The 57,671-nt window shown below is 40.7% G+C and carries 43 protein-coding genes, 3 tRNA genes and 1 other RNA gene; 18 read left to right on the top strand and 29 right to left on the bottom strand.

Going from position 1 to position 57,671, the window contains the following annotated elements; translation table 11 throughout:
- Positions 1-194 precede the first annotated feature (194 nt).
- The 11 genes from H5181_RS15135 to H5181_RS15085 form a co-directional block, all read right to left on the bottom strand.
- Entirely contained in the window at positions 195-1,100 is a 906-nt protein-coding gene (locus tag H5181_RS15135; RefSeq protein ID WP_182751430.1) for a GyrI-like domain-containing protein, read from the bottom strand.
- A 254-nt stretch (positions 1,101-1,354) separates the two neighbouring features.
- Positions 1,355-1,792, bottom strand: a complete 438-nt coding sequence (locus H5181_RS15130) for a pentapeptide repeat-containing protein (protein WP_182751429.1) — start codon at positions 1,790-1,792, stop codon at positions 1,355-1,357.
- Positions 1,793-1,870: 78 nt separating this feature from the next.
- A complete protein-coding gene (locus H5181_RS15125; protein WP_059745463.1) occupies positions 1,871-3,748 on the bottom strand; it encodes a SurA N-terminal domain-containing protein in 1,878 nt (625 codons plus the stop codon).
- Between the two features lie 216 nt (positions 3,749-3,964).
- Entirely contained in the window at positions 3,965-4,240 is a 276-nt protein-coding gene (hupB, locus tag H5181_RS15120; RefSeq protein WP_011638043.1) for a nucleoid-associated protein HU-beta, read from the bottom strand.
- 261 nt (positions 4,241-4,501) lie between these two features.
- A complete protein-coding gene (gene lon, locus H5181_RS15115) occupies positions 4,502-6,853 on the bottom strand; it encodes an endopeptidase La (RefSeq protein WP_102036473.1) in 2,352 nt (783 codons plus the stop codon).
- Positions 6,854-6,984: 131 nt separating this feature from the next.
- Positions 6,985-8,265: an ATP-dependent protease ATP-binding subunit ClpX gene (gene clpX / locus H5181_RS15110; RefSeq protein WP_011638045.1), complete on the bottom strand. Its 1,281-nt coding sequence runs from the start codon at positions 8,263-8,265 to the stop codon at positions 6,985-6,987.
- Positions 8,266-8,395: 130 nt separating this feature from the next.
- On the bottom strand, positions 8,396-9,007 hold the full coding sequence (clpP, locus tag H5181_RS15105; RefSeq protein ID WP_011638046.1) for an ATP-dependent Clp endopeptidase proteolytic subunit ClpP: 612 nt from the start codon (positions 9,005-9,007) through the stop codon (positions 8,396-8,398).
- 90 nt (positions 9,008-9,097) lie between these two features.
- On the bottom strand, positions 9,098-10,402 hold the full coding sequence (tig, locus tag H5181_RS15100) for a trigger factor (protein ID WP_011638047.1): 1,305 nt from the start codon (positions 10,400-10,402) through the stop codon (positions 9,098-9,100).
- A gap of 394 nt (positions 10,403-10,796) precedes the next feature.
- A tRNA-His gene (locus tag H5181_RS15095) sits at positions 10,797-10,872 on the bottom strand.
- 8 nt (positions 10,873-10,880) lie between these two features.
- Positions 10,881-10,957 (bottom strand) — tRNA-Arg (locus H5181_RS15090).
- A gap of 85 nt (positions 10,958-11,042) precedes the next feature.
- Positions 11,043-11,119, bottom strand: a tRNA-Pro gene (locus H5181_RS15085).
- 291 nt (positions 11,120-11,410) lie between these two features.
- Between H5181_RS15085 and folD the strand changes: the two genes are divergently transcribed.
- A complete protein-coding gene (folD, locus tag H5181_RS15080; protein WP_011638048.1) occupies positions 11,411-12,265 on the top strand; it encodes a bifunctional methylenetetrahydrofolate dehydrogenase/methenyltetrahydrofolate cyclohydrolase FolD in 855 nt (284 codons plus the stop codon).
- Positions 12,266-12,363: 98 nt separating this feature from the next.
- Here folD and cysS read toward each other — a convergent pair whose 3' ends face one another.
- Positions 12,364-13,746: a cysteine--tRNA ligase gene (gene cysS / locus H5181_RS15075; RefSeq protein WP_102036467.1), complete on the bottom strand. Its 1,383-nt coding sequence runs from the start codon at positions 13,744-13,746 to the stop codon at positions 12,364-12,366.
- Between the two features lie 143 nt (positions 13,747-13,889).
- Between cysS and H5181_RS15070 the strand changes: the two genes are divergently transcribed.
- Positions 13,890-14,384: a peptidylprolyl isomerase gene (locus H5181_RS15070; protein ID WP_011638050.1), complete on the top strand. Its 495-nt coding sequence runs from the start codon at positions 13,890-13,892 to the stop codon at positions 14,382-14,384.
- A 2-nt stretch (positions 14,385-14,386) separates the two neighbouring features.
- The gene (locus H5181_RS15065; RefSeq protein WP_102036466.1) at positions 14,387-15,112 is read left to right on the top strand and encodes a UDP-2,3-diacylglucosamine diphosphatase; all 726 of its coding nucleotides are present in this window, start codon (positions 14,387-14,389) and stop codon (positions 15,110-15,112) included.
- A gap of 65 nt (positions 15,113-15,177) precedes the next feature.
- On the opposite strand, the gene miaE is transcribed toward H5181_RS15065, so the two are convergent.
- Positions 15,178-15,945, bottom strand: a complete 768-nt coding sequence (gene miaE, locus H5181_RS15060; RefSeq protein ID WP_182751428.1) for a tRNA isopentenyl-2-thiomethyl-A-37 hydroxylase MiaE — start codon at positions 15,943-15,945, stop codon at positions 15,178-15,180.
- Between the two features lie 359 nt (positions 15,946-16,304).
- Between miaE and H5181_RS15055 the strand changes: the two genes are divergently transcribed.
- On the top strand, positions 16,305-16,901 hold the full coding sequence (locus H5181_RS15055) for a Yip1 family protein (protein WP_182751427.1): 597 nt from the start codon (positions 16,305-16,307) through the stop codon (positions 16,899-16,901).
- A 68-nt stretch (positions 16,902-16,969) separates the two neighbouring features.
- On the opposite strand, the gene glnS is transcribed toward H5181_RS15055, so the two are convergent.
- The 15 genes from glnS to H5181_RS14980 all read right to left on the bottom strand — a co-directional run bounded on the left by glnS (position 16,970) and on the right by H5181_RS14980 (position 36,886).
- Positions 16,970-18,640, bottom strand: coding sequence for a glutamine--tRNA ligase (glnS, locus tag H5181_RS15050; protein ID WP_182751426.1), 1,671 nt, complete (start codon positions 18,638-18,640; stop codon positions 16,970-16,972).
- Positions 18,641-18,798: 158 nt separating this feature from the next.
- Positions 18,799-21,111 (bottom strand): Fe(2+) transporter permease subunit FeoB, encoded by a 2,313-nt coding sequence (feoB, locus tag H5181_RS15045; RefSeq protein ID WP_182751425.1) that lies wholly within the window; start codon positions 21,109-21,111, stop codon positions 18,799-18,801.
- Positions 21,104-21,343, bottom strand: coding sequence for a FeoA family protein (locus H5181_RS15040; RefSeq protein ID WP_011638067.1), 240 nt, complete (start codon positions 21,341-21,343; stop codon positions 21,104-21,106). Before H5181_RS15040 ends, feoB begins: the two co-directional genes overlap by 8 nt.
- 200 nt (positions 21,344-21,543) lie before the next feature.
- Positions 21,544-22,080, bottom strand: a complete 537-nt coding sequence (locus H5181_RS15035; RefSeq protein ID WP_182751424.1) for a GNAT family N-acetyltransferase — start codon at positions 22,078-22,080, stop codon at positions 21,544-21,546.
- A gap of 69 nt (positions 22,081-22,149) precedes the next feature.
- Positions 22,150-22,428 (bottom strand): peptidylprolyl isomerase, encoded by a 279-nt coding sequence (locus H5181_RS15030; protein ID WP_011638069.1) that lies wholly within the window; start codon positions 22,426-22,428, stop codon positions 22,150-22,152.
- A gap of 93 nt (positions 22,429-22,521) precedes the next feature.
- On the bottom strand, positions 22,522-24,351 hold the full coding sequence (locus H5181_RS15025) for a DUF885 family protein (protein ID WP_182751423.1): 1,830 nt from the start codon (positions 24,349-24,351) through the stop codon (positions 22,522-22,524).
- A 577-nt stretch (positions 24,352-24,928) separates the two neighbouring features.
- A complete protein-coding gene (locus H5181_RS15020) occupies positions 24,929-26,176 on the bottom strand; it encodes a tetratricopeptide repeat protein (protein ID WP_011638071.1) in 1,248 nt (415 codons plus the stop codon).
- Positions 26,176-26,796 carry an energy transducer TonB gene (locus H5181_RS15015; RefSeq protein WP_011638072.1) on the bottom strand — a complete coding sequence of 207 codons (621 nt, stop codon included), beginning with the start codon at positions 26,794-26,796 and terminating at the stop codon, positions 26,176-26,178. Before H5181_RS15015 ends, H5181_RS15020 begins: the two co-directional genes overlap by 1 nt.
- A 1-nt stretch (position 26,797) precedes the next feature.
- A complete protein-coding gene (locus H5181_RS15010; RefSeq protein ID WP_011638073.1) occupies positions 26,798-27,202 on the bottom strand; it encodes a biopolymer transporter ExbD in 405 nt (134 codons plus the stop codon).
- Positions 27,203-27,215: 13 nt separating this feature from the next.
- Entirely contained in the window at positions 27,216-27,743 is a 528-nt protein-coding gene (locus H5181_RS15005) for a MotA/TolQ/ExbB proton channel family protein (RefSeq protein WP_011638074.1), read from the bottom strand.
- The gene (locus H5181_RS15000) at positions 27,743-29,098 is read right to left on the bottom strand and encodes a MotA/TolQ/ExbB proton channel family protein (RefSeq protein WP_011638075.1); all 1,356 of its coding nucleotides are present in this window, start codon (positions 29,096-29,098) and stop codon (positions 27,743-27,745) included. The genes H5181_RS15005 and H5181_RS15000 overlap by 1 nt, the downstream gene beginning before the upstream one ends.
- The gene (locus tag H5181_RS14995) at positions 29,098-29,880 is read right to left on the bottom strand and encodes a DUF3450 domain-containing protein (RefSeq protein WP_011638076.1); all 783 of its coding nucleotides are present in this window, start codon (positions 29,878-29,880) and stop codon (positions 29,098-29,100) included. Before H5181_RS14995 ends, H5181_RS15000 begins: the two co-directional genes overlap by 1 nt.
- A 384-nt stretch (positions 29,881-30,264) precedes the next feature.
- The gene (locus H5181_RS14990; protein WP_182751422.1) at positions 30,265-31,224 is read right to left on the bottom strand and encodes a class I SAM-dependent methyltransferase; all 960 of its coding nucleotides are present in this window, start codon (positions 31,222-31,224) and stop codon (positions 30,265-30,267) included.
- A gap of 99 nt (positions 31,225-31,323) precedes the next feature.
- Entirely contained in the window at positions 31,324-33,930 is a 2,607-nt protein-coding gene (locus H5181_RS14985; RefSeq protein WP_182751421.1) for a TonB-dependent receptor, read from the bottom strand.
- Positions 33,931-34,507: 577 nt separating this feature from the next.
- A complete protein-coding gene (locus H5181_RS14980; protein WP_182751434.1) occupies positions 34,508-36,886 on the bottom strand; it encodes a DNA polymerase II in 2,379 nt (792 codons plus the stop codon).
- A gap of 135 nt (positions 36,887-37,021) precedes the next feature.
- Between H5181_RS14980 and dinG the strand changes: the two genes are divergently transcribed.
- From dinG to H5181_RS14950, 6 genes are all read left to right on the top strand, one after another.
- Positions 37,022-39,097, top strand: coding sequence for an ATP-dependent DNA helicase DinG (dinG, locus tag H5181_RS14975; protein WP_182751420.1), 2,076 nt, complete (start codon positions 37,022-37,024; stop codon positions 39,095-39,097).
- Between the two features lie 8 nt (positions 39,098-39,105).
- Positions 39,106-39,879: a TSUP family transporter gene (locus tag H5181_RS14970; RefSeq protein ID WP_123882863.1), complete on the top strand. Its 774-nt coding sequence runs from the start codon at positions 39,106-39,108 to the stop codon at positions 39,877-39,879.
- Complete coding sequence (locus H5181_RS14965; protein WP_011638082.1) at positions 39,876-40,538, top strand: primosomal replication protein; 663 nt, start codon at positions 39,876-39,878, stop codon at positions 40,536-40,538. The genes H5181_RS14970 and H5181_RS14965 overlap by 4 nt, the downstream gene beginning before the upstream one ends.
- Before the next feature lie 9 nt (positions 40,539-40,547).
- Positions 40,548-41,246, top strand: coding sequence for a DUF2057 domain-containing protein (locus tag H5181_RS14960; protein ID WP_182751419.1), 699 nt, complete (start codon positions 40,548-40,550; stop codon positions 41,244-41,246).
- A complete protein-coding gene (locus H5181_RS14955; RefSeq protein ID WP_182751418.1) occupies positions 41,246-42,169 on the top strand; it encodes a histone deacetylase in 924 nt (307 codons plus the stop codon). The genes H5181_RS14960 and H5181_RS14955 overlap by 1 nt, the downstream gene beginning before the upstream one ends.
- A 98-nt stretch (positions 42,170-42,267) precedes the next feature.
- A complete protein-coding gene (locus H5181_RS14950; protein WP_011638085.1) occupies positions 42,268-42,570 on the top strand; it encodes a late competence development ComFB family protein in 303 nt (100 codons plus the stop codon).
- Positions 42,571-42,733: 163 nt separating this feature from the next.
- Here the strand turns inward: H5181_RS14950 and ffs are convergent.
- An RNA gene (gene ffs, locus H5181_RS14945) (signal recognition particle sRNA small type) lies at positions 42,734-42,830 on the bottom strand.
- A 618-nt stretch (positions 42,831-43,448) separates the two neighbouring features.
- Between ffs and H5181_RS14940 the strand changes: the two genes are divergently transcribed.
- From H5181_RS14940 to panP, 8 genes are all read left to right on the top strand, one after another.
- Positions 43,449-45,623 (top strand): OmcA/MtrC family decaheme c-type cytochrome, encoded by a 2,175-nt coding sequence (locus H5181_RS14940; protein ID WP_182751417.1) that lies wholly within the window; start codon positions 43,449-43,451, stop codon positions 45,621-45,623.
- A gap of 287 nt (positions 45,624-45,910) precedes the next feature.
- A complete protein-coding gene (locus tag H5181_RS14935; RefSeq protein ID WP_102036320.1) occupies positions 45,911-47,872 on the top strand; it encodes an OmcA/MtrC family decaheme c-type cytochrome in 1,962 nt (653 codons plus the stop codon).
- Between the two features lie 97 nt (positions 47,873-47,969).
- Positions 47,970-48,959: a DmsE family decaheme c-type cytochrome gene (locus H5181_RS14930; protein WP_011638088.1), complete on the top strand. Its 990-nt coding sequence runs from the start codon at positions 47,970-47,972 to the stop codon at positions 48,957-48,959.
- A gap of 12 nt (positions 48,960-48,971) precedes the next feature.
- Positions 48,972-51,059, top strand: a complete 2,088-nt coding sequence (locus tag H5181_RS14925) for an MtrB/PioB family decaheme-associated outer membrane protein (protein ID WP_182751416.1) — start codon at positions 48,972-48,974, stop codon at positions 51,057-51,059.
- 369 nt (positions 51,060-51,428) lie between these two features.
- Positions 51,429-52,586, top strand: coding sequence for a sugar diacid recognition domain-containing protein (locus H5181_RS14920; protein ID WP_182751415.1), 1,158 nt, complete (start codon positions 51,429-51,431; stop codon positions 52,584-52,586).
- Between the two features lie 129 nt (positions 52,587-52,715).
- A complete protein-coding gene (locus tag H5181_RS14915; RefSeq protein ID WP_011638091.1) occupies positions 52,716-54,074 on the top strand; it encodes a GntP family permease in 1,359 nt (452 codons plus the stop codon).
- A gap of 20 nt (positions 54,075-54,094) precedes the next feature.
- Positions 54,095-55,264: a glycerate kinase gene (locus tag H5181_RS14910; RefSeq protein WP_182751414.1), complete on the top strand. Its 1,170-nt coding sequence runs from the start codon at positions 54,095-54,097 to the stop codon at positions 55,262-55,264.
- Between the two features lie 230 nt (positions 55,265-55,494).
- Positions 55,495-57,135 carry a pyridoxal-dependent aspartate 1-decarboxylase PanP gene (gene panP, locus H5181_RS14905; protein ID WP_102037476.1) on the top strand — a complete coding sequence of 547 codons (1,641 nt, stop codon included), beginning with the start codon at positions 55,495-55,497 and terminating at the stop codon, positions 57,133-57,135.
- Positions 57,136-57,671: the final 536 nt, after the last annotated feature.

Raw genomic sequence — 57,671 nt, 5'->3', positions numbered from 1 at the left:
TTATAACAGTAAAGTCTGTAAAAAAGCGGCGAGTTTAGCTAATTAACATACCGTTATTGCTAAGCCGTGCTAAAAAAACCGTCTTATTATCTGAATTCGGGACTGAAGTATTTCGGATTGAATTCAGCTACATCATTTTATAATACAAATATATGTAACCCAGCTATGAGTTCATCAAGGCTTAACAACTTATGTTAAACAACGGGTAAATAAATGAGAACCTGTTGTGGATGTAATGCTTGTCTTGGCTGATGTTGCGCTAACTCATTATCATTAATGTCGAGTCGTTCTAAAAATAACGGGTAATTGCGTAGAGTAATATCATTTGCATTAACCCAATCGCGATACAGGTAATCTATTGCCGCCTCAAGACCAATATCATCACCACTGTGTTTAATCATCGCACATCGTCCCTGAGGGATTGATTTGAGCATAATCTGACTCGACTCAGACACTAAGGCTTGTGTCTCGGCATTTAACGATACACCTATATCAATCCGATATTGAGTTTTAGCAGATAACTCCGGGCTTGAATAAAGCAGATTAAAGGTTCTGCAATTTGTAGGAGATAAAGCAAATTGTCGACGCCATTCAATAAATCGCGCAATAGTTTGAGGTAATAAAGCCGGATCACCATGATGTTCCATCACCGCTAATGACTGCGCATCAAACGATACAATATCAACAGAATAAGATTGCTCACTTTGCTGACTAACATCGGCTTGAAAGGATTTAAGCGGTTGTTGCTTAGCAAAGAAATTGCCCCAATCAGGCGCTTGCTGAAAAGAATCAGGGCTTTGACCTATACTGCGAGTAAACGATTCAATAAAGTGTTGCTCGTTACGATATGCCAATTTAGCCGCTATTGTGGCCAGAGAAACTTGCTTGCCAAAACCTAATAAGTGGGCAGCTTCTAGACTTTTTAGCAGTTCAACGTAAGCGTCAATAGACATATGGTACAGCGCTGTAAACAATGGGTCGAAATGACATCGTGGGATGTGGGCAATATCGGCCAACACTTGTAGGTCAAAAGGCTCATTTAAGTGTTGATCTAAATAGGCTAATGCACGCTCAAATGCCTGATCAAGTCTGTGGCTCATGCCCTCTCCTTTTGGATTAAATTGTTACGATTGATTATTTATTATAACTAAACCAATGTAAATTAACGATTTGTAGACATGCAATAAAACACAATTTTTGTGCTAACAATGTGGCAATGTACACTAGTCGACTAATTGAATATCCAAACCTTCTAGTAAACTTAAGGCTTCGAACCGACTGAATTTGGCTTGCTTAACGTTATTAGCAGTAATATCGATTTGATAATTCAACGCATCAGTAAAATTCGCCTTAGTTAAATTTGTATGACTAAATTGGCTTCTCTAAAGTCGACATCATGGGCGCGGCAACCAACAAGTGAAAGCTCGGGTAAATGCAGAGCATAAAAATTACTGCCATCGAGCAAACTTCTTTCAAACTTAATCGTGGTTTGAGTCATAAACTGTGGCCACGGAGCTTTAGTCCAATCAATACCTATGGCTTTACAGTCGCTAAAAGTAACGTCATCAAACTCTGTAGCAACCACTGACATTACACTTAAATTACATTGGCTAAAAACACACTCAATAAAATGGCAATGATAGAAATCACTTTGACTAAAATCACATTGGTTAAAATGGCAGCGCTCAAAAGTAATATGTTTGAACTGTAATGCCACGCCTTTTATCGAATCGAACAAGTCATCGCCGTAGTGTGATAACACAAACAATTCACTAGTTGCCTTATGACTCATAACTTATATTCCTTTATAAACAAAAAGACCTAGACGTGAGCCTAGGTCTTTTTATATTTATCTGTTGTGACAACTTAATTAGTCGGCAACTGGATACTCAATTTCAGCATCAGCTTTAAGTGAGGCAACCACGGCACGATAATCAGCTTCGCTGTATTGAGGTGCTATACGCTGTTTAAGCGTATTGATTAGGTTGTCATTAATGCCTTCAGCTTTATTAACTTTATCCACAACAATAACCGCATAACCCGTCGCTAATGCTGCAGTATCAATTGTGACACTATTTTCAGCAGGAGCAGCAATCTTGAAGGCTTTGTTGGTGATAGCTTGGTCAATATCCTGATTAAAGCGACCTAATTTAGCTAACGTCGTCAATGAAGCACCTGTTAGCGTGTCATTTCCCGCTTTTAACTGAGCCATATATTCAGCAGCTTTGTCGCGAGCACCGTCATTCGCTTTATCTTGCTTCAAACGCTCAACAATACCTGCTTTGACTTCATCAAAGCTCATGACGCCAGCTGTTTGATGCTTTTTCATGCGGATAACCACTACATGGTTTGGCGCAAGTTCAATCACATCGCTGTTCAAACCACTTGCTAACACTTGGTCAGAAAATGCAGCTTTGATAAACTCAGGATTGTTAAATTTAGCTGGTACGTCATCACGCGAGAATAACTGCGTTGATTGTACTTTTGCATTAACTGCTTGCGCAGTTTCAGCTAAAGTATCAGGGATTTCATAACTGGTATCAGCTAACTTAGTTTGTAAGCTATAAAACACATCTAAGGCTTTCTTTTCTTGTAGCTGAGCAACTATTTTCGCTTTAACATTTTCAAAAGCGGTTGCTTGGCTAGCTTGTAAATCAAGCAGCTTTATAATGTGGTAACCAAATTCACTTTTCACAATTGACGAGACTTGATCTTTTTGCAGTCCAAAAAGTGCTTCATCAAATGCAGGATCCATTACACCTTGTTCAAACCAATCTAACTTACCACCCTGTTGGGCACTAAGTTGATCATCAGAATCAGCTTTTGCTACCTCAGCAAAATCTTCACCCGCTGTTAACTTGGTTTCAATGGCATCAGCTTTAGCTTTATCTGCACTGTCATCATCAGTTGCGGCGACAAAAATATGCGCAGCAAGGCGTTTTTCAGCCGTTTGATATTGTGCTTTATTCTCTTGGTAATAAGTTTTCACTTCTTCATCAGAGGTTTCGCTGCTTTTAGCCATGTCAGCAACATTCAGTTCAACATACTCAAGGCTGACTTTTTCAGGACTCAGGTATTGCGAAACATTAGCATCATAATAGCTTTGAGCTTCTTCGTCTGCGACTGAAACTGTTGATAAAAACGGTGTTGAGTCGACGACTAAGTAGCGAATATCACGGGTTTGACCTTGAACTTCTGCAAGCTGTTTAGCTTCGCCATCAAGAACAAACTCACTACCAACAAGCGCGTTTAATAACTGACGACGAGTCATATCTACACGCATCATGTTTCTAAAGCTTGTGGTTTGATAACCTAGTTGACGCAGTACCGCAAGGTAGCGTTCATTATCAAATTGACCGTCAGTTTGAAATGCAGGCTCTTCGATAATCGCTTTCTTGATTTGCTCATCTGATACACGTAGGCCCAATTTGTTGGCTGCCTGGTCGATGAGTTTATCGGCAATTAAACGGTCCAATACACCTTGCTTAATTCCGTTCATGTAAGAGTCGTCAGCCGCTAATGCAGTAAACATTTCGCCTAGCTGTTGCTCAATACGCGAGCGTTCATTTTGAAAAGCCTGTTCAAGTTCGTTGGCGCCAATTTCGTCACCATTAACAACTGCAGCAGGTACACCTGTGTTAGAGCCTAAATAACTGCTCACACCGGCAAAAGCAAAAGAAAGTATCACAAGTACTAGAATTGTTTTAGCAACAATCCCCTGTGATCCTTCACGAATTTTTTCTAACATCTGAATTCTCGCTTGTTGCGATTAATAAAATAAAAAGGCGCATCACCTTGTGGATGCGCCTTATTGTAAATTATATGGAGTTATCAGACGCTACCACGGGTATGACCCAATACTCCCAATATGTATTATGCCTTGCATAACAATATTGCTTTTCGTAAAAAGCACCGCCTAAGCAGTGCTTGTATTACGAATGCCTTACAAAGGCCACGTTATTAACTACGAGTTAACAGCGTCTTTTAGCGCTTTGCCAGCTTTGAACGCTGGAATGTTCGCAGCAGCAATTTTAATTTCTTTACCCGTTTGTGGGTTACGGCCAGTACGTTCAGCACGTTGACGTACTTCAAATGTACCAAAACCAACTAGAGAAATCTTATCGCCATCTTTAAGACCTTCTGTCACAGCAGCGATAAAAGAATCTAGTGCGCGGCCTGCAGCAGCTTTAGAAATATCAGCACCAGATGCGATTTTCTCGATTAGTTCAGATTTGTTCATGTCATCCCCTTGAATGTTATTGTCGCGCCGCAACCAAATCTATGTTTAGAGCGGTCTGCGGAGGCTTTATTTTATAAGCTTGATAACACACCAAACTTAGTACGAAAACCAAAAAATGAAATTGGATACTGCTCAACGCCAGATGCCCCAAGGGCTTGGTGCGTCTGACTATCCACAAACCTAGGCTACCACAGGTCAGCGTTTTGTTAAGCCCCTTTTTTCATTTTTTTCATGCTCTACAGCAATTTTTTAACTAACAAGCTATTTTTTAACCACTTCAAAGCCTTCAACTGGTCGCTCAAGCGCCAATTTCAACACTTCATCTATCCAACGCACTGGATGAATGATTAAATCAGCAATCACATTTGCAGGAATCTCTTCCAGATCGCGTTCATTTTCTTGAGGAATTAATACATGTTTAATTCCACCGCGATGGGCTGCTAATAACTTCTCTTTCAAACCACCAATGGGTAATACTTCACCACGTAAAGTAATTTCACCGGTCATTGCCACATCACTGCGCACAGGGTTACCCGTTAAGCTAGACACTAACGCAGTACACATTGCTGCGCCGGCTGAAGGACCGTCTTTTGGCGTAGCACCTTCTGGCACATGCACATGGATATCTCGTTTCTCATAAAAATCATTGTTAATACCAAGATTTTCAGCACGAGCACGTACCACTGTCATTGCAGCTTGAATCGATTCTTTCATCACATCGCCCAGCGAACCGGTATAGGTCAGTTTACCTTTACCTGCGACTGAGGTGGCTTCGATTGTTAATAAATCGCCGCCTACTTGAGTCCATGCAAGACCGGTCACTTGACCGATTTGGTTATTTGATTCGGCTTTGCCAAAATCAAAACGTTGCACACCAAGGAATGACTTTAAATTTTCCTGGTTAACTTCAACCACTTTGACCGTTTTATCAAGCAGGATATGCTTAACCACTTTACGACAAATCTTCGACAATTCACGTTCTAATGAACGCACGCCCGCTTCACGAGTGTAATAGCGAATAATGCCTAAAATAGCGCTGTCATCAACCTTGATTTCTTTTTCTTTAAGACCGTTACGTTCAATTTGCTTAGTCAGTAAATGCTTCTTAGCAATATTGAGTTTTTCATCTTCGGTATAACCCGATAAACGAATAACTTCCATACGGTCAAGTAAAGGGCCTGGAATATCCATTGAGTTTGACGTAGCAACGAACATCACATCTGATAAGTCATAATCAACTTCAAGATAATGATCGTTAAAGGTCGCATTCTGTTCAGGATCGAGTACTTCTAATAATGCTGATGATGGGTCACCACGCATATCAGAACTCATCTTGTCGATTTCATCGAGCAAGAACAATGGGTTTTTAACGCCCACTTTAGCCATCTTTTGAATGACTTTACCTGGCATAGAACCAATATAAGTACGACGATGACCACGAATTTCCGCTTCATCACGTACGCCGCCTAATGCAACACGAATATACTTACGACCGGTTGCTTTAGCAATCGACTGGCCCAATGAGGTTTTACCTACACCTGGAGGTCCTACTAAACACAAAATAGGCCCTTTAAGCTGCTTAACTCGGCTTTGAACCGCTAAATACTCAAGAATACGTTCTTTGACTTTTTCAAGCCCATGATGATCGGTGTCGAGTACTTCTTGCGCTTTGGCCAAATCACGCTTTATTTTAGAGCGTTGTTTCCAAGGTACCGCTGTCATCCAGTCTACATAGCTGCGCACAACCGTCGCTTCTGCTGACATAGGTGACATCATTTTGAGTTTGTTTAACTCAGCAGTGGCTTTTTCTTTGGCGTCGCTTGGCATGCCAGCTTCTTCAATCTTACGCGCCAACACTTCAAATTCGTCATGACTTTCGTCAATATCGCCTAGCTCTTTTTGAATGGCTTTCATTTGCTCATTCAAATAGTATTCGCGCTGACTTTTTTCCATCTGTTTTTTAACACGAGTACGGATTCGTTTTTCGACATGAAGCAAGTCAATTTCCGATTCCATCATCGCCATTAAATATTCCAGACGCTCACCGACATTGATCATCTCAAGGACAGATTGTTTGTCTTCAAGCTTCAATGGCATATGTGCGGCCATGGTATCTGCTAAACGAGCGGCTTCATCAATGCCCGACAATGAAGTTAATACTTCAGGTGGGATTTTTTTATTTAACTTGATGTAGCCTTCAAATTGACCAATAGCACTGCGAACCAACACCTCTTCTTCTTTTTCACTTAACTCTTGTGACTCGAGGTATTCAGCTGTGGCGGCAAAGAATTCTTCTTCTTGGGTGTATTTCTTGATTTTGGCACGCTGGCCACCTTCAACTAATACTTTTACCGTGCCATCAGGTAATTTAAGCAATTGTAAAATAGAGGCAACGGTACCAATATCGAAAATATCGTCTTTGGTAGGTTCGTCAAGATCAGCATCTCGCTGAGCGACTAATAAAATTTGCTTGTCTTGTTCCATTGCCGATTCTAGGCAACGAATAGATTTTTCCCGTCCCACGAATAGCGGAATTACCATATGCGGGTAAACTACCACATCTCGCAGTGGTAATACGGGGAGTTCGATATGCGCTTCACGCTCTTTAGTCATGGCTCGATTCCGTTTAATGAAATTGACTTATTACTGAGTATATTGGGGTGATGTTATCAGTTTCAATGGCTAATACGAAAAAAGGAGCCCAATGGACTCCTTATTTTTCAACTTCCTGACTATCAGTGCAATTATTGCTCGCCTGAAGCAGCCTGTGTCTCAGTGTTTTCATAAATCAAAATAGGGGCTGACTCGCCTTTCACTACTGATTCATCAACAACAGCTTTAATCACGCCTTGTGTCGACGGAATATCATACATTGTATCAAGCAAGATGCTTTCAACAATAGAACGTAATCCACGAGCACCGGTTTTACGTGACATTGCTTTTTGAGCGATGGCTTGTAATGCATCATCACGGAATTCAAGTTCGACATCTTCCATCTCAAATAATGCACTATATTGCTTAGTTAATGCGTTTTTAGGTTCAGATAGAATTTGTACTAATGCAGCTTCATCTAACTCAGTTAGCGTAGCAACAACAGGTAAACGACCAATAAACTCAGGGATTAAACCAAACTTCACTAAATCACCAGGCTCTACTTGGCTAAGAATTTGTGAAATAGTCGCTTTATCCGCTTCGCCTTTTACTTCTGCACCAAAGCCAATTCCGGTGCCAGTGTGTGCACGTTGCTCAATGACTTTTTCAAGTCCAGCAAACGCACCACCACAGATGAACAGAATTTTAGAGGTATCCACTTGCAAGAATTCTTGTTGTGGATGCTTACGTCCGCCCTGTGGAGGAACAGAAGCAACGGTGCCTTCAATTAACTTAAGCAGCGCCTGCTGAACACCTTCACCCGATACATCACGAGTAATAGAAGGATTGTCAGATTTACGACTGATTTTGTCAATTTCATCAATATAGACGATACCGCGTTCCGCTTTCTCAACGTCGTAATCACATTTTTGCAGTAGCTTCTGAATGATGTTTTCAACATCTTCACCCACATAACCTGCTTCGGTTAGTGTGGTTGCATCTGCCATAGCAAAAGGAACATTAAGTGAGCGAGCCAACGTTTCAGCCAATAGAGTTTTACCACTACCGGTTGGGCCTAATAGTAAAATGTTACTTTTACCTAGCTCTACACCATCTTTGATAGCGCCATTACGTAAACGCTTATAATGATTGTATACCGCTACGGCTAACACTTTCTTAGCCTGATCCTGACCGATTACGTAGTCATCAAGATGCTTGCGTAACTCATGCGGTGTCGGCAATTTGTCTTCATCACGTTTAGGTGAAATCTCTTTGATTTCTTCACGGATAATGTCATTACATAAATCAACACATTCGTCACATACATAAACTGATGGACCAGCAATGAGTTTTCTGACTTCATGCTGACTTTTTCCGCAAAAAGAGCAGTACAGCAGTTTGCCGCTGTCACCGTTATTTTTGTTATCGCCCATTATTCTACCTCTGTTTACAACTTAGGTTGAACCTAAGCCCTGCTTGTAGATACTTATCATAACCACATTGATGACTGAACGCCTTTCAATACAGAATACCTGAAAGTATCTAGAAAATCAGCTACCAGTTTTAGCCGCGACTAGTGAGTAATGAATCGACAATACCATACTCAACAGCTTGAGTAGCACTCATGAAGTTATCACGGTCGGTATCGCGTTCAATAATATCTAAAGGCTGGCCAGTATGTTCCGCTAACATTTGGTTTAATTTATTTTTAATACCAAGAATTTCTTTTGCATGAATTGCTATGTCTGATGCTTGACCTTGGAAGCCACCTAATGGCTGATGGATCATCACACGAGAGTTAGGTAAGCAATGACGTTTACCTTTAGCACCACCAGCTAGCAAAAATGCGCCCATACTCGCAGCTTGACCCATACATACGGTACTCACATTAGGCTTAATGAACTGCATTGTGTCATAAATGGCCATGCCAGCTGTGACAGAGCCACCAGGTGAGTTAATGTACAAATATATATCTTTATCTGGGCTTTCAGACTCAAGGAATAATAATTGAGCAACAATGAGGTTAGCCATGTGTTCTTCTACCTGGCCAACTAAAAAGATCACTCGCTCTTTTAATAGGCGAGAGTAGATATCATAAGAACGTTCACCTTTCGCTGTTTGTTCAACAACCATTGGAACAAGAGCGTTGAGTACTGATTCTGGTGCATTATGCATTATTCATTTCCCTAAAATAAAAATGGCCCGCATGAGGAACCTCATACGAGCCATTATAAATGGCGAACGACCTGTTAAGTCAAGCTTAGCTTACGCTCGTCCGGTAGCCTTGTTCATAAATTCTTCAAAAGCAACGTCTTTAACGGTTACTTTTGATGATTTTAACAATGCTTCCACCGCTTGCTCTTCAAGCGCTACGTTGCGCATGTTTTGCATGAGTTCTTTGTTTGAGTTGTAGTATGAAACAACTTCAGATGGATCTTCATACGCTGAAGCCATAGATTCGATCAATGTATTAACACGATCATCTTCTGCTTTTAGCTCGTTTGTCTTGATCACTTCGCCTAATAGCAAACCAATTTTAACACGACGCTCAGCTTGTTCAGTGAAAAGTTCAGCCGGAAGTTCAGGCATATTTTCAGTTTGACCACCAAAACGCTGCATAGCTTGTTGACGAAGTACATTCACTTCACCCTCAACAAGTGCTTTAGGAATAGCGATATCGTTTGCTGCTAGTAAACCTGTAATAACCTGCTCTTTCACATTCGCTTTTAACGCCTGCTCAAGTTCACGAGTCATGTTTTTACGGATTTCAGCTTTAAGTGCGTCTAAGCCACCTTCAGCAATACCAAACAATGAGGCAAATTCATCATTCACTTCTGGTAGGTTAGCCGCTTGAACTTCAGTCAACGTAATAACGAACTTAGCCGCTTTACCTTTCAAGTTTTCAGCATGGTAATCTTCAGGGAAAGTCACTTCGATTTCGAATTCATCACCTGTTTTATGCCCTACGATACCGGTTTCAAAACCAGGGATCATACGGTTGCTGCCTAATTGAAGTTCGAAATCATCAGCTTTTCCGCCTTCGAATTCTTCGCCATCAATAGAACCAATAAAGTTCATTTTAACTTTATCGTCAGCAACTGCTGCACGTTCAACAGGTGCAAAAGTTGCATGTTGTTTACGTAATGTTTCAATCATAACATCAACGTCAGCATCATTAACTTCAGCTTTAGGCTGTTCAACTGCAATGCTATCTAAACCCGTTAGGACAACTTCTGGGTAGATTTCAAATGTTGCAACGAATTCAAAAGAATCACCTTCAGTTGAACCAGGAGTAAATACTGGCGCACCTGCAGGGTTTAACTTTTCAGCTACGATAGCTTCAATAAAGTTGCGTTGCATCACTTCACCAGTGATGTCTTGACGAATGGCTTTGCCATAACGCTTGTTGATTTCGCCGATAGGCACTTTACCTGGGCGGAAACCTGGAAGACGAGCACGCTTAGCTTCGCGCAATACATTGTCTTTAACCAATTTCTCGATTTGCTCAGCAGGTACAGAAATAGTTAGGCGACGCTCTAGGCCTTGAGTTGTTTCAACAGAAACTTGCATTGTTTTACCTCGAAATATGTCTGACGTTCTTTGTAATGGTCGACAACTCAACCATTCGATATTCGTTTCTTGACCATGAATTTAGCTCTGATACCCAGCACAGCGATATTATTGATGCTGAAGACGCTGTTGGTACAGATAGCTTATTTTTGATATTTATCAAGACGCGACATTATAGCTACCGTTTTTAACAGAGTCGAGCCTGAAAAGGTCGATTTACATGATAAAAAAGCCGACTTATGTTCAATTTTGATGTGTTTGCACGTTTAATGTGCGAAATGAGTTTTTGACTTACGCTCAAAAAGCTTAGCAGCAAAACAATTATCGTGACTAAACCAAACCTATCACACCCATTAAAGGGTATTTATACGATAATTTGATTTAATCAGAAAAATGGGGTGACTGATGGGGCTCGAACCCACGACAACCGGAATCACAATCCGGGACTCTACCAACTGAGCTACAATCACCATTGAAATGGTACACCCGGCAGGATTCGAACCTGCGACCACCCGCTTAGAAGGCGGGTGCTCTATCCAACTGAGCTACGGGCGCATGGTTACAGTTAGATACTGCATCCTGTCTGGCTGAACAAGTTTACTTGTTCTGTTACTCACTGCAAGAGCAAATAACATTAATTTGGTCGGTGATAGAGGATTCGAACCTCTGACCCTCTCGTCCCAAACGAGATGCGCTACCGGGCTGCGCTAATCACCGAAAATCTTACGTTGTTTTCGAAACACATATTATCTATAAACAATAACGATGTTGTCCCGAGAACGGAGCGCATATTAACGAGTCACTTTGCTATCGTCAACGATTTTTTTAACCCTAAATGCTATATGTCGAATTTAACAGCAAAAATCGTGATTAGCATCATAGCGCGAATAGTTTATTCACTGTATTTTCCACGTCTAGCAAATGACACCCTTCAATACGCCTGCTAGAATAACGGCCGATCGACAATTGACTTCAACACCTGCGTCACTCAAAGGAAACTCTACAGCCATGACTGCTCAAATTATTGACGGTAAAGCCATTGCACAATCTATTCGCACCACACTAAAACAAAAAGTAACACAACGTAGACAAGCTGGATTTCGCGCGCCAGGACTTGCGGTTATTTTAGTGGGCAGTGATGCCGCATCTCAAGTCTATGTTGGCAGTAAACGTAAAGCTTGTGAGGAAGTCGGTTTTGAATCTCAATCTTTTGACCTTGACACCGAGACAACCGAAGCAGAGCTATTAGCGCTAATCGATGAGTGTAATGCCAATCCAAGCATCGATGGGATTTTAGTACAGCTGCCTTTGCCCGCTCATATTGATGATTCAAAAGTCATTGAACGTATTCGCCCAGATAAAGATGTTGATGGTTTTCATCCCTATAATGTTGGCCGTTTAGCTCAACGCATCCCAGTGCTCCGCTCTTGTACGCCGATGGGTATTATGACGTTAATCAAATCAACCGGTATAGATACCTATGGTCTTGATGCTACTGTAGTAGGTGCGTCGAATATTGTTGGCCGCCCAATGACACTAGAATTATTATTAGCCGGTTGCACAACAACAACCTGTCATCGTTTTACCAAAAACTTAGAACAAAAAGTGCGTCAAGCAGATTTATTAGTCGTTGCCGTTGGCAAACCTGGATTTATTCCTGGTGACTGGATCAAACCAGGCGCGATTGTTATTGATGTTGGTATCAATCGTTTGGAGAACGGCAGTTTAGTGGGTGATGTTGAATTTAATGTTGCCGCTGAAAAGGCTGCATTTATTACGCCGGTTCCTGGTGGAGTTGGCCCAATGACGATAGCAAGTTTATTAGAGAACACCCTATACGCATGCGAGCAGTATCATAGTTAACTAAATCTCAGATTAGCAAATCTCAGATAAGCCAACCATGCTGATTAATAACAAAAAAGCCTGCTATTGCAGGCTTTTGTTTTTATACTTGAAGTAAACTACTTTTTACGCCAAGTCGTGCCGCTAGGGCCGCCATCTTCTAACTCAACGCCTAACTCGTTTAAGCGATCGCGGGCCACATCCGCTGCTGGCCAATCTTTTTCAGTACGGGCACGGTTACGCTCAACGATAAGCGCTTCAATTTCTGCCACTTCATCGTCACTGCCCTCCCCCTTAAAGAAAGCTTCTGGCGTCTGGCTGATAAGGCCAAGCACATCTGCTAATTGCTTCAAGCTGACACCTAATGCCGATGCCGCTGCCATATCGGTTGTTTTAAGACGATTGATTTCACGTACCATCTCAAATAACACTGAATAGGCTTCAGGAGTATTAAAGTCATCATCCATTGCCGACTTAAACTTGGCTACAAACGCTTCAGCAGGCGCAGCATCAACTGTTAAGTCTAAACCTTTAAGCGCAGTGTATAAACGCTCTAGCGCTGCACGAGCTTGCTTTAAATTGTCTTCAGAATAATTTAACTGACTACGATAATGACCAGATAATAAGAAGTAACGTACAGTTTCAGCATCATAATGCTTAAGCACATCTCGAATGGTAAAAAAATTGTCCAGTGATTTAGACATTTTTTCACGGTCAACCATCACCATTCCGGTGTGCATCCAGTAATTAACATACGGGGTATCGTGAGCACAGCAAGACTGTGCAATTTCATTTTCATGATGTGGAAACTGTAAATCAGACCCGCCACCATGAATGTCAAAGTGTAAACCTAGATGTTTACTGTTCATGGCTGAACACTCAATGTGCCAACCAGGGCGACCTGGTCCCCAAGGTGATTCCCACGTTGGTTCACCCGGTTTAGACATTTTCCATAACACAAAATCCATAGGATTGCGTTTAGCATTATCTATCTCAACGCGAGCACCGGCTTGAAGCTGGTCTAAGTTTTGACCTGACAACTGTCCGTACTCAGGGAATGATGCAACGCTAAATAATACATCCCCATTACTGGCTACGTAAGCATGATCGCGATCGAGTAAACGCTGAACCATATCGATAATTTCTTCAATATGTAACGTTGCTCGAGGCTCAAAATCTGGACGTTTCATGTTCAAGGCATCAAAATCTTGGTGCATTTCGGCGATCAAACGCTCAGTTAGCGACTCACAAGATTCGTTGTTTTCAGCCGCCCGTTTGATAATTTTGTCATCAACATCGGTAATGTTGCGCTGAAAATTCACCTCATAACCGATATAACGTAAATAACGCACTATCATGTCAAACGAAACAAAGGTACGCCCATGACCAATATGACATAAATCGTAAATGGTTACGCCACAGACGTACATTCCGATTTTACCTGGATTTATTGGTTTAAATTCTTGTTTATCACGGCTAATACTATTGTAAATCTTTAACATCGATTGTTCTCTTTTACACTAATTTATAACGGGAAATGTTATCGCTGAGTCTAACATGATGTCACCTGTTTTGAACACTGCACTTTATGCGGCAGTTAAGATAAGTTAGAATCGCGCAAATTATTATTTTCAAGTGAGACAACATGATTACTTTACATACCAATATGGGCGATATTACTTTACAGCTAAATGAAGAAAAAGCGCCAATTACCGCGGCTAACTTTATGCAGTATGTTGAAGATGGTTTTTTCGAGGGTACTATTTTTCACCGTGTTATTGACGGCTTTATGATCCAAGGTGGTGGTTTCACTGAAGATATGAGCCAGAAAAGTGTTAAAGCATCAATCAAAAATGAAGCCAACAATGGTTTATCTAACCGTAAAGGCACAGTTGCCATGGCGCGTACTTCTGATCCGCACTCAGCAACAGCACAGTTTTTCGTTAACGTAAAAGACAATACTTTCCTTGATTTTAAATCAGAAACTTCACAGGGCTGGGGTTATTGTGTATTTGGTGAAGTGGTTGAAGGCTTAGACATTATTGAAACAATCAAAAATGTTGCCACTGGTAATAATGGTATGCATCAAGATGTACCATTAGAAGCCATTGTGATCAAAAGCGTTAGCGTTAAAGCGTAATTTTGAAGAAAACAATCTTTGTAGGCGATTTGCACTTAAGTGCAGATCGCCCAGATATTACTCAAGCCTTCATCTATTTCCTAAACCATGGTTTAGACAATACTGAAGCGCTTTATATCATCGGCGATCTATTCGAAGTTTGGATGGGTGATGATATTGCAGAATCCTTTACCATTGCCATCGCAGAAGCAATCAAAACAGTATCGAATTCAATACCTGTATATTTTACTCATGGTAATCGTGACTTTATGGTTGGCAAACAATTTTGCCTACGAGCGGGCATGAAAATATTGCCCGAAGTGTATTGTATCAACTTGTACGGTGTTAACACTGTGATTTTACACGGTGATAGCCTTTGTACCCTTGATATTGCTTATCAGCGATTCAGACGCTTTCGAAGTCTTGATATAGTGCGATGGGTTTACTCCCACCTACCGAAAAAGACACGCTTAAACATTGCGGCAAAAATTCGTCAAAAAAGTGTTCAAGGTAATCAACAAAAACATTACGAAATCATGGATGTTGAGTCAAGTGCTGTTACTGCGCTATTGGCAAGTACTGGTTGTCAAAGAATGATCCATGGTCATACTCATCGCCCAGCTATTCATCAACTCACCGCACAAGAACAACGTGTTGTGGTCGGTGATTGGTATACTCAAGGCAGCGTGCTAAACGTCAGCGAGAAAGGTTGCGAGTTAGTAACATTGCCCTTTTCTGAAACAAACTAGGCTCACTAAACAGTATCAACGTTGATATCATCAGTGAGTCTTGGTTTATATCGCGCACTTGTTGGTTATTGTGGCGGTAAACCGCTGTGAAAACGAAACTCGCTATCTTCTGTCAAAATTAATTCCATTTCTTTGTTACGAAAATAATCAATCCGTTCACTGATATCTTCACCTGCAATATCCTCAGCAAGAGCCAAATAGTCTTGAAAATGTCGAGCTTCTGAACGAAGTAATGAAGTATAGAACTTGGCGAGCTCATCATCTAAGTGCGGCGCAAGTTTGGCAAATCGTTCACATGAACGCGCTTCGATAAACGCGCCAATTATTAACTTATCAATTAACGTAAGTGGCTCATGAGTCCGCATATGAATAATTAACTGTTTGGCGTAACGACCAGCACGAATATTACTGTAATCAATGCCACGCGCAGTCATAATTTGTAAAACTTGTTCAAAGTGATGAAACTCTTCTTTAATCAAACGCACCATTTTACTCATTAAATCAGTGCTATTAGTGAGACTTTTATTGGCTACTAATTCACTAGTGATGTCATTCTTTTTGCTATCTCGAGCTAAAAATTCGTGAGCATTTCGGTCTTGTTGATAAACGAAATCTTCATAAGGCTTTGCCCAGGTCTTTAATAGATGTGAACTACTTTTATCAATCGCATATTTGCGGATCATTAACATTGCAGTTTGTGCAGCTTTAAGTTCACAGTTGCAATGATCAATCAGTAATGCAGTGAGTTGTTCGGGTTGTTTAGCTTGTTCGACCCAACGATTTGGCGTCTCACAACCTAAAAAGTCGTAAATAGGGACAAGTAATTGCTGCATAAAATGGATAATCCTTTCAAAAATCTATGTTCATTTTACCTTTAGAGCGATCTTTTCTGAAGCCAAAAACATAATACAACTTGACGAAAGTCTAATTATGTTCAATAAATAAGCTGAGCATCTAATTTAACGATTTAATAACAGATGCCATCGATCACCTTAAATGATGATTCTAAATTGGGATAGAGTCATAACTTAACAACATAGATGTTGGCAATGGAACCCTCTCAGTGTTATGCCAACACCATTCCCCTGTTGATAAGTAGATGTGGACTGATTAAGGCGATTGGTAAAAAGCTGTAGTCAGTTCGTCGTTGTTTGGCGAGCTAGGTCAAAAATGCTAAACAAGGATAACTATAATGGTATTGAATCACTTAATGGGACTTTACACTCATCCAAAAAAAGAGTGGCACACAATTGAAAAGAATCACGAAGCGCTAAAGAGCAGCTTGAGTCATGTATTGCTTATCGCACTGATCCCTGCAATTTGTGCTTATTTTGCGACAGCACACATTGGTTGGCATCCCGGAGCCGGAGAGCTTCTGTTTCTAACATCAAAAAGCGCACTATTCATGTCTGTTGGAATGTATTTCGGCTTGATTATTGGCGTTATGGCTCTTGCTTATCTAGCATATTGGATGGGCAAAACATTTGATGCTGATCCAACTTACACTCAAGCTCTCGAATTAGCGTCAGATACTGCAACCCCATTATTTATGGTTGGTTTAGCGGCACTCTACCCCGTGTTATGGTTCATTATGATAGTCGGTTTGATTGGCTTGTCTTATTCCGTTTATCTACTGTATGCAGGTGTTCCTATTATTATGAATATCCCTGAAGAAAAGGGTTTTATTTACGCTAGCTCAGTGGTTACTGCAGGTCTTGTACTATTAGTGGCACTGATGGCAAGTAGTGTCATTTTATGGAGTATTGGCTTCGGGCCGATGATGCAATAATTTATTGATTATTGAAAAATAAAACAAAAAAGGCGCATTTAGCGCCTTTTTGTTATTCATAATGCTGATTACGCAAAGGTATCTCTTAACGGTACCGTTAAGTTAAACACTAGATGTTCAGCGCTTGAATCTTTACTGTCTGCACAGAAATAGCCTTCTCGCTCAAATTGAAACGATTTCTCAGCCGGAGCATTGACTAAACCAGGTTCAACGAGTCCCTTCACTACTGTGAGTGAATTGGGATTTAGCACTTCATCAACAGTTTCAAAAGCAGCAGGATTTTCACTGGTAAATAAACGGTCATACAAACGAAACTCAGCAGGTTTCGCTGTTGAGGCTTCAACCCAATGAATAACCCCTTTAACTTTACGTCCATCAGCAGGGTTTTTACCTAAAGTATCTGCATCGTAAGTACAATAGACTGTAGTAATATTACCATCGGCATCTTTGTCACAACGTTCAGCTTTAATAATATAAGCATTACGTAAACGGACTTCTTTACCTAAAACAAGTCGTTTAAAGTGCTTATTAGCTTCCTCTTTAAAATCTTCAACATCAATGAATAACTCTCGTCCAAACGTCAGTTCACGCGTGCCCATGCCTTCATTATTTGGATGAGCAGGTGCTGTAATAGTTTCAGGCTGTGCATCTGGGTAGTTTTCAATAACAACTTTAATCGGTCTTAATACTGCCATTGCACGAGGTGCATGTTCATTTAATTCTTCGCGAATACACGCATCTAACATGCCGACTTCAATTAAGTTTTCTTGCTTGGTAACACCAATACGTAAGCAGAACTCGCGAATAGAAGCTGATGTGTAACCACGACGACGTAACCCAGCGATAGTTGGCATACGGGGATCGTCCCAGCCATCAACCAATTTACGTGTGACTAAATCGTTTAGTTTACGCTTAGACATCAAAGTGTATTCAAGATTTAAGCGTGAAAACTCATATTGACGAGTGCGATTTGGCGCTTGGAAATCATTTAAATGATCTAATACCCAGTCATATAAACGACGGTTATCTTGAAACTCTAAAGTACATATCGAATGAGTGATATTCTCAATAGCATCAGAGATACAATGAGTAAAATCGTACATTGGGTAAATGCACCACTTGTCGCCTGTTTGATGATGATGAGCAAATCGGATACGATAAATAATAGGATCGCGCATACACATAAAGGGTGATGCCATATCAATTTTGGCACGCAGAGCACATTCACCTTCTTTGAACTCTCCCTTACGCATTTTTTCAAATAACGCGAGATTTTCTTCAACACTGGTGTCACGGTATGGGCTGTTTTTACCCGGCTCTTTTAATGAACCGCGGTACTCTCTGGTTTGTTCGCCATTTAAGAAGCAAACGTACGCTAAGCCTTTGGTAATGAGCTCAACTGCATATTGATGTAGTTGATCAAAATAGTTTGATGAATAACGGATATCGCCAGACCATTCAAAGCCTAACCAACGCACGTCTTCCTGAATAGACTTAACATAATTGATGTCTTCTTTTTCAGGGTTTGTATCATCAAAACGTAAGTTACATTGACCTTGGTAATCTTTTGCAATACCAAAATTTAAGCAAATAGATTTAGCATGGCCAATATGTAAATACCCGTTAGGTTCTGGTGGAAAACGTGTATGTACTTGGCTGTGCTTACCGCTTTTTAGGTCTTCGTCTATGATATTACGAATGAAGTTACTTGGACGTACTTCGGTGTCCACATGACTCATGGAATTCCTCTTGGCGCACAATGGCAATATGAATAAAAATAGATGATCCTACAGATCTTATGTAGTTACAACTGCTAGTACCGAAAAAGTTAGCTTGTTAAAGCAAATAAACCCAGCAAAGCTGGGTTTATTGTTTAATTCAAACATATTTCAGTTAACTATTCCGTGACAATTCGTATTCCAGGAATAATTTGTTGTGCTTTGCGACCTTTCTTATTTAACCAGAAATAAAACACAACCAAAGCCATGACAAAGAAACTGATCCAACTAGCAGACTGTACCGGATGCTGATTAAATGTGGCCCCTTGGTAAACCACTGTTGCTGAACCATAAGCTAATGAAAATGTCCAAATTGCAGCAAAACGGGCCCACTTCGCACCAAATTCATGAACCAAGGCCCCCATCGCTGCTACACAAGGTGTATAAAGCAAGATGAACAACAAGTATGAGAATGCGGCTATCTGGCTTTTAAAGCCTGTTTGAAGCGCACTGAAGGTAGATGTATCAACAGATAACTCCATTGCTGCTTCATCTAAATCTGTGATACCTGCAATCGCAATTGATAATGGGTCACCAGGTTCAATACCTAATAAGTTTGTTGGAATTGTCGCTAAGCCGACTTTAACACTGTCCCAAATAGACAATAACTCTTCATCATCACCTGCTGAGGTGCTATATAAACTGTTTAATGTACCGACTACGGCTTCTTTAGCAAAAATACCGGTAATAATACCAACAGTTGCAGCCCAATTGTCTTGTTCTATTCCCATAGGAGAAAACAGCGGTGTGATTTGTTGGCTAGCAACACTGAGCAAAGACTCTTTACTGTCTTCATGGCCAAAAGATCCATCTGTGCCAATTGCATTAACAAAGTTAAGCAGTGTCACCACAATAATGATGGTTTTACCAGCGCCCATAATAAAGCTTTTAGTTCGTTTTGTTGTACGTGAAAATACTGCTTTGCTTTTAGGCATTTCGTAGCTTGGCAATTCCATAACAACGGCACTGCTTGTTCCTGGTAATACTGTTTTACGCAGTAACAAACCGGTGCCAATCGCGGCAAAAATACCAATAATATACAGTAAAAACACCAAGTTTTGGCCTGATTGAGGGAAAAATGCCGCTGCAAATAACGCATAAACAGGCAGTCGAGCACTACAAGACATGAAAGGCGCCATCATTCCAGTAACGATGCGTTCACGCTCGCTGCCTAATGTTCTGGTAGCCATGATGGCAGGAACCGAACAGCCAAAGCCAACAATCATCGGCACAAAAGCTTTACCTGGCAAGCCAATACGACGCATCAAGCCGTCGACAACAAACGCTGCCCGAGCCATATATCCAGATGCTTCAAGTACTGAAAGAGCAAGAAATAATGCAGCAACAACAGGAATAAACGTCGCGACTGTTTGGATACCTTGCCCTACACCGCCAGCTAAAATAGTCACAAGCCAATCAGGCGATCCCATTGACGACAGTAAGACACCAAAATGGTCAACAAAAATAGCCCCTGCAGTAATATCGAAGAAATCGATAAAAGAATTACCCACGTTAATACTGAATAAAAACATTAGGTACATAACAAATAAGAAAATAGGGATACCCAATACCGGGTGTAACACTACTTTATCAAGCCTATCTGTGGCGCTGATATGTTTCCCTTGATTTACTGATGCTTCAAACACCTGCTGTACAAAATCGTAACGGGTTGTGGCGATCATAATATCGATGTCTTCGCCTGCTTGTTCGACTCGTAAAGTACATTGCTTTACCGTGTCATGTAATTGTACTTCACTCGTACCACAGCCATTTCCATGGCTATTTGCTAAAATAGCAAGCGCTTGCCCACGGCTTAACGCCGTGAGACCTTGGCTATCATTTTGCATCTGTAATGCGGTTACACTGGCTTCAATATCGTTATGATACTGGAGCATTAAAGATTTTGTTGAGTCACCTTTTTCCAATAGTGACATTAACTCTGCCTGTAGTTGTTCTACATCGGCTTTACTTCGTGAACAAATAGCAACAACAGGACAACCTAAACGTGCTGACATGTCGTCAACATTAATGTTGATCCCAAGTTTTTTAGCAGCATCGATTTTGTTAATAACAACAATAATCGGAATACCTAACTCACGTAATTGGGTGGTTAAATATAGATGACGTTCGACATTTGTGGCATCAACTAGGTTGATGATTGCATCCACTTGTTGATTAGAAAGATAAGCCTGAGCAATCTGCTCGTCCAATGAACAATCGCAGCTATTACCTGCAGGGAGTAGATCGTAGATGCCAGGGAGATCGGTGAGAAAAATATCAGTCCCTGAATAATTTAGCTTACCGGTTTTCTTTTCGACGGTAACACCCGACCAATTGCCAACCTGCTGGCTAGCACCAGTAAGTGCATTAAAAAGAGTCGATTTACCTGCATTGGGATTACCCACGGTGACACAGTGAAATTGTTTAGTCATTTTTGAGCACTACCTCGATGATATCGGCTAAATCACAACGCATACATAATTTACTTCCACGTAAATCTAATTCAACACCTGACCCCATAGGAGCTCGTCGTATAAAATGAAAACGGGTGTTGGGTGTAATGCCCATGGATAACAATTTACGTTTAACAGTTTGCGGTAACGTTAATTGACCGATTTCAGAGATAATCGCCTGATCACCTGGCTTAAGTTCACTCAGCTTCATGTAACACTACCTTCAACAACATTAATAACGTTAAAAATTTTATCGGAACTAAACAAGTTAAACTCAAATCTAGATCAAAGTTTCACTTGTTAACGAGAATAGTTTTCAGTTGTATTACGTATTATGTGACAAATGCCCGTTAGAATATAGTGCAACTAAGATTTTATTTTTATTTTGAAGTAAAATTGGCTCAATAATGATTATGTTCTCTGGGCGGTCAACAACCCCATATAACAATCATCGGACCATTTACCATCAACACAGTTATTCTGTTTTAGTGTCCCTTCCAGAACAAAGCCCACCTTCTCTAATACTTTTCGCGAAGCAGTATTTTCATGAGCGCAAATACCAATGTATTTATGCATACTGAATTGTAGTGCCCCCCAATCGGTTACCGCGAGCAAGCTTTCACTGGCAAACCCTAATCCTTGCTGTTCTGGCGCAATTAAATAACCTACTTCAGCCCGCCTTAGCTGTGCATCATCACATCTAAAACCAATAAGTCCCACGGCCTGACTATTATCAATTCGCTCAATAACAAGCGTTAACCAATCTCCTGACTCAAAAAGCCATACAGCTTTACGCTGCTCAAATTTAGCGACTATATCTGATTCAGGTTCAACACTTCGAATATATTGATTAACATCTTTATCAAGATGTAAGCGAAGAAAAAAATCCCAATCCCTGCTCAGTAAATTTCGTAATTTAAGCCGATCACTATAAAGATTTATATCCATATACCCTCTTTTTAATACATAAAAATGGCAGCCTAAGCTGCCATTTTTATGTCACTCACTCAATATTGACTAGCCGCGACTAGTCACTTCAAGTAAATGAAAACCAAATTGTGTTTTTACTGGCCCTTGAACAACATTTAATGGTGCACTAAATACCACATCGTCAAATTCTTTAACCATCATTCCTGGTCCAAAAGAACCTAGTTCACCACCTTGTGCACCAGACGGACAAGAAGAATTTGCCTTGGCTACGTCAGCGAAATCAGCACCAGCTTCGATTTGTTGCTTGAGTGATTCACATTGTTCTTGAGTGCTTACGAGTAAGTGTCTAGCAGTTGCTTGTACCATAATTTGGCTCCTAAAATATAATAAAATAAAAATGTAACACTAACATAACGACAGAACGATGACATACTTAAGTCATCGTTCCTTTTACGGTATTTATTTTGCTAATTCAGCTTTTATCCAATCAGCGATTTTATTTTCCATCACCGCCATTGGTAACGACCCTGACGTGAGCAACTGATCATGAAAACCCTTTAAGTCAAATTTATCACCCAAAGCTTTCTCTGCATCTGCACGTAAGCGCAAAATAGTTAACTGGCCAACTTTATAAGATAGCGCTTGACCAGGTATAGCCATGTAACGCTCTACTTCTGCAACAATATCGGACTCCGCCATTGGAGAATTATCTTTCATGTATTGAATAGCTTGTTCGCGACTCCAGCCTTTCGCATGAAGTCCAGTGTCAACGACTAACCGCATCGCTCTTAACATTTCATCTGATAACTTACCAAAGTACTGATATGGATCATTAAATACGCCCATCTCAATGCCTAAATACTCTGCATACAACGCCCAACCTTCTTCAAACGCAGTGTAACCCTGGAAGCGCTGAAACTGTGGGACGTCAGTTAACTCTTGTTTAATCGCAATCTGAAAATGATGACCAGGAGCGGCTTCGTGCAATGATAGGGTTGTCATTCCCCATTTAGGTTGTGCTTTTAAGTTGTAAGTATTGATATAAAATACACCTGGGCGTGAACCGTCCACAGCAGGTGATTCATACGATGCACCAGCGGCAGATTTCTCACGAAAACTCTCTACGGGCTTAACAATGTAATCCGCTTTAGGCATTACATTAAAATACTGAGGTAATACTTGATTTATATGATCTTTAATTGCCATATAACCATCAATCAAATCTTGTTTGTCAGTAAAAAAGTACTGTGGTTCTGAAGATAAGGAGGCAAAAAATGCGGTTAAATCACCTTTAAAACCAACTTGCTCTCTCACCTTGTCCATCTCGGATAAAATACGTGCAACCTCAGACAAACCAATTTGATGTATTTCATCCACTGATAACGTTGTTGTTGTGTGGCTATTAGCTAAGTGTTGATACCAATCTTTACCATTTGGCAGTCCCCACCAACCATCAGAAGCTCGTGAACTGGGTAAATACACATTTTTTACATAGTCACGTAACTGAGTCAATGCCGGTAATAGCTCAGAATCAATAAGTTGAGAGTATTCTTTGGTTAATTGTGCTTTTTGTTCAGCTGTAAAACTTTCAGGCAGTAAATTAATTGGGGAATAAAAAAAACTGCTCTGTGCATCAGTAACAAGTTGGGCATCCAACTGAGGAATAATCCGCTCGACAAGCACTCGTGGTAATACAACTTTACTTGCAATACCTTCATCCATACGTTGCTGTGCAAGTTTAGTCCAGTGAATAAACCCACGTAAGCGACTTAACCAATTTTGATAATCTTCAACCGTCTTAAATGGTTGAGCACTTTCTCCACTACCCAACTGGACCATTGTGAATACTGTGCTATAAAATTGATTAATAGGTAAAAAGTACTCAGGATAAGTTTCTCCAATAAGCTCCATGTTACGATCATAAATAAACATGTCGTAACTGAGTTTAAGTGATGCAGGAAGTTTATCAACATCAATTGTTTTAGCTTGACTAAAATAATGGCTATTTAAATCATGACGAGCCTTTAAATACTCCTCAGTTAATGCACCACCGAATTGGTCGTTATAGTCATTGACTCCCACAAAGGTGGCGTAAATCGGCTCAAGCTTTAATTGATCATTAAAAAAATTATCGACCATTGCCAAATACTGCTCTGATGCAGACTGAGGCATCACGGCAGCACTAGATTCGGCGGTGGTTTCAGGCGCAGATGAGACAGTAGTGGCTTCAGAACAACCTTGAGCGGCCAATAATAAGGACACTGTCAATGCTAGCAATGTTTTATTCATTTTTATTATTCCTTAACACAATTTCACTCACGCCTTATTAGCGTGTCGATTTATCTCAGTGTAACTATCAAATATGATTCTGTTATTACTCTTATGAGGACCATGCTATTAGGGTCCATTACCAAGTAATTGTATGCTAATTAGAAGTGGAGTTACCTCACTATCCAATCAATGCTTATCTATACCTGACGTAAATTCGATTGCACAACATAAGCTCTCACTCATACAGCCCGCCTATGTCGACTTAAGTGTATAAGGGACACTTAAATCGAGTTAGCTCGTTCTGGATAGCTGATTTGCTAATATGCGATATCATTACAATGTGCCACATGACAAAGCAAACATAATCATTTTACTTATTGTATCTTTGCATTGCGGTTCATGAAACTAAACTTTAACAAATACACACTATCTAACAATTTATTGATTTAGAACATCAGTCAATACGTTTAATTCACGAAATCGAAGCCATTAATAAGACAAAATATTTAACATAGATAAAGAAAAAAATGTATTAGTAGTTTTCTTGTGCAAATAAAAAAGCCCCTAAAAAGGGGCTTTTTAAATCAAGCTTAAGTTAAAGCGTTACGTTGTGAATACGAGCTTTTTCTTTGATGTAAGAAATATAGCTCTTAGCACTACGTTCAGTCTTTTTATCATTAGCAGCAAGAACAGCTCGGTTATAAGCAGACTTGTACTTTTTAAGGCTCAAGTATGCTAAAGCTAGCTCAAATTGAGCTTCACCCGGGTTATCAATACCTGCATCAAGTGCTTTTTTAAGCACAGGAATAGCATCATTGTATTTTTGTTCTAAAGCAAGAATACGACCTTGTTTTAAATACAATTCACCCTTATTGCTAATGGCAGCTGCTTTACCGTAAAAGTAAGCAGCTTCTTTTAGCTCTTTAGCATTATGATAAAAACCAGCGAGTGTAGTTAAACTCTTCTCGTTTTCTGCAACTAAACCAGACTTCATGTGCTTTTCAAAAATGGTAGCAGCTTTGTAAGGCGAACCTTTTTGCGCTAACAATTGAGACAAACGAGTAATATTACTGTCAGTCTCTAAAAAGCCATTTTTATATGCTAAATCATATGTTGCAAGTGATTTATCATAGTCTTCAGTCATCAAGTAAAACTGAGCTAACTGAACCCAGAGACGTTTGTCGTCTTGGAACAAAGGCACCATAGTTTCTAATACTTTTACGGCTTCTTTGTACTTTTTCTGGTTAAAGTAAGCGGTTAACTTCATCTGATACAGACCTTTATCAGGCGATTCAGCTAAAGATAAACCTTTGTCAGCGACTTGTAGTACTTTATTCCAATCTTTTAACTCAGTGTAGGCAATACCAATTCGACGATACATTTGAGCATCTGCCTTACAGGTAAAATCCATCCACTTGTAATAATATGGAATCGCTTCTTTAAACTTTTTCTCTTGTAGTAACAAATCAGCATACAAACGCATTGTTGCAGCATGATCTGTACCACCAAGAATGTCAGCATCAACAGCAGTCTTCAAATATTTGATTGCTGTCTTCATCTGACCTTTTTCGGCATAGAAGTTACCTAACATACGATCGACATACGCTTTGTCGAAGTCGTTTTTAGCATTAGCCTCAAGCAATATTGCAATTGCTTGGTCTAAATTTCCTTCAGTATATGCTCCAAAAGATTTTTGTACTTTTTTTGCAGCGCTTTCGCCAACGGCACGAGATTGACGCTTGTCAATCTCACACTTTTCCGCAGCAACTACAGTGTTAGACAATAATGCACTTCCACAGACGGAAAGTAATAACGCTGTAGCGATACTAGTAACTTTACGCATTATCTACCTCCCTTCTCTAGTGTGAAGTCAAGTTGTACTGTCATACCACTTTGTCTTAATGGCTTGCCATCGACAATTTTCGGCTTGTATTTCCATTTTTTCAATGCGCGAATCGCTTCACGATCGAATAAACGCTTAGGTTCAGCTTTGATAACAGAAACGTCATCAACACCACCTAGTTCGTTAATTGTAAAGGTAAGTTGAACCCAACCCTCTTTACCATCACGAGCTGCAGCAATTGGATACTGAGGCTCAATACGAACAATAGGAGTAGCATCACCATCACGAGTCATCATGTTACCAAGCTTGAAACCTGTACTTGGTCCACCAGATTCGATCCCACCCATATTGAACGCCATATTAGTGTCAATATTAGATGATGAATCAGGCGGAGTAGTATCCGGCTTCGGTGGCTGCTCCGGTGGTGGAGGTGGCTTAGGTGTAACCCTTGGTTTTTTCTGTGCCTTCGAATCCTGTTTATCCATCGTAATTTCAATAACAGGGGATTCCGCTGATTCGCCGTTGCGTTGTGCGCCGCCGCCGACCAGGAAAGCCATGAAAGCAAACAGCCCAAAAGTCACTGCAGCACCAATGATTATTGATACGAGTGCTCTTAGCATATTACTCATTCCCCGCTGATACTGAAATTTTATCGATACCTGCAGCTTTAACGTTATCAAGCACTTTTACGACTAAACCATGTAAAGCGTCTTTGTCTGCTTGGATCAGTACAGCTGCTTCAGGTGCTTCCGCCAACATACGTTCTACGTTTGCAGTTACACGTTCGATATCAACCTGACGGTTTTCCATCATAATGACACCAGTTTTGCTGATACCAATAAAGATGTTCGCCGAAGGTTTAGACGTAGCCTGTGACGCTTTAGGCTTGTTGTAGTCTAAGCCTGATGGCTTAACAAACGATGTTGTTACAATAAAGAAGATCAGCATGATAAACACGATGTCTAGCATCGGGGTCATATCAATTTGCGCTTCCTCTTCCATAGTGGAATGCTTCTTACGTGCCATGTTCAATCTCTCTCTAGTGGTGAGGCATGCTGTCTTTTAGCTTTTCTAAACTGATTCTCATTTTTGAGTCTAAACGTGTGCTAAAGAAAACACCCGATAGAGCTGCAACCATTCCTGCCATTGTCGGCATTGTGGCCATTGAGATACCAGCGGCCATTAAACGAGCATTACTCGTCCCCTGAACTGCCATCACATCGAATACTGAAATCATACCGGTTACAGTACCTAATAGACCAATCATTGGACAAATGGCTACTAAGGTTTTGATTAACAGCATACGTGCATTCAAATCTTGCTTCGCTTGGGATACCCAAGCTTCACGGATACGGTGAGCATGCCAAGAAGTTGTTTCTTCTCTTGCTTCCCATGAGGCAATAACGGCTTGATGTTGTTTTGGTGATATCCAATTTAGATACCAATAACGTTCAAGCATTAACACCCACATTAGAAATAGCACTGCTGCAACCAGCCAGAGGACATCGCCTCCGGAGGCCATGAAGCCCCTGACGGAATCCCATACGTCCATCAGGATTAGCATCATTAGTCAGCCCTCTTCTCAGCATGTTCTGCAATGATACCGGCACTTTGTTCTTCAAGAACTTGAACAATAGACTTGCTACGAGCAACTACAATTGCATGTAATAACATTAGAGGCAATGCAGCAATTAGACCTTGAACGGTAGTAATAAGCGCCATAGAAATACCACCAGCCATCAATTTAGGGTCACCAGTACCGAATAATTGAATAGATTGGAAGGTTGCGATCATACCGGTAACTGTACCCAATAGACCCATCATAGGAGCAATAGCAGCGATAACTTTGATGATTGAAATACGAGCTTCTAAAGCAGGCGTTTCTTTTAAGATTGCTTCATCAAGTTTTAGCTCAAGTGTTTCAACATCAACATCTTTATTTGACTGGTATACTTTTAGGATACGACCTAAAGCGTTGTTACCAGGATTTTCGATGTTTTTACGTTGGCTATTAACTTTAGCGCCAATAATAGTTAGAGTCACTAAACGCTCAATAGCAATTAATGCACCTAAAGCTAACAAGGCAAGAATGATGTAACCAATTGTTCCACCGGCTTCTAAACGATCTTCTAAACTAGCTTTGTTAGTAAAGATGTTTAGTAGCACGCCACGAGCTGGATCTATATAGAAAGGAGCAACACCTGAAGTAGTATTTTCCCACGAGCCAACTGCGCTAACCTGATAACCTTCTGGTTGCTGTGATAACTGTTGAATTAAACCAAGTTCAGGTTTGTAAACAACATATTTACCTTCAGCAGTTAAGTTGAAAGGACCTACACGGTGAATTGCAGTATTTACTACGTTGCCGTCGATAGCAGTAACATCACCATCGAATTTAACAACTTTACCTGACTCAACCATTTCAAATAACTGTGCTTCCCAAAATTGTTCTAACTCTTCAATTTTAGGCAGTGATTTACGTGCACCCAATTCAGCAATAAAGGTATCACGACCAGGAAACTGAGCACTGATGTTAGACGCAGCTAACTTACCAGCGAAATCACCGGCTTCACCTTTAACAACACCAAACATTTCACCCAAGTCACCTTGAGCAGTTTTTAGATCTTCCTCTAACTGAGCAATTTTACGCTCGTTATCCAAGAATGCTTGGTTCAAATCTTTACCGCGTTGCTTTTCAGCAGACAAGGCATTTTTTTCACGCTTAAGTAATTCAGCTTTATCGCCACGTTCCGCTTGAAACTCTCTTTCACGCTTAGCGTTTGTCTTACCTTCGTTAGCTCGATCGGCTTTAACTTGTTGTAACAGTTGACCAATAGTTTTTGGTGCATCTGCAGCAGAAACCATACCAGCTGTTAAAGAGAAAGTTGCAGCCACTAGCACTGATGTAATTAACTTCTTCATTATTGTGCAGTCTCCGCAGCAGGGATTGGTAATGCGAATAGGTCTAGAGCGCCTTGCTTACGAGCAATGCGGATACCTTTAGTAATATCACGTAGGTAGCTATCGTCTAACTTATTCCAAGACTTCGCATCTGCATCGTACATCCATGCAATTTTCTGATCCAAGCTTTGTGCATAAAGAGCAACTCGGCCTAAATTGAAGAAATCAACGAGTACTTCTTTACCATCTAAATTCAACTTACCAGTATGAACCGATACAAAGCTACCATACTCACGTTCAATGCTATAAGCATCAAGAATTAGACGGTATTTTTCTGCCAATGTAACTTCTGCAGTATCAAGAATGTCTTTTAAATTTTTAACACGATTCTGACGAGTTTCAATGTTAAATGGTAAATCTAAATTTACAAACTGCTCTAAAGCGTCAACCATTTTAAACATTAATGGCACAACACCCTGGCGAAGTTTATCTACGCCGTTGATATCAGTTTGAATTAAATCAAGTGAATTTTGTTGATCAGCTACCAAGCCTGCAACGTAATCATTGTATGACTTCAATGATTCACGTTCATCAGCAACGCTGCCATACTCAAAAAGCATGTCTTGTGCTTGGTCAAAATATTTGTCGACTTTCTGTTGCGACGCAGCAGAAGCAGCATTAAGGCTGCTATCGGCTTTTTGAACGTCAGCTAGAGGATCTGCAACAACGAAGTTGCTGCCAGCTAAAGCCAGAGCGCCAACAAGTGCAGTAGCGATTTTTGTTCTATTGCTTACCTTGGACATAGTTCCCAACCAATTTGAAGTGAATTAAAAAGTTCAACTTTGCAAAATAACCATGATCTAAAATTGTTAATCAATGTTACTTCAACTAAGCACGTCTTTTTCTTGTGATTGTTAGTTTTTCTTCCCTTTTCTACGCCTATTAAAGCGTAGACCCGTTGGCATCATTTCACAAAATGTTGACCTATGTCAACATTTGCAAAGTTTAAAAACTTGTGGAAAGAGCTGTTAGAGGCGTTAATGTTGTCGAAAGGTTAATAAATAAACGTCTTCAACATAAATGTATCATAATTTAATGCTAAGCTAAAAAAAATAATTCCTTTTATTCAATGTGTTATAAAAAGATGTCAATCCTATAATACTCTCTATTTAGCTTATTCATCATTACTAAATAAATTTTGAACCATGTAAATACCAACCTAAGACTTCATTTTGTTCATTTTTTAATACTTTGAGTTCATTTAAAATCATATTGTTTTGGTGGAATTTAGCTATAAATGTTGCCAATTTAGTTTCATCAAATGCAGCATTAACCAACTCTGTTAATCGTAGTTTTAACGTATCCATTTGTATTGTAATAAATTCAATAAATTCTAACTTTTTTGTAACAGGCCAAAATAATCCAGCTTTAAAAAATTGAGCAACGAAACGCATTAAATCACAATCTTGGGCTGCAGCCTCATCAAACATGACTAACAATTTAATCAAGTCATTAATTTCCGCTCTAATCTGTTCACATTGAAGGTCTTTCTTAATTCGCTCAACATCTTCTTGATTGCTGACATTGCCCATGGCATTTGCCATTTTACCTAAACAATTAATTAATAAATTGACTTCATCTTTATCAATTAACGTCAAAATTCTTCTATTTCGATTAAGGATCATTGAACGATTATGATGACAAACAATGACAAACTGACCATCATCCTTTAATACTCTAGTCGCTTCTTCGAGTGACTGCTCAATATTTGAATACTCAAAACCAAATTGAGATATATAAAGATCAACAGAGTTAGATTCAAAAGGAAGCTGTTCGCAGCGAGTGTTAGACATTAAAGCTATGTCTATATTTTGATTATTGTTACTTACTGAGTTGGCTAAAGTAACCTCAGCTAAATCAACACCGATAACCTTACCCGTGAGATCAACTTTTGATAACCCATCACGTAATAACAGCGGTAACGAGCCATTACCCGTGCCAACATCGACGACCAAAAAATTTTCTGTAAGCCCATCGAACACCGGTTCCCATACATTTTTCAATACACCTTCATAATTACCTGATAATGCTTCACCGAATGACGTAGTGTGTCCTTGCTGCCAATATTCACTCCAGTGACTATTCATGTAAACTCCTCAATTAATCACATCATATTGTTATAATACACCAAGTAAAAAGGCTCCCGAAGGAGCCTTTCTTATATCTAATTAATGACTAATTAGTATTTAGAACTTAAGAGTATAACTTGCACGATACTCACGACCGTAGTTGTTATATAGATCAGCGTTCTCAAACTTTCCATCTGGAGAAAGAACAGGATCTTCATCAGTTAGGTTGTTGATACCTAATAAAATTGAACCATAATTACCAGCATCATAAACATAACTAATGTTATGAATTAACCATGAATCCAATTTACCTTGTTCTGCATCATCTTCAAAATAGAATGTAGATGAAGTGTAATTCATGTTCCAAGATAAACTATGATCACCCATGCGGTAATTAGTTGTGAATACAGACTTGTAATCTGGCTGACCGTTCCAACCTGATGTATCACGCGAATCAGCACCACCGTCAACTTCTTCGGTATAATCAAGAACAAAACTATTTGTCCAATTAAAGCCTATGTCACCAATATTAGTTTCAAATTTTGCGTTTAAGGCAACATCGACACCAGAAATTTCTAAGGTATTAGCATTGCTATAACCAGTACCGACTTCATATGCAGGGCCGATACTTTGTCCAGCAGATGCAGGATCACGTTTTACATAGAATGTATTACTAGGAGCCAACGAACCTTCATAAATACCAGTCATAACGCTAGTAATTGAGCGTTGAGCAATTACATCGTCAATATTAAGGTTAAAATAATCAACTTTTAAGCCGATATCATCAACGATATCCCATGCTACACCGAAGTTAACATATTGCGACGTTTCTGGGCCAAGTTCTTTGTTTGCACTAATATATGTATCAAACTGTCTTTCAGAACAAGGTGTATCTGTTGATTGACAATATGGCTTATCGATACCATCAGCAGCACTGTATGTAGTTGCTGCAAATAGTTGATCCAATGCTGGAGCACGGAAAGCTTCTGAATATGATGCACGTACAACAACATTTTCAAGTGCTTGCCAGCGTATAGCTGCTTTAGGTGCGATATTATCACCAAAGTCACTGTAATCATCGTAACGAGCCGCTAAGTTTAATTCAATGTCATCTGTTATCGGTAATACCGCTTCGTAAAACATTGCCCATACTTGACGATCGCCTGCTGCAGAGTTACCAGCACTACCACCGATTAAACCAGCTTCTGACTGTGCGTCATACACTTCACTATACTGTTGGTCAAAATATTCTAAACCTACATAATGAGCTACAGAACCACCTGGTAATTCAAACGCATCAAAACCAATACCAGCGTTATATTGATCAAATATCGCACTACCTTGAGTTAAGGTTGTGGCTTTCATGTTATTGACACCAGCTTCAGAGCCTAAGTCAATACCATTTGCTTCGTTATAAGCAAGACCTGAATAACTTAAGTAATACTCACCGATAGACTTGTTATCGGCAATGTTGTGGTGGTAGTAAACTTCCCACTCGGCATCATTAAGCGCACTGATTGTACCACGTAAACCAGTTAGGTAATCTTGGTTGTAATCATCTACGTTCCCATCACGAGTACCGATACCAACCCAACGGAAATAACCTTTTGCTTCTACATCAAATGGATTGTTTGGGTTATCTGCTGCCATGTTATTCCACGGCGCTGCAGGAGGTGCATAACGACCAAATGAATTACTTTGTGTAACCATTACTCGGCCAAACCATTCTAAGTCTTCAGCGATTTCATAGTTAGCATCAACATATACCGTATTGCGATCTGTAGAGGCTTTGTTATATGACACATTACCATATGCATACATACACAAATCTGAACCAGCACCAAATTGATCATCACCACGTACTTGTTTAAATACATTGTCACCATATTCAGCAGCTAAATCACCACAAAGCGGAGATGGCTGATAAATGCCATCAGGACCTTTTACGCTTGCGCCATAATAACTCCAGCCATCAGTCTCAGAATATGCTTGAATAACGCCATCACCATTTAAGTCTTCCATCCATGGTGCAGTAAAGTCACGGTCTGCATCAGAAATGCCTTTTCGGTCTTGATGATCAAATGCAAAAGTAATGTTACCTTTATCCATTTGATAGCCAGCAACAACCGAGAATTCTTTACTCGTTAAGCCGCCGTCACGGTCACGTGAACCACCACCGACATTGAACTCAATACCTTGATAGTTCTTTTTCATGATGATGTTAACAACACCAGCAATCGCATCAGAACCATAAGTTGAAGATGCACCATCAGTTAGAATTTCGATACGTTCAACTGCAGCCATTGGAATAGCGTTCAAGTTAGCAGATGCACCACCTAGCGTTGGTGAACCTGGGAAACGCTTACCGTCAATAAGTACTAGAGTACGGCTTGAGCCTGCACCACGTAGGTTAATAGTTGCTTGAGATTGTGCAGAACTACCTGAACGCTCAGAGAATGAACCGAAAGAGTTCAAGTTACTGTTACGAAGTGCGTCAGCAACTGTAAAGTTACCTTCCATCTTCATATCTTCAGTTGTAATGGTCGTTATTGGTGAAGCACCTTCAAGGTCAGAACGCTTAATACGCGAACCGGTAACCTCAATACGCTCTACTTTTGCGCCATCTTCATCAGCAGCAAAAACTGCTGGCGAAGCAAATGCGGCTGCTGCTGCACCACTGATCAGTGCTAAGCGCACCGACTTAGCTAATACGTTCTTATGCATTGTCTATCTCCCTGGACTTTTTATGTCTTTCTTATAATTAATGCTAACTACCTTTTTAGGTGTTAGTTCAATGAGGGGATGCAACAAAAAACAATCACAACCTCTCAACTACAGTTGCAATAAAATCACATTTGAAACAACTAATCAACATTCGAGAGGTCGTAAGCGCAAAAGTTAATCAAATGTAACAAGTTAAACTGTTAATAAATATGAACGGGGTGTTTTTTTTATTATTATAAACAATAAGTTAAATTTATTTGGTTATTGCAAAAATTACATATTAATCCTAAAGAAAAAAGTTAACTGTCTGTTTAAAATAGCGATTTCCCTTAAGAAGGTACTTTTTTATCACTTCTAGTAAACATAAAAATGTTAAGTGACGATAAATAAGGCTATGTAAGCAATTGCTTAACATTAATCGTCTAGATAAATCTTCGTTGATAGAGTGAGTCAGATTTGTGCTTCATCAAACCATGCTTGATGTCTTTACTGACTTAATTAAGGAAAGATACGAATAAAACACCATTTATGTTAGTTGACATTGGAAAACTTAAAGTTGAAGGTTTAGTGAGTTAATTTAAAGCAATAGGAGTTGATTATTTACTAGTGAGTCAAAGCTATGACCACACAGTTGTAGAATGGGCTCAGCTATGGGTTTGATTTGTTTACAAATATAGTATTCATAATCAATATTTTGTGGTTTTGCTTCTATGGTTTGTGCACCAGTGAGCGTCATTATATATCGTATCTGTTGTCCCTTACGGGTAACGCTTACGTCTCCGAGTAGTTCGGCAAGCTGTTTCGCGGCTTTAACATGGGGTGACGACTTTGCGGTATAATCTTCAACATTGCGTCTTAATCGCTTTTTAAAGATAAGTTCATTGTCTCGAGCACCCCACTTAATTGCCGCGAGCTCATTACTCAAAAAATCAATGACATCCTCGCCCTTGAAAAATAATTCATATAAATGGTACTGCATCCTTCTTGCAATAGGGCTCCAATCACTTCTCACCTGCTCCATACCTTTAAAAGTCAGAGTTAATTGATGCTGATCATTTGACATCGCGCCGACATAACGCTTTTTACTGCCTTCATCCGAGCCTCTTAAAGTAGGCATAATAAATTGTTCAAAATGGGTTTCAAATTCCAACTCAAGATAACTGTCTAATTGATATTCTTCTACACACCATTCAAGCCAACGTTGGGTGATTGATACTGATAAGTGTTTACCAACCGCTTGGATATCTTTAATCCCATGATTATCCCCTAACCAGACAAAGGTTGAGTCGGTATCACCGTAAATCACTTGATAACCGCACTCTTCTATCCATTGCTTTGTGAGTTTCATAATTTGATGACCGCGCATGGTAATCGAACTGGCTAACTTAGCGTCATGAAATACACAACCTCGTGAGCCTAGTACGCCATACAATGAGTTCATAATAATTTTTATCGCTTGTGATAACGGCGCATTTCTGTCTCGTTTGGCCAGTTCTCTTTGCTCTGCAAGGCTGGCAACTAATGCAGGTAAAATAGGCGATTTCCGACTAAATTGAGCACCTAAATATCCAGCCACTGTCGTTGCATCACCTTTTACTTCACTAGCGTAAAGCCCTTCAACTAAGCCTTTAGGATCGATAAGGAATGTTCTAATAATCGACGGATATAGACTTTTAAAATCTAATACTAAAACGTCTTTATAATAACCCGGTATAGAGGACATAACATATCCACCAGGGCTTTCTAAGCCTTGGCTAGCGGGTTGTGCAGGTGCTACAAAACCACTTCGATGTAAGTGAGGCAGATACAAATGATAAAATGCCGCAATCGATGCACCCACTCGGCCGAACTCCAAACCCGTTAACTTAGCGCGTTCAATAGCAAAATCTAACAACTGTGTTTTTTCAAAAATATCCCACACTAGCCGGCAGTCTGTAATATTATAAAAAGCCAATGCATTTTTATCTTGTTCAAATAAATGGGTAATTTCTTGGCCACGATTTTCAACATGATCAATTGCTTTACCTTCAGATAATAATTGCCGTGATACAGACTCTAACGAAAAACTATCAAACTGATAAAATGCCGCTTTAAGCCAATCAATACCATCCAACACCACGCGCCCAGGTAAAGAGAGTGTTTCAGGCCGATATTTGTCGGCAACTTTCCAGCTCAGTTCGGTATGCCCTCTACCAATTAATAAAGGAATTTGATGTAAAACACAGCGTTTGAACAACAAGGCTAAATCAAAAGTCACTACAGCCCAACCGATAATAATATCGGGATCATAGTCGCTAAACCACGCTATTAAACGATGTATCAGTTCAATCTCATTTTTTACCCAAACGATAAAATCATGACATTCTGCTTGCGGTTCGCCCACCATAAACACACATTGATAATCGGCACCATATAAGCCAACCGAATAAAGTTCCCCAGTAAAACTACACTCAAAATCCAGTGAAACCATTTTTAATGGGATATCGACTAGTTCGTTGCTGGGCATTTTTCTAGCCCGATTAATCGATAACAAAGGAATAGTTGAAGTTGGATTACGCTCTTGATAATGCCCTGAGCATTCAATATCTAAGGCGATAAACCGTTCAATTAGGTAGCGTTGCTCAGGCCTAATATCGGCTTCAAATAAGGTAATACCGATATCACTTGCAATACGACCAAGTAATTTCAATTGAGTATTTGATTTAAGATACAGCGCACTGATAGGTTCATGTGCAAAACTCAGCAATGATATTGTCTCAGCCTTAAGAGCAAAGCCGACTTTTTGACTTAATTGATCCACATCTTGCTGACGACAGAAACAGATCACTTCACTGTGATATAGTTCAGCTAATACAGGTCCTTCAGCGGTTTTGATATAATATTGAAGGACTAATTGTCCATGCCGATAAATAGCATGGCGAGTTAATACTCGTCCCTTCACATGGGTATTAGTCATTGGATAATCTGTTGGCTTCACAACGGGTTTGAATTCCTGCACAAGTTTACTCAATTTGATTTATTACTTCGTGGCATGCTAATTCACTGTTATTATGTACAGCATAATTCAGTCTATGTAGAAATCATACTTCCTATGCTACCGGATAACATAAAAAGTCAAATTCGCACCATTTACAAAGAAATTGCAGCCTCTATGCCGCAATTTCGTTCTCGTCGCGAACAAAACTATATGGTAGCTGAAATATCCAAAACCTTAGCGGGTGAGTATGACAAAGACCGGCGTATCATTGTGGTTGAAGCAGGTACCGGTATTGGTAAATCCTTGTCTTATATCTTAGGTGCAATCCCTTTAGCCATCTCGAGTAAAAAGAAAGTCTGTATTGCTACTGCAACCGTGGCACTTCAAGAACAATTACTCCATAAAGATCTACCTCATTTTTTACAACAATCAGGTATTGAGTTTAAATTTGGTTTGGTAAAAGGTCGTCAGCGCTACGTATGTTTAGCCAAGCTTGAAGCCATGATCGGGGCACAAGACAGCTCGCAAATAGCCATGTGGCAAACTAAACCCGACCAAAGTCAAATTAACGAATTACAAAAATTGCATCAAGATTTTCATCAAAAACGCTGGAATGGTGAAATTGATACCTTAAAGCACCCTATCCCTGATTTTTTGTGGCAGCAAATTTGCTGTGATAAGCACAGCTGTCATCGTCAAGTATCGGCGCACCATAATTGCCCGTTTCATAAAGCCCGTGAAGATGTCGACACTTGGGATGTACTCATTGTTAACCACAGTCTGCTATTTGCCGATTTAGAACTTGGCGGCGGCGTCATTTTACCAGAACCAGAAGACATGTTTTATGTTATCGACGAAGCTCATCACTTACCTATTGTCGCCAGAGATTTCTCCAGTGCTCAAGCCACACTTCGTGGAGCATGCGATTGGTTAGAAAAAGCATCGAAGACCTGTTCTAAGTTACAAAATCAACTAAAAACCACTCATATCATTGCCCCTGTACAAGCAATGCTTGATCACACCACAGAGTTAACCAATTTACTGACTCAGGTTGCTCATTTCTGTGATACCCAACCGCAGTTATTCGCTAACCCTGAATCCAGACTTCGTTTTGAACATGGCCAATTGCCTCAATCATTATTAATACAGGCAGAAAATCTTGCCACAGCATCAGGTTCAGCGGTAAAGCAATTTAACAAAGTGGTATCAGTATTAACTGAAGCAATAAAAGATGGTGAAGTGCCTAAACATCAGTCGGAAGGGTTGTTATCAGAAACTGGATTCATTTTACAACGGCTGGATAATTTACATAAGTTGTGGAAGATGATGGCTAAAGAAGACAGTAAAAAAGGCGCGCCAATGGCACGTTGGGCTGAATTAATTACTGGTAAACAACAAGATTATTTATTTTGTTCATCACCTATAGAAGTCGGTTTTATGCTTGAATCTATGTTATGGCAAAAAGCCGCTGGAGTGGTGTTGTGCAGCGCAACGCTTCGAGCCTTAAACAGCTTCAACCATTTTGCTCATCAAGTAGGACTGTCAATGAATGATGGCAGCCGATTTTTAGCGTTATTATCCCCTTTCGATTACGAAAATAATGCGACTTTATTTATACCTCAAATGGTGTGCGAACCTACTGACGATAATTACACCACCGAACTAGCACAACATATTGTGACACTCATCGATGGTGAAATGGCCACATTAGTGCTGTTTGCTTCATATTGGCAAATGGATAAAGTGGTTGAGCTAGTTGAAGGTAAAATCCCTAAAGATCAGCTTTTTGTTCAAGGCGCTATTCCGCGTCAACAGATATTAGAACAACACAAAAAACGCTGTGATGACTGTCTACCCAGTGTCATTTTCGGTACTGGCAGTTTTTCTGAGGGGCTTGATTTACCGGGTGATTACTTAACAAACCTAATCATAACCAAACTGCCGTTTGCCGTCCCAACCTCACCAGTAGAACAAGCTCACGCAGAATACTTAAAAGTAAAAGGCGGTAATCCTTTTTTACAGCTGACAATTCCTGACGCTTCACGTAAATTAGTCCAAAGTTGTGGTCGACTGTTACGAAAAGAGCAAGATTATGGTCGAGTGACCATTTTAGACCGTCGTTTGGTCACTAAACGTTATGGCAAATCATTAATTGATGCCCTTCCTCCTTTTAGACGTGTTATTGAATAGGTATTGAGTTGGATTTATTATTAGACCCTAGCCATTGGGCTATATTAGCGGTCATCGGTATACTTGCTGGTTTTATTGATGCCATTGTTGGCGGTGGTGGACTTCTGTCTATTCCAGCATTACTAACGGTTGGGATCCCACCACATTTAGCACTAGGAACCAATAAGTTAGCAGCATGTTTTGGTTCTCTTACATCGAGCTATACTTTTTATAAACAACATCTATTTAACCCTGCATTATGGAAAGCATGTTTTTTTGCCACTCTGGTAGGGTCTATTGCAGGTTGTGGTTTAGTATTTCTAATTGACCCACTATGGCTAGACAAAATACTACCACTACTGATCATTAGCATTGCGATTTATACCTTATTTAGCCCCAAAGCGATGGGGGACAAAAATACTATCGCTCCAAAATATCGCTCACCCAAATACAAGCAGATTAGCCAAGGTTTTATTTTGGGCGGATACGATGGATTTGCAGGGCCAGGAATTGGTGCTTTTTGGACAGTATCGTCTATCTCGCTGCATAAACTGCCTCTATTACACAGCTGTGGATTAGCTCGAGTGATGACCGCGGTGAGTAATATCACAGCGCTCATTATCTTTGCATCAATGGGACAAGTGCAATGGATACTCGGCTTATGGATGGGAATATGCATGATGGCAGGTTCATTTATTGGTGCAAAAAGTGCAATTAGATTTGGGATACCTTTTATTAAGCCAATATTCATTATTATGGTATTGTCGATAGCAGTCCATCTTACGTGGAGTGCATGGGCATGAACACCCAACAATTGGTCTCGATGTTAAAACAACAGCTCGCGAAACTTGAACAAGACGCATTAATACACGACCAGAATTTAGCGCCTTCACAACGGCAGTCTTTACAAGAAATCGAACGCTTTAACAGTCAACTATTTGCCCAACAAGGAGCCCAACTTAGCCCTTGTATCACCCAGTTACGTCAAGACATTAAACAACTCGAAAAACAGCTTTATCTTAAGTTGGGTGGTAATGTTATCCAACTCAGTTGTGATCGTATTCAAGACCGATTTAGTGCGTTACGCAGAGCATTACTGACCACTCACATCAATCTTAAATCTGAACAACAGCGCAAAGCCAGTAACCGTGCCCGATATGCAAAAAAACAACAACAAGCAATACAAGACAGTGGATTTGGTTGGATAGCCAGCAATGTGATGCAAAACAGCCATCAACTCTACGCTGAACTCAATAAACATTTAAATTGGGCAAAAAAAATAGAGCAAAAAATACAACAAATGGAAGCATCTCTTGAATTCTGTCATAGTGATGACAAAATAAAACTGCAAAATGATATTCTTTCTATGCACCGTCGGTTAGGAAAGTGTAAACAAGCAACCAGTTATATTGAAGAGCGTATTCAACTTTTTGAACGACCTCGCCAAAGTTACCCACGTTAAGGAGCAACAATGAAATCTTTATTTACCACAAGTGCGCTTTTGGCATTTTTAACATCATCGTCAGTATTAGCAGCTAATTTAACCATTCCAATGTCATTTGAGTACCTAGCACTTGATGGTGCAGAAGTTGAAACCAGTATGTTCAGCCATCAATCAGATTTAGCGTTAACCAATGGTGTCCATAAAATTGCTGTTCGTTATCATGATGTGATTGATGATTCCTTTAGTGACAGTCAATCTTTTGTAAAATCAACGCCTTTAATTGTGACGTTAACGGTTGATGGCGATCATCAATATCTATTACAACCCGCTGATGGCGACATCATTAAGAATCCAAAAGCATTCGCAAAAAAACCACAAATCAGCATTAAACGCCAAGATAATGCTGCGGTAACTTACAATGTAGAACAAACTAATTTTACTGAGAACTCATTTATAACTAGTCTGTTTAACAATAAAAATCAGCATGATATTGAAACCTTATCAGCTTCAGCTACGGGTGACAGCAGTCAACCGATACAAGCATTAGCAGTCAAATCAGATATTGAATCTGCTACGATGAGTGCACCTATTATCGCAACTGTGCCAGCAGCAACGGCTCAAAAGCCGACTCCAGCACAAGCAGAACAAATGCTCCAATATTGGTGGTTACAAGCCGATGACAAAACCCGTAAAGAATTTATGGGCTGGGCAATAAAACAACTGTAATGTCTCTATCGATCCCTTTTGTTTACCACGCCAGCTATTCACAGCTGGCGTTACCTAGCACCCATCGTTTTCCAACCACTAAATATCACAATTTATACCAGCACGCGCTCAAACAACAATTATTGTTTGAGCAATATCGCCATACGCCTACACCGATATCGAAAGATATGCTCTATACAGTGCATTGCCCGCAATATGTCGAGCAATTTATCAATGGTGCCTTAGACCATAAAGCCCAAAGACGTATTGGTTTTCCATGGAGCCAAGAGTTAGTTACCCGCACTTTACACGCTGTAAATGGCACCCGTTTGTGCGCTGAATTGGCGCTTGACCATGGAATCGCGGTTCATTTAACTGGTGGTTATCATCATGCACACTATGATTTTGGCAGTGGTTTTTGCATTTTTAATGACTTGGTCATCGCAGCGAGATCAGCCATTGACTCAGGAAGAGCAGACAAAGTACTTATTTTTGATTGTGATGTTCATCAAGGTGATGGAACAGCGACACTCACCCAAGGCAACCCAGACATCATTAACTGCTCTATCCACTGTGCGCAAAATTTCCCATCCCGAAAGCAACAATCTGATCACGATATTGCTCTGGATAAAGGTTGTACCGACAAACAATATCTTGAACATATACAACAAATATTACCTTACCTGATTCGCATCCATCAGCCAGATCTGATCATCTATGACGCAGGGGTCGACATTCATCAACATGATGACCTTGGATATTTCGCCATTTCGAATCTAGGTATTCTCGCTAGAGATAAACAGGTAATATCGATAGCAAAAATGCATGGCATCCCACTTGCAGCAGTAATAGGGGGAGGCTATAGTCGTAGTGAAGCAGAATTAACAATCCGACATAGCCAATTGTTAGTTGCGGCCAATGAATTATGGGCATCACAGTATTAGGCAATACAAAACCAACAATAATGCACCACTAAATTAAACAACCATCTCGGCATTTAAGCTGATGTCGATAAACTAAACTGTCTCAATGGAGCGTAATAATGCAATTAGAGATCCGAAACTATTATGAAGTTCTATTAATGGAAATGCTGCGAGATGAAGGCTTAATGGAAGAATTGCCAGAAGAATACTTAGCGGATTTATGCTGCGTCACATTGAATCAGTTACCCGTCAGGTACATTCGCCATTTAGTTGACACGTATTTTTTCGAAAATTATCAAGAATTAAAACAGATGAAAACTGAGATCAGTGAAGCACTTGAACGTTCAAGGCAATTCCTCAAAGCAAACTTGCAAAAACGCTTAAAGGAAGAAGCTGAGCTCGCAGCCGAACAACAACAGTAATTTAATCAGCATTAGCTGATATTTTACGGGATATTGAATGAATATATGTTAAATCAGTATTAGCTATGTTCATTTAATGAATAGTTCATTCATATAACATGGATGTGTTTTGATTTGAGTTTTGAATTAATACGGTGAAATCATACGGGGAATATTGGAGGTTCCCCTAGAGCCACACCCCGGCACACGAGTCACTTGCTGCGGTTGCTCCCTTCCAGGCCTGGCCGAGTTCACAAGTTATCGTTGCGGGGGGACCCTAGGGTCACCATTGACTTCTGAATCATAAAATACAAAGCTTATGTGTCAGAACGGGGCGATTATCCCCTAACCCATTGGCTGGATCAAGCCTTTATCTTAATAAGTTTTCAATCCTCTACCTAACTGCGCAATACTTAACCTTAACGGGGAATACTTGATGGGATAAGGGGTGGGATAACAGATAGGTTAATCAACATAAATCGAACTATTCACAAGTAATGTATTCCAAACACACTATTTATGTTGTCAATAATACAAACTCAGACGTGAATCATTAATCTATTGAAAATAAATACATAGCCAGATGAAATAGAAAACAGCCTTTAGATAATCGTTTATAACATCGAGCACAAATGCTGGTGCAAGTTAACATCACATGTCGTATTCGAGAATATGCTAATAACAGTATTAACATCTTGGAACTGTCCTATTTATCCCAGTAATACAGGCAGATCTTCATCAAGCAACGTTACCCATAAAGGAATAGTCAGATCTTAGTCACAACTCTAGACATAATTCAATGAGTAAGTGGCCAAGGTTAGCTAACATTAGATTTGAATAAAATCCGCACACTTATAACCAGTTGTGAATGCGAGATAACAAAAAAATGCAGGGAATACATGATGAATACAATAACAGTTAGTCCCGCTGCAAAAGCGGTATTGAGTGCAGGGCTTATTGCTCTAGCATTATCGGGTTGTGGAGGCAGTGATGGTACCAATGGCGAAGATGGGCCAGATGGTATTATTGGTGTAAACATAGATGCGACATCAACCCTAAAAGCGACCTTTACCGATGCAACCGTAGTCGACGGAAAAGTCAGTGTTGGCTTTATCCTTAAAAATGCCAATGGTGTTGCGGTATTGGGACTAACAAAAGATCATGACCTTCGTTTTGGTATTGCGCAATTAACCCCAGTTACCGAAATGGTCGGAACTGATGGCGCTACAGTTGAAGTAGATCGTGGTTATCAATGGCAGTCTTATATCAATACAACAAAACAACCTAATGCAAGTTGGATCCCTGATGGTGAAACCAATATCGCTCCTTCTGCACAATTTCAGGCTGAAGTTGAGGCTGCATCAAAATGTGCTGACTGCTTAGTCGATAATCTAGATGGTTCATACTCGTACACCTTTCAAACCAATATTGCTCAAGTCACAGAGCCGTTAAGCATCACTTATCAAGCCGATGACACCCAGCGCATTACATTGGAATTAAAACAGCCATTAATCACAGCCAATGCTCATTACGATTTTCAACCTTCAACTGGCTTAACCGAAGATATTGCAACGCGCGACGTCGTCTCGATCAATGCTTGTTATACCTGCCACCAACCAGAAAGCTTAGCATTGCACGGCGGTCGTCGAATCGATCTTGAAAACTGTGCATCATGTCATACCGCAACATCTGGTGATCCTGAAACGGGTAACAGTGTTGATTTTACCTACATGATCCATGCCATTCATAAAGGCCAAGAGCGCGTAACCAGCACTGCTGACGGCAATGTTGCCGCACCTTATAAAGTGATTGGCTATGGTGGTGGAATACACAATTACGGTAACGTAATGTATCCGCAAAAACCTGCTGCCGATTGTAGTGCATGTCACGTAGAAGGCACGAACGCTCCCAAAGATGCCGCCCTGTTTAATGCTAATAAAAGTGATACTGCTTGTATTGCATGTCACACAGAATTAGCGTCTCAACAACATGTTGGTGTCGGCACAAATTGTACGTCATGCCATGTTGAAGAAGGCTATGGTCGCAGTGCAAAAGAAGCTCATGGTGATGTCATGAAAGCCTATAACGAAACACAAGCAATGAGCGCCGTATTCAGTGACGTAATTGTCACTGCAGATGGGAAATTCAGTACTACGGTTAAATTTACCGATGCTTCTGCTAATGTTATTGCAGCGGAATTTATCGACCAAGGTAGCCGCATCGTTATGGCGTGGGACAGCGACAAAAACTATCCAGCGTATCAAGATGCCAGTTACAGTAATCGTCGTATTAAATTAAGTGAAGGTACCGCCAACACAGATAATAGCTGGACCTTAGTTTGGGATAAGATCACCTTACCAACAGATTATGTGGGTAAAACATTTGAGCTATGGTCAGCAGTTGCAGCCTGTTTTAACCATGGTGGTTACGGCAGACCGGAAGTTAAACTAACGGCTTGTAGTACTGATGATGTCCAAAAAGTGGAAATTAAAAGTAGCCCATTCCATTTTGTTATGGCTGCAAGTGCAATAGACACTAGCCAAACCACTGCTACACGTAGAAACATTATCAACACAGAAAGCTGTCAAGGTTGCCATAACCAAGAAGTTTATCACTATGACAATGGTGTCAATTGCCAAACCTGTCATACCGCTGATAAGACCCTTAGGAGTGATGACACTTACCCTGGTGGCAAAAAATCGACCAGCTTTGCCTTTAAAGCACACAGCGCTGAAGGTCATTACCTCAAATATGCCGGTGTTGAATCTGGAACCGTGTTGAAAACCGATTGTAAAACCTGTCATACCGCTGATGGGATCCAACTTGGTAGAGCCACTGACAGAGTATGGCGTTATGGCGATATCGAAACAGGCGCTGATGTATGGATGTCATCAGATACTGGAGCATGTTTAAGTTGTCATCAAAAGTATCGTACTGATGCCACCGTGTCACATATTGAATCTAACGGCGGTATAGTCGATGGAATAAGTGAGGAAGATGCTCGTAATCGTACATCGGAAATATGTTCTACCTGTCATACCGTAGATCGCGTCACTAAAACACATGGTTTTTAAGCTACACAAATAAACAACCTTGGCGTTTTATCCATCAAAGACCTTAGTTTTTAACTAAGGTCTTTTTGTTATCCGAACAATCTTCCCCCGCTAAACTCCGTATTTTATATACCTCTTTATTAATAGGCTGATCATCATCACACAATTACGTTCGTTTTAAAGACGAGTTGCTGTTTGTAAAGTAATCTTAGTGTTGGGAAAATTAATTCCAACATCAACTTAACTGAATAAGATAATTGCAGAACATACTGCCAGTGAGTTAGATGGATGACCTTTGCAGGGAAAATATGATGAATAAAAAATACACAAAAATGGCATTGTTACTTGCTATGTCAGCATCAATGACACTGGTTGGTTGTGGCGGAGGCGATGATGGTGAAGCTGGTAATCCAGGTAATCCTGGTGGCGAGCCTGCTGAAGCGATTAAGACACTAAACTTAGATATCACTAAAGTCACTTATCAAGACAGCAAACCGACTATTGAAGTATTTGCGACCAATGAAAAAGATCTCCCTGTAGCAGGTCTTAAAGACTTTGAAATTAAAAAAGTCGTCCAACTCATTCCAGCTGGCGCAAGCGGTGCAGGTAATTCAGCCCAATGGCAATTTATTGGCTCCGAAAAAGCTTTTACCGACCATGGTAACGGCAATTACAGTTTCACAGTCAATGTTGAAGGGTTTAATCCTGAGCTAACCCAACGTTATAATGTAATTGCAAGTGCATCAACCTTGCAAGACGGCGTTACCGGAGTGCCGCGTACTGAAATTACCGAAGATTTTGACGGTGAAGGATTCGAGGCTAAATACACTAAAAACATCGTTAACACCGCCACTTGTAATACCTGTCATGCAGAAGGTGAAAGCATTTATCATAGCTACACTGATTTAGAAACCTGTACATCATGTCATACCAATGAATTGGCTATTGAAAAAGGCAAGGTTCAAGATGAGTTCAGTCACTTAATTCATAATGTTCATAACAATGCCAAAATGTATGGACGCAACTTAGACAAGAGTGCAGAAACAGCGCATGCGATAGTGCAAGATAATTGCACCACTTGTCATGTTAATTCAGAACAACTGAGTGAATCGAACAACTGGTCTCGTATTCCAACCATGGAAGCCTGTTCAAGTTGTCATACCGACATTGACTTTAAAACGGGTCAAGGTCATCCGCAACAAGTCGATAATTCAAATTGTATAGCTTGTCATAATGCAAGTTGGACAGAAGAGTTGCACACAACATCGTATACTCAGAAAAAAACATTTATCGATTTATACGGAATGACAGCAACATTAACGGCTAATAAATCAAGCGCTGAAGACAAATCAGCGACCCTATCGGTAACAATTTTAGATGCTAATGGTACGGCCATTGACGCAACAAGCTTAGTCAGCAAAATTCAACGCGTTGAAACCATTACGAACGTCGGACCTAACTTCCCAATTATGGGATATAACCCTAGCCCAGGCAGCGGTTTAGCAAAAATCAGTAAAGACTTTATCAAAGCGGGTCTGTTACAAGCAGATGTAATCATTGAATCAGGTAACTTGGTCTATAACATTGCATCTCTGCCATTTGGTGCTGGCGATACAGATACTGCCTTTAGCTTTATTGGTCTTGAAATGTGTAACGATGGTATTCAAGCCATTGATTGTGTCGATGGCGTAGCAACTACCAGTATGAAAGCCGAATTCACAGTAGGTACTTTCTCTGGTAATGCGCCTAGCTATCGTCACACTGACTCGGTCAATTTTGGTTCATGTGATAATTGCCATGGCGACACCTTCGAGTTACATAAAGGACACCATGCTGGTTTTGTGATGTCAGAACAATTAGCTCGTGAACTTAATGGTGAAGTTACCATAGGTTTAGATGGTTGTGTGGCTTGTCATACGCCAGATGGCACTTATGCTTCTGGTGCTAATCAAGGTGCCATTGAAATGAAATTGCACAGTGTTCATGGTGAACAAGGCATTATCAAAGACTGTACTCAGTGTCACAGCGACTTTAATCTTGATGCATTCAAAGTTAAAGGTGCACTTGCTACGTCGCAAGGCCTTTATACAACACCTATCACTGCAACGTGCGCATCTTGTCATGGATTTGACACGATTTCGCAGCATGCACAAAGTCAAGGTGCGGTTGTTAATGGTAGCTATCAAGAAGCCAATGATGCTGCGCAGTTAGAAACCTGTTTCTTCTGCCATGCACCTACCATTGAAAACCACACACAAGTGAAGCTTTAATTTGTCCATTGAGAGAGAAGCCCTGCTTCTCTCTCATGCTATGGCTTACGTAATCAACTTGTTGATCATCAAAATGGACAAATTAGGAAGTCTACTTATGAAGACCACACATTCAATAAATACCTTATTTTTAGCCCTGCTCTGCCTTACTGCATCGACGCTGTTTATGTCGAGTCATGTACAGGCGGCAAAGTGGGATGCCAGCATGACACCGGCAGAAGTTGAAGCAACACTCGATAAAAAATTCGCCGAGGGGAAATACTCACCAAAGGGTGCCGACACTTGTTTAATGTGTCATAAAAAATCAGAAAAGGTCATGGACTTATTCAAAGGTGCTCATGGCGCAATTGATTCATCAAAAAGTCCAATGGCTGGATTACAGTGCGAAGCGTGTCATGGTCCACTAGGTTCACATAATCGTGGTGGTAAAGAGCCAATGATTACCTTTGGCCCAACTTCAACACTCGCTGCAGACAAGCAAAACAGTGTGTGCATGAGCTGTCATCTCGACGACAAACGCGTGGCATGGGACAGTAGTCATCACGCCAATGCCGATGTGGCATGTGCATCTTGTCATAGCATACATGCTGAACATGACCCAGTACTGTCAAAGCAAACAGAAGTCGAAGTATGTACCACTTGTCACACCAGACAAAAAGCAGACATGAACAAGCGCACCAGTCATCCAATGAAATGGAATCAAATGACCTGTAGCGACTGCCATAATCCACATGGCAGTTTGAGCGATTCAGATCTTGTTCAGCCAACCGTCAATGAAACATGTTATTCATGTCACGCTGAGAAACGCGGCCCAAAGCTGTGGGAGCATGCACCCGTCACCGAAAATTGCGTCAATTGCCATAATCCACACGGTTCTGTGAACGATGCAATGCTCAAAACTCGTGCGCCACAACTGTGTCAGCAATGTCATGCGAGTGACAATCACACAAGCAACGCTTATCTAGGTAACACTGATATGGGTTCAACAGTAAATGGTAATGCCTTTACTGGTGGTCGTAGCTGCTTAAATTGTCATAGTCAGGTGCATGGTTCTAACCATCCGTCTGGTAAGTTACTGCAGCGCTAAGGAGATTATATTATGAATACTAAATTGAACCTCATTACCTTAGCGTTACTCACTAGTACCAGCTTTAGCCTGATGGCTGATGGTTATGGCCTAGCCAATGCTAAAACCGACAACATTAAATATGATGCTTGGAATTGTAAGGCTTGTGCTGTCGAAACTGGTACCACTGGAAATGTCGGTGTCGGTATTGGTTACAACAGCGAAGACGATATTAACTCAGCTAACGCCTTTAATAGCAGTAATCAAACTGCTGGCAAAATTGATGCCGATATAAAGTATCGCGGTAACAATGGCTACCAAGCAAAAGTCGTCGCAAATAATATCGGCATGGACAATGGCCGTATGGAAATAGATGTCGGTAAACTTGGATTGTATCGTCTTAATCTAGGCTATCGCTCCATTGCGACGTATCAAAGCAACAATGCATTAAGCCCTTATCAGAATATCGGCAGCGATAATCTTACTTTAGCGGATAATTGGGTAACGGCAGGTTCAAGCTCAGATATGCCAATGCTTTATAGCAGTTTAACCCCATTTGAATTGTCGCTTAAACGTGAACGTGCCGGTCTTGGGTTTGAATATCAAACAGAATCACTGTTCACAACCTACGTTAATTTTCAACGTGAAGAGAAAACCGGAACCAAAGTTGCTTCTGGCAGTTTCTTCAACCAATCAATGATGTTGGCAGAGCCTGTTGATTACACGACAGACATCTTAAACGCTGGGATTAAACTCCGTGGTGATAACTGGTTTACTAGCATAAACTACAATGGTTCAGTGTTTAGCAATAACAATCAACAGCTTGGCTTTGACAGTGCCTTTAACCCTACGTTTGGGGCGCAAAGTCGTGGTTACATGGCGCTAGACCCAGATAACGAGGCCCATACTATTTCACTAATGGGCCAATATAATGATTCCATTACCAGCTTAAGTGGTCGTTTGCTCTTGGGCCAAATGACTCAAGATCAGCAATTAACTAGCATAGGTTATGGTTATTCATTACCGGCAGATTCTATAGATGCGAAAGTTGATATCACCGGCATGACACTTAAAGCGGTGACCAAGCTCAACCGAGCATGGCGTCTCACTGGCAGTTATGATTATAACGACAGAGAAAACAACACCCAAATCGAACAATGGACCCAAATTAGTATTAACGATGTTACTGGCAAAGTGCGGTACAACACCCCATACGATCTCACTACCCATAACGCTAAATTATCAACTGACTATCGAATCAATCATGGTTTAAAACTCGATGCGGGTTATGATTTCAAACGAGATGAACGCAGTAATCAAGGTAGAGAAACCACTGACGATAATAACGTCTGGGCACGTTTACGGGTCAATAGTTTTGACATGTGGGATATGTGGCTTAAAGGTAGTTTGAGCAAGAGAGATGGTTCAGAATATAAAGCATCAGAATCGTCATCTGCAGAACAAAATCCGTTGCTACGTCGATACTATTTGGCCGACCGTGACCGCACTCAAATAGAGGCGCGCTTTAACCATAGTCCACTTGATAACTTGAACGTCGATTTTGGGGTTCGCTATGCATTGGATGACTATACAAATACGCAAATAGGCTTAACTGAATCAAAAGACACAAACTACGATATTAATCTGAGCTACATGATTAATGACGATATGAATGTTAATACATTTTATAATCATCAAATCATCAAGTCCGCTCAATCTGGCAGTGCCAATTTAAGTATAGCGACTTGGCAAGCCGATATTGAAGACACTGTCGATGTTGTTGGCGCAGGCTTAAGCTACAACAATTTAATGGACAGTCGTTTGCGCTTAGGTTTGGATTATACCTACTCAGACTCAGACAGTAATACCCAAGTAAGACAAGGTATTAGTGGCGATTACGGTGACTATTTTGCCAAAGTGCATAACATTAATGTATATGCACAATATCAAGCCACCGAAAAAATGGCCTTGCGTATAGACTACAAAATGGAAAAATATCTTGATAATGATGATGCCAATGATATTGAGCCAGATACCATTTGGAATGTCATGAGTTTTGGCAATTTACAGCATGACTACACTGCACACATGATCATGCTCAACGTAAATTATAGTCTGTAAGTGAATTAACCGTTATATAACGGAGCCGTTCACAAAAAAAGTAACGCCAACCTTATCTAGGTTGGCGTTTTTATATCATTTGATTTAATGACGTTTGGACACAAAAACAGTCGCTAACATCCTATTGTATAAAAAACTTGCAACCACACCGGATTTAACATTACATTAACAAGGTGAATAGCTTGTGATTGAAGTTTGGGCAAAAGGATGTTGCCCCCCATTTTACATTGTTCATCCTACAACCCTATTGCCTGTTCAAGACTCCCTCTTACTTTTTAACCTCTAATGCATTTAAGCATCAACCTCCTCCCAATACTTAGCCAACATCAGGTATCATTCAATACCGATATTTATTGCCTAGAGAAATTCATGTTTCAAATTGATACGCTAATTGCTGCTAAAATTGTCGACCGAACCATGAAAATTATTGGGCATAATATCAATGTCATGAATGCTCAGGCGGTGATATTAGGTTCAGGCGATACCGATCGAATTGGCACTGTACATGAAGGCGCACTATTAGCTATCAGCCAAAATCGCAATGTTGAAATAAGCCAAGCCATCGCTTCAAACTTACATGGCGTCAAACCTGGGCTAAATTTACCATTGCATTACCAAGGTCAAGTGGTTGGCGTTATCGGTATCACTGGCGAGCCAGACACATTAAGCCACTATGGTGAACTGCTTAAGATGACAGCAGAGATGATTGTCGAGCAAGCAAACTTGCAAGAGCAATTACAGTGGCAAAATCGTCAAACAGAGGAGTTTATTTCGCAACTCATTCATGCCAATGAACAAGACTTACCTTCTTTACAACAATGGGCATTGCAATTGGGTATCGATTTAAGCGTGCCGAGAGTGGCAGCCATCATTGAACTCGATAGTAATAACCCACTATATCAACAAGACAATCAAGCATTAAAACAAGTACTGTATTTATTACAGAATCCTGTACGCGATAACTTAATTGCGATGACATCACTCACTCAATTAGTGATTTTAAAGCCGGCTTTTTTAGATGGTAAGCAATTTGACCCAGAGCTTGAAAATCAACGCATCAACAAATTGCTCAAACGCTTACCTGCCAATATGCAACTTAGCCTGCATATTTCATTGGGGCATTATTTCGGTGGTGAACTCGGTATTAGTTACTCTTATCGCACCGCTAAAGAAACGTTAGATATTGGCAAAAAATTACATCCAACAAAAACCAAATATTTATACCAAGACTACAGCTTACAGGTGCTGTTATCAGGACTGCGGCACCACTGGCGAGGTAATGCGCTTGCCGGGCCGTACCTAAAACTCATTGAAGTCGACAATAACCAGCAATTACAAAAAACACTTGCCGCTTATCTAGATCACATGGGAGATATCCAAGCCTGCGCTAACAGTTTGTTTATCCATCGAAACACACTGCGTTATCGACTAGATAAAATTCAAACGATTACCAACATTGACCTACGCAGTTTTAATGGATTACTGAGTTTATATTTAGGCCAGTTAATTCACCAACCCAGCACCTAGTTGTGCGTGCGCACAAATTTAGCGTCAGCTTGCTTGTTTATTGGTGCAAACGCACAGAGTAATTTATAGGTAATGGTTTACTATGATGAATACTAAACCACCCCTACAATAATAAATAACGAGTACTCTATGGGACTAATATTGATCTTACTCGGCGTAATAGCCTTTATCGTCATCGCCACCTCTAAATTTAAACTCCACCCTTTTTTAACCCTCATTTTAGCGTCGTTCCTCACCGCATTTGCCTATGGCTTACCCAGCAATGAAATAGCCAAAACCATCACTGGCGGTTTCGGTGGTATTTTAGGTTATATCGGCTTAGTCATTGTGCTCGGTACCATTATCGGTACCATTCTCGAAAAAAGTGGTGCAGCCATTACCATGGCAGATGTAGTGATTAAACTGTTTGGTCAACGGTTCCCAACGTTAACCATGTCAATGATTGGTTACTTAGTGTCGATCCCTGTTTTTTGTGATTCAGGTTTTGTGATTTTAAATTCATTAAAACAGTCAATGGCAAACCGGATGAAAGTGTCTCAAGTTGCCATGAGCGTCGCCCTAGCAACTGGGTTATACGCAACTCATACCTTTGTGCCGCCAACCCCAGGTCCTATTGCTGCGGCGGGTAACCTGGGTCTTGAATCTCAACTTGGACTCGTTATTGCTGTCGGTGTGTTTGTTGCTGCCATTGCCGCTTTTGCCGGTATGTTGTGGGCCAATCGTTTTGCCAATGAGCAACCTGACGGCGAAGGCGCCGATGAACTAAATCTACAACAAGAAGATTTTGATGATCTAAAGAAAACCTATGGCGAATTACCTAGTCCTACCAAAGCATTTGCGCCTATTTTTGTGCCTATCATTTTAATCTGCTTAGGCTCGGTGGCTAACTTCCCTTCAAAACCACTAGGTGAACAAGGCTTATTCGATTTATTAGTATTCTTGGGCCAACCTGTTAACGCCTTAATGATCGGCTTATTTTTATCATTATCACTATTAAAAAGTAACCAAAAAATCAAAGAGTTTAGCGATCGTATCAGCCAAGGTTTAGTGGTATCAGCGCCTATTTTATTAATCACTGGGGCTGGCGGCGCATTTGGTGCGGTATTAAAAGCCACCGAGATTGGCGCATTTTTAGGTAGCAGTTTATCCGCTTTAGGTGTGGGCATTTTTATGCCATTTATCGTGGCAGCCGCACTCAAATCAGCACAAGGTTCATCTACCGTGGCATTAGTCGCTACCTCAGCGTTAGTGGCACCATTACTAGGCGATATTGGTTTAGCCTCAGAAATGGGCCGAGTGCTAACTGTAATGGCAATTGGTGCGGGTGCGATGACAGTCTCACATGCAAACGATAGCTTCTTCTGGGTGGTGACTCAATTTAGCCGCATGAGCGTCAAACAAGCGTATCGAGCTCAAACAATGGCGACTTTAGTCCAAGGTGTCACGGCGATGATTACCGTTTATCTACTGAGTTTATTTTTACTGTAAATTATTAATCAGAGTCTTATATGAAAATCGTTATTGCACCAGATTCATTTAAAGAAAGCTTAAGCGCACTTGAAGTAGCTAATGCCATCGAAGATGGATTTAAGCAGGTATTCCCAAACGCGCAATATTGTAAGGTGCCAATGGCCGACGGCGGCGAAGGTACTGTGCAAGCGATGGTCGATGCCACCCAAGGACAGATTATTAATCTTACTGTCACTGGGCCTTTAGGTTTACCTGTAAACGCATTTTATGGCGTGTTAGGACAACTAGATGAGGATGGAAACCAAACTGCAATAATCGAAATGGCTGCGGCATCAGGTTTACACCTGGTGCCATACGCTCAACGTAATCCATTATTAACCACCAGTTTTGGTACTGGTGAGTTGATTGCCGATGCATTAGACAGAGGCATAAGACACATCATTTTAGGCCTGGGTGGCAGTGCGACTAACGATGCCGGCGCTGGCATGATGCAGGCCTTAGGCGTAAGACTCAGTGATATAACTAATGCTCCATTACCTTTGGGTGGTGCAGCCCTAGCCACATTACATTACATCGACATGCAATTATGCCATCCAGCCATTAAGGAGTGCGTGATTGAAGTGGCGTGCGACGTCGATAATCCGTTATGTGGACCGCGAGGCGCCAGTGCTATTTTTGGTCCACAAAAAGGCGCTACAAACGAGATGGTTGAGCAACTTGACCTCGCTCTGGGGCATTTTGCTCATGTCATTAACCAACACCTTAACCAACCAATTGATGGACACTGTCAATTGCACCCTGGGGCTGGTGCTGCTGGCGGTATGGGGTTTGGCGTAATGACAATGTTAAATGCAACCTTAAAACCTGGGGTCGATATTGTCACAAAAAGCGTTAAGCTGGCACAACATTGTCTTAATGCTGATCTCATTATCACCGGTGAAGGTCGAATGGACGGTCAAACCGTATTTGGTAAAACCCCCATGGGAGTATTGAATGTTGCCAAACAACAGAATATTCGGGTAATTGGCATTTCAGGATGCCTTGGTGAAAATGCAGATGTTATTTTAGCCGAAGGTATGCACGCTATTTTCCCTATCATTCCTGCGCTGCAGCCCTTAGAGCAAGTATTGTCTGAAGCTCAGGTTAATCTAACCAATACCGCGCGCAACATTGCGGCAATGATGTCACTTTCATTTGCAGACAAGTAATCTAATCCAGCACAAATGCCTTACCGCATTTGTGCTGGATTATTCATATCAACATCTTTCATCTTCTGAATAACCGCAGCTAATCCGTAGTAATAACACGATAAATGCTTGAAGCGGAACCAGCCATACAGTAAAGTTAGCACCCTCATTTCGTCCTGAAGGTGCAGCGTTAATCGTAAAGCACCCGTCAATGCTATCAGGATGAAGTTTTCATCATTACGGCAAGCAAAATGACCTCGAAAATCACCCGTCAAGCAAACGCTTCAGAAGACAGTTTACTGCGTATTTTTACCGCCCCTGAAGATTCAACCTCGACGTTGAGCATTATTGAGCAAAAGCTATCTCAAGACCTCGCGGGTTTTTTAGGTAATAGCATCGCCGCACTGGAAAAACCACTGTCAGAAATTGAAACCGACTTTAGCGCCTATCAGATCCCGACAGATCCCAAGTTCGTTTCTGATTATGCCGACGAAATAATGCAAAACCTAGTAGCTCATTCAGTCCATACTTCAGCACCCAGTTTTATTGGACACATGACCTCGGCCTTGCCTTATTTTGTGTTACCACTGTCAAAAATGATGGTCGGGCTAAACCAAAATTTAGTCAAAATTGAAACATCCAAAGCCTTTACTCCATTAGAACGCCAAGTGTTAGGCATGATGCATAATTTGGTGTATCAGCAATCTGATGATTTCTATCATCAATGGATGCACAGCGCTAACCACTCACTCGGGGCATTTTGCTCAGGTGGCACCGTTGCTAATATCACCGCATTGTGGATTGCCCGAAACCGGCTGCTACAACCACGCGGCGATTTTAAAGGCGTCACCCGCGAAGGAATGACGAAAGCATTGCGCTTTTATGGCTATGATGACCTTGCTATTTTAGTGTCAGATCGCGGTCATTACTCTTTGGGTAAAACTGCCGACTTGCTGGGTATTGGCCGAGATAACATCATTAGCATCCCAACAGATGAACATCATAAAGTCGATGTTGCCGCCATGCGAGATGCAGCAGAAAAGCTGGCACAACAAAATATTAAAGTGATGGCCATTGTCGGTATCGCTGGCACAACTGAAACAGGCAATGTGGATCCCTTAACTGAATTAGCAGCGTTAGCCAGCGAGCTAAATTGCCATTTTCATGTCGACGCTGCCTGGGGCGGCGCGAGTTTATTATCTAAAAAATATAGCCACTTATTGAAAGGCATCGAATTAGCTGACTCCGTCACTATCGATGCTCATAAGCAAATGTATGTTCCAATGGGCGCTGGTATGGTGCTATTTAAAGATCCTGAACTGGCTAAAGCCATAGTACACCATGCTGAATATATTCTACGGGTAGGTTCAAAAGACTTAGGCAGTCAAACGCTGGAAGGTTCGCGCCCAGGGATGGCAATGCTAGTGCATGCTTGTCTTCAGATTATTGGCCGTGATGGCTATGAAATTCTCATTAATAACAGCCTAGAAAAAGCCCGTTACTTTGGATCAATCATCGACCAACATGCTGACTTTGAGTTAGTCACCGCACCGGAGTTATGTTTACTGACCTATCGCTATGTACCAAAATCGGTGCAAGCCATACTCACTACAGCTCTAGCCAACCAAGACAGCGCTTTAGTTGCATCAATCAATGAACTACTCGATGGACTGACACAATTTATTCAAAAGCATCAACGCGAACAAGGTAAATCGTTTGTATCACGCACACGTATTAAACCGGCAAAATACTTACGCCAACCAACGACAGTATTTCGTGTGGTACTGGCCAATCCGTTGACCAGTCATCAAATATTACATGATGTGCTCACCGAACAAGTCGAAATTGCAGCGTTAGACAGCGAATATTTACCGCAGCTGTTGGCGTTGTAGAGCACAGACTCATCAATAACTTCGATGTTTATAGCTTGTTAGCTACCTTCTCGTCATCCCGGCAGTGTTTTTAAGCCGGGATCCAGGTGTTTTCATTGTACTTTTGTACTCATGGCCTACGGCCACTAACGTCGTGGCGCTTCGCCCACACCAGACCAAGAGGAAACCAACGGCTGTTCCCTCTTGGAACTCCCAGCCGCCCCGCAACATTTTCGCTATTTATAAAACAAGAGCTGCGAAAAGTCGCCATGGGGTCAGATTTAACTTTGACCTACATTTGCAGACTGCTTCGGCCTTATTCGAAAATGCTATCGCTTCCGATAGGCCATATATGGACGCTCACGGTGAGTCAAGATAATACTCTGCTTACCCAAAGCTTTTTGGCCTTAGTTTTCTATTCTATTGCTTCACACTTGTCATTGTTTTTGATGCGACTCATTTACCGCTAGAAGCGGTTGTACTGCCATATATACGGGCTTAACAGTCAAGCTGCGCCCCTAATGAAATCCGTACCACTGCGCCTATCAATTGAAACA

This window comes from Shewanella sp. SG44-2 (assembly GCF_014164215.1).
GTDB lineage: Bacteria > Pseudomonadota > Gammaproteobacteria > Enterobacterales > Shewanellaceae > Shewanella > Shewanella frigidimarina.
Note: the sequence above shows the minus strand (reverse complement) of the source record. Positions and strands in the feature narration are given on the sequence as shown.

Bases quoted from the DNA above. Each gene is read 5' to 3' on its own strand.
- H5181_RS14955 (WP_182751418.1), top strand. From the start codon at position 41,246: ATGTCTCTATCGATCCCTTTTGTTTACCACGCCAGCTATTCACAGCTG.
- H5181_RS14910 (WP_182751414.1), top strand. From the start codon at position 54,095: ATGAAAATCGTTATTGCACCAGATTCATTTAAAGAAAGCTTAAGCGCA.
- H5181_RS14930 (WP_011638088.1), top strand. From the start codon at position 47,970: ATGAAGACCACACATTCAATAAATACCTTATTTTTAGCCCTGCTCTGC.
- H5181_RS15035 (WP_182751424.1), bottom strand. From the start codon at position 22,080: ATGGATATAAATCTTTATAGTGATCGGCTTAAATTACGAAATTTACTG.
- H5181_RS15000 (WP_011638075.1), bottom strand. From the start codon at position 29,098: ATGAAGAAGTTAATTACATCAGTGCTAGTGGCTGCAACTTTCTCTTTA.
- cysS (WP_102036467.1), bottom strand. From the start codon at position 13,746: ATGTTAAAGATTTACAATAGTATTAGCCGTGATAAACAAGAATTTAAA.
- H5181_RS14940 (WP_182751417.1), top strand. From the start codon at position 43,449: ATGATGAATACAATAACAGTTAGTCCCGCTGCAAAAGCGGTATTGAGT.
- H5181_RS15055 (WP_182751427.1), top strand. From the start codon at position 16,305: ATGGTATTGAATCACTTAATGGGACTTTACACTCATCCAAAAAAAGAG.
- H5181_RS14925 (WP_182751416.1), top strand. From the start codon at position 48,972: ATGAATACTAAATTGAACCTCATTACCTTAGCGTTACTCACTAGTACC.
- dinG (WP_182751420.1), top strand. From the start codon at position 37,022: ATGCTACCGGATAACATAAAAAGTCAAATTCGCACCATTTACAAAGAA.
- H5181_RS15125 (WP_059745463.1), bottom strand. From the start codon at position 3,748: ATGTTAGAAAAAATTCGTGAAGGATCACAGGGGATTGTTGCTAAAACA.
- H5181_RS14960 (WP_182751419.1), top strand. From the start codon at position 40,548: ATGAAATCTTTATTTACCACAAGTGCGCTTTTGGCATTTTTAACATCA.
- H5181_RS14915 (WP_011638091.1), top strand. From the start codon at position 52,716: ATGGGACTAATATTGATCTTACTCGGCGTAATAGCCTTTATCGTCATC.
- H5181_RS14980 (WP_182751434.1), bottom strand. From the start codon at position 36,886: ATGACTAATACCCATGTGAAGGGACGAGTATTAACTCGCCATGCTATT.
- H5181_RS14935 (WP_102036320.1), top strand. From the start codon at position 45,911: ATGATGAATAAAAAATACACAAAAATGGCATTGTTACTTGCTATGTCA.
- H5181_RS14985 (WP_182751421.1), bottom strand. From the start codon at position 33,930: ATGCATAAGAACGTATTAGCTAAGTCGGTGCGCTTAGCACTGATCAGT.
- H5181_RS15005 (WP_011638074.1), bottom strand. From the start codon at position 27,743: ATGATGCTAATCCTGATGGACGTATGGGATTCCGTCAGGGGCTTCATG.
- panP (WP_102037476.1), top strand. From the start codon at position 55,495: ATGACCTCGAAAATCACCCGTCAAGCAAACGCTTCAGAAGACAGTTTA.
- H5181_RS15130 (WP_182751429.1), bottom strand. From the start codon at position 1,792: ATGAGTCATAAGGCAACTAGTGAATTGTTTGTGTTATCACACTACGGC.
- tig (WP_011638047.1), bottom strand. From the start codon at position 10,402: ATGCAAGTTTCTGTTGAAACAACTCAAGGCCTAGAGCGTCGCCTAACT.
- feoB (WP_182751425.1), bottom strand. From the start codon at position 21,111: ATGACTAAACAATTTCACTGTGTCACCGTGGGTAATCCCAATGCAGGT.
- H5181_RS15015 (WP_011638072.1), bottom strand. From the start codon at position 26,796: ATGCTAAGAGCACTCGTATCAATAATCATTGGTGCTGCAGTGACTTTT.
- H5181_RS14950 (WP_011638085.1), top strand. From the start codon at position 42,268: ATGCAATTAGAGATCCGAAACTATTATGAAGTTCTATTAATGGAAATG.
- clpP (WP_011638046.1), bottom strand. From the start codon at position 9,007: ATGCATAATGCACCAGAATCAGTACTCAACGCTCTTGTTCCAATGGTT.
- hupB (WP_011638043.1), bottom strand. From the start codon at position 4,240: ATGAACAAATCTGAACTAATCGAGAAAATCGCATCTGGTGCTGATATT.
- glnS (WP_182751426.1), bottom strand. From the start codon at position 18,640: ATGAGTCATGTGGACACCGAAGTACGTCCAAGTAACTTCATTCGTAAT.
- H5181_RS15020 (WP_011638071.1), bottom strand. From the start codon at position 26,176: ATGCGTAAAGTTACTAGTATCGCTACAGCGTTATTACTTTCCGTCTGT.
- H5181_RS15025 (WP_182751423.1), bottom strand. From the start codon at position 24,351: ATGAATAAAACATTGCTAGCATTGACAGTGTCCTTATTATTGGCCGCT.
- H5181_RS15010 (WP_011638073.1), bottom strand. From the start codon at position 27,202: ATGGCACGTAAGAAGCATTCCACTATGGAAGAGGAAGCGCAAATTGAT.
- H5181_RS14965 (WP_011638082.1), top strand. From the start codon at position 39,876: ATGAACACCCAACAATTGGTCTCGATGTTAAAACAACAGCTCGCGAAA.
- miaE (WP_182751428.1), bottom strand. From the start codon at position 15,945: ATGCAGCAATTACTTGTCCCTATTTACGACTTTTTAGGTTGTGAGACG.
- lon (WP_102036473.1), bottom strand. From the start codon at position 6,853: ATGACTAAAGAGCGTGAAGCGCATATCGAACTCCCCGTATTACCACTG.
- H5181_RS14920 (WP_182751415.1), top strand. From the start codon at position 51,429: ATGTTTCAAATTGATACGCTAATTGCTGCTAAAATTGTCGACCGAACC.
- H5181_RS14995 (WP_011638076.1), bottom strand. From the start codon at position 29,880: ATGTCCAAGGTAAGCAATAGAACAAAAATCGCTACTGCACTTGTTGGC.
- H5181_RS15070 (WP_011638050.1), top strand. From the start codon at position 13,890: ATGATTACTTTACATACCAATATGGGCGATATTACTTTACAGCTAAAT.
- H5181_RS15040 (WP_011638067.1), bottom strand. From the start codon at position 21,343: ATGAAGCTGAGTGAACTTAAGCCAGGTGATCAGGCGATTATCTCTGAA.
- folD (WP_011638048.1), top strand. From the start codon at position 11,411: ATGACTGCTCAAATTATTGACGGTAAAGCCATTGCACAATCTATTCGC.
- H5181_RS15135 (WP_182751430.1), bottom strand. From the start codon at position 1,100: ATGAGCCACAGACTTGATCAGGCATTTGAGCGTGCATTAGCCTATTTA.
- clpX (WP_011638045.1), bottom strand. From the start codon at position 8,265: ATGGGCGATAACAAAAATAACGGTGACAGCGGCAAACTGCTGTACTGC.
- H5181_RS14990 (WP_182751422.1), bottom strand. From the start codon at position 31,224: ATGAATAGTCACTGGAGTGAATATTGGCAGCAAGGACACACTACGTCA.
- H5181_RS15030 (WP_011638069.1), bottom strand. From the start codon at position 22,428: ATGGTACAAGCAACTGCTAGACACTTACTCGTAAGCACTCAAGAACAA.